The sequence below is a fragment of the Mesorhizobium sp. B3-1-8 genome (assembly GCF_006439495.1).
Taxonomy (GTDB): domain Bacteria; phylum Pseudomonadota; class Alphaproteobacteria; order Rhizobiales; family Rhizobiaceae; genus Mesorhizobium.
Map to the genome: position 1 here is coordinate 115,343 of NZ_VFTK01000014.1, position 47,692 is coordinate 163,034.

General features: G+C 64.8%; 45 protein-coding genes (1 of these 45 only partly in view). 23 read left to right on the forward strand and 22 right to left on the reverse strand.

The window, feature by feature from the left end:
• Positions 1 to 920 carry the 5' portion of an aspartate aminotransferase family protein gene (locus FJ424_RS15200; RefSeq protein WP_140654685.1) on the reverse strand. It extends 412 nt beyond the left edge of the window, so the window shows 920 of its 1,332 coding nt (coding positions 1–920); the start codon lies at positions 918 to 920; the stop codon falls past the left edge of the window.
• A gap of 96 nt (positions 921 to 1,016) precedes the next feature.
• Between FJ424_RS15200 and FJ424_RS15205 the strand changes: the two genes are divergently transcribed.
• Both FJ424_RS15205 and FJ424_RS15210 read left to right on the forward strand, forming a co-directional pair.
• Entirely contained in the window at positions 1,017 to 1,877 is an 861-nt protein-coding gene (locus FJ424_RS15205) for a LysR family transcriptional regulator (RefSeq protein ID WP_140654683.1), read from the forward strand.
• 116 nt (positions 1,878 to 1,993) lie between these two features.
• Entirely contained in the window at positions 1,994 to 2,434 is a 441-nt protein-coding gene (locus tag FJ424_RS15210; protein ID WP_140654681.1) for a thioesterase family protein, read from the forward strand.
• Between the two features lie 51 nt (positions 2,435 to 2,485).
• Here the strand turns inward: FJ424_RS15210 and FJ424_RS15215 are convergent, their stop codons facing one another.
• The 4 genes from FJ424_RS15215 to FJ424_RS15230 form a co-directional block, all read right to left on the reverse strand.
• Complete coding sequence (locus FJ424_RS15215) at positions 2,486 to 3,586, reverse strand: alcohol dehydrogenase family protein (protein WP_140654680.1); 1,101 nt, start codon at positions 3,584 to 3,586, stop codon at positions 2,486 to 2,488.
• A gap of 22 nt (positions 3,587 to 3,608) precedes the next feature.
• Entirely contained in the window at positions 3,609 to 4,988 is a 1,380-nt protein-coding gene (locus FJ424_RS15220) for an aspartate aminotransferase family protein (RefSeq protein ID WP_140654678.1), read from the reverse strand.
• Positions 4,989 to 5,022: 34 nt separating this feature from the next.
• Positions 5,023 to 6,516: an NAD-dependent succinate-semialdehyde dehydrogenase gene (locus tag FJ424_RS15225; RefSeq protein ID WP_140654677.1), complete on the reverse strand. Its 1,494-nt coding sequence runs from the start codon at positions 6,514 to 6,516 to the stop codon at positions 5,023 to 5,025.
• Positions 6,517 to 6,876: 360 nt separating this feature from the next.
• Positions 6,877 to 7,365, reverse strand: coding sequence for an Lrp/AsnC family transcriptional regulator (locus tag FJ424_RS15230; protein ID WP_140654675.1), 489 nt, complete (start codon positions 7,363 to 7,365; stop codon positions 6,877 to 6,879).
• An 83-nt stretch (positions 7,366 to 7,448) separates the two neighbouring features.
• On the opposite strand from FJ424_RS15230, the gene FJ424_RS15235 reads away from it, so the two are divergent.
• From FJ424_RS15235 to doeB, 10 genes are all read left to right on the forward strand, one after another.
• Positions 7,449 to 8,834 carry a PLP-dependent aminotransferase family protein gene (locus tag FJ424_RS15235; RefSeq protein ID WP_140643244.1) on the forward strand — a complete coding sequence of 462 codons (1,386 nt, stop codon included), beginning with the start codon at positions 7,449 to 7,451 and terminating at the stop codon, positions 8,832 to 8,834.
• Between the two features lie 135 nt (positions 8,835 to 8,969).
• Positions 8,970 to 9,755: an ectoine/hydroxyectoine ABC transporter ATP-binding protein EhuA gene (gene ehuA / locus FJ424_RS15240; protein WP_140654674.1), complete on the forward strand. Its 786-nt coding sequence runs from the start codon at positions 8,970 to 8,972 to the stop codon at positions 9,753 to 9,755.
• Between the two features lie 94 nt (positions 9,756 to 9,849).
• Positions 9,850 to 10,701 carry an ectoine/hydroxyectoine ABC transporter substrate-binding protein EhuB gene (gene ehuB, locus FJ424_RS15245; RefSeq protein WP_140643249.1) on the forward strand — a complete coding sequence of 284 codons (852 nt, stop codon included), beginning with the start codon at positions 9,850 to 9,852 and terminating at the stop codon, positions 10,699 to 10,701.
• 203 nt (positions 10,702 to 10,904) lie between these two features.
• Positions 10,905 to 11,564 carry an ectoine/hydroxyectoine ABC transporter permease subunit EhuC gene (gene ehuC / locus FJ424_RS15250; protein WP_140654672.1) on the forward strand — a complete coding sequence of 220 codons (660 nt, stop codon included), beginning with the start codon at positions 10,905 to 10,907 and terminating at the stop codon, positions 11,562 to 11,564.
• Positions 11,564 to 12,223 carry an ectoine/hydroxyectoine ABC transporter permease subunit EhuD gene (ehuD, locus tag FJ424_RS15255; protein WP_140654670.1) on the forward strand — a complete coding sequence of 220 codons (660 nt, stop codon included), beginning with the start codon at positions 11,564 to 11,566 and terminating at the stop codon, positions 12,221 to 12,223. Before ehuC ends, ehuD begins: the two co-directional genes overlap by 1 nt.
• 5 nt (positions 12,224 to 12,228) lie before the next feature.
• Complete coding sequence (gene eutA, locus FJ424_RS15260) at positions 12,229 to 13,005, forward strand: ectoine utilization protein EutA (protein WP_140654786.1); 777 nt, start codon at positions 12,229 to 12,231, stop codon at positions 13,003 to 13,005.
• Positions 13,006 to 13,010: 5 nt separating this feature from the next.
• Complete coding sequence (gene eutB / locus FJ424_RS15265) at positions 13,011 to 14,000, forward strand: hydroxyectoine utilization dehydratase EutB (protein WP_181182071.1); 990 nt, start codon at positions 13,011 to 13,013, stop codon at positions 13,998 to 14,000.
• Positions 13,997 to 14,989 (forward strand): cyclodeaminase, encoded by a 993-nt coding sequence (locus FJ424_RS15270; RefSeq protein WP_140654669.1) that lies wholly within the window; start codon positions 13,997 to 13,999, stop codon positions 14,987 to 14,989. The genes eutB and FJ424_RS15270 overlap by 4 nt, the downstream gene beginning before the upstream one ends.
• 36 nt (positions 14,990 to 15,025) lie before the next feature.
• Positions 15,026 to 16,204, forward strand: a complete 1,179-nt coding sequence (gene doeA / locus FJ424_RS15275) for an ectoine hydrolase DoeA (protein WP_140654667.1) — start codon at positions 15,026 to 15,028, stop codon at positions 16,202 to 16,204.
• Positions 16,205 to 16,208: 4 nt separating this feature from the next.
• Positions 16,209 to 17,213, forward strand: coding sequence for a N(2)-acetyl-L-2,4-diaminobutanoate deacetylase DoeB (gene doeB / locus FJ424_RS15280; RefSeq protein ID WP_140654665.1), 1,005 nt, complete (start codon positions 16,209 to 16,211; stop codon positions 17,211 to 17,213).
• Positions 17,214 to 17,284: 71 nt separating this feature from the next.
• Here the strand turns inward: doeB and FJ424_RS15285 are convergent, their stop codons facing one another.
• From FJ424_RS15285 to FJ424_RS15300, 4 genes are read right to left on the reverse strand one after another with little or no spacing between them, the layout of a single operon-like run.
• Positions 17,285 to 18,220 carry a sugar ABC transporter substrate-binding protein gene (locus FJ424_RS15285; RefSeq protein WP_140654663.1) on the reverse strand — a complete coding sequence of 312 codons (936 nt, stop codon included), beginning with the start codon at positions 18,218 to 18,220 and terminating at the stop codon, positions 17,285 to 17,287.
• 32 nt (positions 18,221 to 18,252) lie between these two features.
• Positions 18,253 to 19,251, reverse strand: coding sequence for an ABC transporter permease (locus FJ424_RS15290; protein ID WP_246677255.1), 999 nt, complete (start codon positions 19,249 to 19,251; stop codon positions 18,253 to 18,255).
• On the reverse strand, positions 19,248 to 20,246 hold the full coding sequence (locus FJ424_RS15295; RefSeq protein WP_246677256.1) for an ABC transporter permease: 999 nt from the start codon (positions 20,244 to 20,246) through the stop codon (positions 19,248 to 19,250). The genes FJ424_RS15290 and FJ424_RS15295 overlap by 4 nt, the downstream gene beginning before the upstream one ends.
• Entirely contained in the window at positions 20,243 to 21,715 is a 1,473-nt protein-coding gene (locus FJ424_RS15300) for a sugar ABC transporter ATP-binding protein (protein WP_246677257.1), read from the reverse strand. The genes FJ424_RS15295 and FJ424_RS15300 overlap by 4 nt, the downstream gene beginning before the upstream one ends.
• A 344-nt stretch (positions 21,716 to 22,059) precedes the next feature.
• Between FJ424_RS15300 and FJ424_RS15305 the strand changes: the two genes are divergently transcribed.
• The 4 genes from FJ424_RS15305 to FJ424_RS15320 all read left to right on the forward strand — a co-directional run bounded on the left by FJ424_RS15305 (position 22,060) and on the right by FJ424_RS15320 (position 25,790).
• Complete coding sequence (locus FJ424_RS15305; protein WP_140643267.1) at positions 22,060 to 22,734, forward strand: GntR family transcriptional regulator; 675 nt, start codon at positions 22,060 to 22,062, stop codon at positions 22,732 to 22,734.
• A 184-nt stretch (positions 22,735 to 22,918) separates the two neighbouring features.
• Complete coding sequence (locus FJ424_RS15310; protein ID WP_140654659.1) at positions 22,919 to 23,248, forward strand: L-rhamnose mutarotase; 330 nt, start codon at positions 22,919 to 22,921, stop codon at positions 23,246 to 23,248.
• Between the two features lie 188 nt (positions 23,249 to 23,436).
• Positions 23,437 to 24,948: an altronate dehydratase family protein gene (locus tag FJ424_RS15315; RefSeq protein WP_140654657.1), complete on the forward strand. Its 1,512-nt coding sequence runs from the start codon at positions 23,437 to 23,439 to the stop codon at positions 24,946 to 24,948.
• A 95-nt stretch (positions 24,949 to 25,043) separates the two neighbouring features.
• Positions 25,044 to 25,790, forward strand: coding sequence for an SDR family NAD(P)-dependent oxidoreductase (locus FJ424_RS15320; RefSeq protein WP_140654656.1), 747 nt, complete (start codon positions 25,044 to 25,046; stop codon positions 25,788 to 25,790).
• 21 nt (positions 25,791 to 25,811) lie between these two features.
• Here the strand turns inward: FJ424_RS15320 and FJ424_RS15325 are convergent, their stop codons facing one another.
• The 7 genes from FJ424_RS15325 to cyoA are packed head-to-tail and all read right to left on the reverse strand — an operon-like array spanning position 25,812 to position 32,700.
• Positions 25,812 to 26,345 carry a response regulator transcription factor gene (locus tag FJ424_RS15325; RefSeq protein ID WP_210239412.1) on the reverse strand — a complete coding sequence of 178 codons (534 nt, stop codon included), beginning with the start codon at positions 26,343 to 26,345 and terminating at the stop codon, positions 25,812 to 25,814.
• Positions 26,335 to 27,687: an ATP-binding protein gene (locus FJ424_RS15330; RefSeq protein WP_140654652.1), complete on the reverse strand. Its 1,353-nt coding sequence runs from the start codon at positions 27,685 to 27,687 to the stop codon at positions 26,335 to 26,337. The genes FJ424_RS15325 and FJ424_RS15330 overlap by 11 nt, the downstream gene beginning before the upstream one ends.
• Positions 27,684 to 28,445: an SURF1 family protein gene (locus FJ424_RS15335; protein ID WP_140654776.1), complete on the reverse strand. Its 762-nt coding sequence runs from the start codon at positions 28,443 to 28,445 to the stop codon at positions 27,684 to 27,686. The genes FJ424_RS15330 and FJ424_RS15335 overlap by 4 nt, the downstream gene beginning before the upstream one ends.
• A gap of 59 nt (positions 28,446 to 28,504) precedes the next feature.
• Positions 28,505 to 28,879: a cytochrome o ubiquinol oxidase subunit IV gene (cyoD, locus tag FJ424_RS15340; RefSeq protein ID WP_140643280.1), complete on the reverse strand. Its 375-nt coding sequence runs from the start codon at positions 28,877 to 28,879 to the stop codon at positions 28,505 to 28,507.
• The gene (cyoC, locus tag FJ424_RS15345) at positions 28,876 to 29,502 is read right to left on the reverse strand and encodes a cytochrome o ubiquinol oxidase subunit III (RefSeq protein WP_140643283.1); all 627 of its coding nucleotides are present in this window, start codon (positions 29,500 to 29,502) and stop codon (positions 28,876 to 28,878) included. The genes cyoD and cyoC overlap by 4 nt, the downstream gene beginning before the upstream one ends.
• 9 nt (positions 29,503 to 29,511) lie before the next feature.
• The gene (gene cyoB, locus FJ424_RS15350; RefSeq protein WP_140654650.1) at positions 29,512 to 31,509 is read right to left on the reverse strand and encodes a cytochrome o ubiquinol oxidase subunit I; all 1,998 of its coding nucleotides are present in this window, start codon (positions 31,507 to 31,509) and stop codon (positions 29,512 to 29,514) included.
• A gap of 9 nt (positions 31,510 to 31,518) precedes the next feature.
• The gene (gene cyoA, locus FJ424_RS15355; RefSeq protein ID WP_140654648.1) at positions 31,519 to 32,700 is read right to left on the reverse strand and encodes a ubiquinol oxidase subunit II; all 1,182 of its coding nucleotides are present in this window, start codon (positions 32,698 to 32,700) and stop codon (positions 31,519 to 31,521) included.
• A gap of 223 nt (positions 32,701 to 32,923) precedes the next feature.
• On the opposite strand from cyoA, the gene FJ424_RS15360 reads away from it, so the two are divergent.
• Positions 32,924 to 34,237, forward strand: coding sequence for an MFS transporter (locus FJ424_RS15360; protein WP_140643290.1), 1,314 nt, complete (start codon positions 32,924 to 32,926; stop codon positions 34,235 to 34,237).
• A gap of 126 nt (positions 34,238 to 34,363) precedes the next feature.
• Here FJ424_RS15360 and FJ424_RS15365 read toward each other — a convergent pair whose 3' ends face one another.
• Both FJ424_RS15365 and FJ424_RS33615 read right to left on the reverse strand, forming a co-directional pair.
• Positions 34,364 to 35,383, reverse strand: coding sequence for an NAD-dependent epimerase (locus FJ424_RS15365; protein ID WP_140654646.1), 1,020 nt, complete (start codon positions 35,381 to 35,383; stop codon positions 34,364 to 34,366).
• 206 nt (positions 35,384 to 35,589) lie between these two features.
• Complete coding sequence (locus FJ424_RS33615) at positions 35,590 to 35,742, reverse strand: hypothetical protein (RefSeq protein ID WP_181166829.1); 153 nt, start codon at positions 35,740 to 35,742, stop codon at positions 35,590 to 35,592.
• 377 nt (positions 35,743 to 36,119) lie between these two features.
• Between FJ424_RS33615 and FJ424_RS15370 the strand changes: the two genes are divergently transcribed.
• Positions 36,120 to 36,557 (forward strand): hypothetical protein, encoded by a 438-nt coding sequence (locus FJ424_RS15370; RefSeq protein WP_140654644.1) that lies wholly within the window; start codon positions 36,120 to 36,122, stop codon positions 36,555 to 36,557.
• Positions 36,558 to 36,601: 44 nt separating this feature from the next.
• Here the strand turns inward: FJ424_RS15370 and FJ424_RS15375 are convergent, their stop codons facing one another.
• The gene (locus FJ424_RS15375) at positions 36,602 to 37,744 is read right to left on the reverse strand and encodes an FAD/NAD(P)-binding oxidoreductase (RefSeq protein WP_140654642.1); all 1,143 of its coding nucleotides are present in this window, start codon (positions 37,742 to 37,744) and stop codon (positions 36,602 to 36,604) included.
• A gap of 132 nt (positions 37,745 to 37,876) precedes the next feature.
• Entirely contained in the window at positions 37,877 to 38,542 is a 666-nt protein-coding gene (locus FJ424_RS15380; RefSeq protein WP_140647410.1) for a peroxiredoxin, read from the reverse strand.
• A 133-nt stretch (positions 38,543 to 38,675) separates the two neighbouring features.
• On the opposite strand from FJ424_RS15380, the gene FJ424_RS15385 reads away from it, so the two are divergent.
• The 3 genes from FJ424_RS15385 to FJ424_RS15395 all read left to right on the forward strand — a co-directional run bounded on the left by FJ424_RS15385 (position 38,676) and on the right by FJ424_RS15395 (position 41,858).
• A complete protein-coding gene (locus FJ424_RS15385) occupies positions 38,676 to 40,379 on the forward strand; it encodes a BTAD domain-containing putative transcriptional regulator (protein ID WP_140654640.1) in 1,704 nt (567 codons plus the stop codon).
• Between the two features lie 38 nt (positions 40,380 to 40,417).
• A complete protein-coding gene (locus FJ424_RS15390) occupies positions 40,418 to 41,017 on the forward strand; it encodes a hypothetical protein (protein WP_246677258.1) in 600 nt (199 codons plus the stop codon).
• A gap of 97 nt (positions 41,018 to 41,114) precedes the next feature.
• Positions 41,115 to 41,858 (forward strand): pseudouridine synthase, encoded by a 744-nt coding sequence (locus tag FJ424_RS15395; protein ID WP_140654638.1) that lies wholly within the window; start codon positions 41,115 to 41,117, stop codon positions 41,856 to 41,858.
• Positions 41,859 to 42,028: 170 nt separating this feature from the next.
• On the opposite strand, the gene FJ424_RS15400 is transcribed toward FJ424_RS15395, so the two are convergent.
• Complete coding sequence (locus tag FJ424_RS15400) at positions 42,029 to 42,610, reverse strand: histidine phosphatase family protein (RefSeq protein ID WP_140654636.1); 582 nt, start codon at positions 42,608 to 42,610, stop codon at positions 42,029 to 42,031.
• Positions 42,611 to 42,735: 125 nt separating this feature from the next.
• Positions 42,736 to 44,070, reverse strand: a complete 1,335-nt coding sequence (locus FJ424_RS15405) for a dicarboxylate/amino acid:cation symporter (RefSeq protein WP_140654634.1) — start codon at positions 44,068 to 44,070, stop codon at positions 42,736 to 42,738.
• 233 nt (positions 44,071 to 44,303) lie between these two features.
• Between FJ424_RS15405 and FJ424_RS15410 the strand changes: the two genes are divergently transcribed.
• Both FJ424_RS15410 and FJ424_RS15415 read left to right on the forward strand, forming a co-directional pair.
• The gene (locus tag FJ424_RS15410) at positions 44,304 to 46,169 is read left to right on the forward strand and encodes a sensor histidine kinase (RefSeq protein WP_140654632.1); all 1,866 of its coding nucleotides are present in this window, start codon (positions 44,304 to 44,306) and stop codon (positions 46,167 to 46,169) included.
• Positions 46,166 to 47,521, forward strand: a complete 1,356-nt coding sequence (locus FJ424_RS15415; RefSeq protein WP_140654630.1) for a sigma-54 dependent transcriptional regulator — start codon at positions 46,166 to 46,168, stop codon at positions 47,519 to 47,521. The genes FJ424_RS15410 and FJ424_RS15415 overlap by 4 nt, the downstream gene beginning before the upstream one ends.
• Positions 47,522 to 47,692: the final 171 nt, after the last annotated feature.

A 47,692-nucleotide genomic window follows, 5' to 3' on the forward strand; every position in this document is an offset into this window, starting at 1 on the left:
TCGGATACATGGGTGGTGTAGAACAGGAAGCCCCGCTCATGCGCCGTTTCCTCGATCTCGGCCGTCGTCATGACCGCCGCCAGCGGAAGGCCGGCTCCGATGGTCTTCGACAGAGTGAGGATGTCCGGCGTGACGCCGTCGCGCTGGAAGGCGAACATGTCGCCGGTGCGGCCGACGCCGGTCTGCGCTTCGTCGAGGATGAGCAGCATGCCGCGTTCGCGGCATTTCTGCTTCAGCGCCGCGAGATAACCCTGCGGCAGCTCCAGCATGCCGCCGCTCGACAGGATCGGCTCGGCGATGAAGGCCGCGAGGTTGCCGGTCGACTGGCTGTCGACAAGGGCGAAGGCATCGTCGAGCTCGGTTGCCCAGTCGAGCGAGCCGTCGGCTTTCTTGAAGCGCGGGCGAAAGCTATTCGGCGGGGGAATCGCGATCGAGCCGACCGCCGCGGGACCGTAGCCCTTGCGCCCTGCGCTATAGGTGGCGGAAGCCGCAACGCCGGTCATGCCGTGCCAGCTTTTGGAGAACGCGACGATCTCGTGCTTGCCGGTCACCAGCTTCGCCATGCGGATGGCCGCCTCGTTCGACTCCGCGCCCGTCGAAAGCAGGAGCGCCCTGTCGAGGCCGGGCGCCAGCGCGGCGAGGCGTTCGGCAAGCTCGACAACCGGGCGGGACAGCATGCCGCTGAAGAGATGCGCGACCGTTTCGACCTGGCGGCGCACCGTCGCGACGATCCTTGGATGCGCATGCCCGAGCAGCGCGCTCATCTGGCCGGAGGTGAAGTCGAGTATGGGCCGGGCATCGGCGTCGTAGACGAACGAGCCTTCGGCCCGCTCGATGATGGCGGGCTCGAAGGCGCCGCCATATCGGATGAGGTGCTTTCGCGCCGCCGACCAGAAGGCATTATCCAGATTTCTCGACATCTCGCAGCCTCGCCAAAACGCAGATCCGAAGATTAGCGTCTGGCGCTACAGCAGTAAAATTGATAGATGTCGGACTCTGATATCAATGGAATTGATATGCCCGCACCCCTCGATCTCAGATTGCTGTCGACCTTCGTCCGCGCGGCGCATTCGGGAACGCTCAGCGCCACCGCCGTGCAGGTCGGGCGCACGCAATCGGCCGTGACGATGCAGATACAGCGGCTCGAAGACGCGCTCGGCGGCCAGAGCCTGTTCCATCGGAGCGGCAGCGGCGTCCGCCTCACCGGCAGCGGCGAGCGCTTCCTTGCCTATGCCGAGCGCATCCTCAAAATCCACGATGAGGCGGTTTCGGCTTTCTCCGGCAAGGGCCTGCAGGGATCGATCATTTTCGGCAGCCCGGAAGACTATTTGAGCGCCTTCTTTCCCACGCTCTTGAGAAGCTTCGGGAGCCTTTATCCGGACATCGAGATCAAGGTCGTGTCGGCGCCGACTGTCGAACTGCACAATCTGCTGCATGCGCGCCAGGTCGATCTGGCGCTTGTCTCCATTCCGGACGCGAGCGCCTCCAGGGAGGTCGTGCGCACGGAAGCGATGGTCTGGGTCGGCAGCAAGCCGACATTGGAGCTGCACGAGTTCGGCGAGACCGTGCCGCTGGCGCTGCCGGCATCGAACGCGATGGACCACAAGGCTGCCTGCGATGCCATGTCCCGCGCCGGACTGCGCTACAAGATATCCTATGCCAGCAACAGCCTCACCGGCCTGATAGCAGTGGCGCGGTCCGGCCTTGCGATAAGCGTGATGACGCAGAGGGCCGTCCCGTCGGATCTCTTCATCCTCAACGCGCCGCTTCCGAGATTGTCCCGGCTCGGCGTTCTGGTCGCCTTCGCCGAGACCACGAGGTCGCCGGCCGTCGAGGCGTTTGCCAGCCACATCCGGGGTGTCCTGCCGTCGCTGTAATCGCCTTGCCCCCGTCAAAATGGGGCGAGCAATGCTCCAACCATCGATTGGCTCTCCCAGAGATAACCAATCCCCGCTAGATAGCGGTCGCATCGGACGAGTTATCGGGAGCAAAAATGATCTTACTGACGAGAGCTGTGGTTCAGCCCTGGAATTGCGACATGATGGGCCACATGACGACGCGGTTCTACGTCGCCTTTTTCGACGACGCCATCAACATCCTGCTCGGCCAGGCGACCGGATGGGCGCCGACGACGCCCGAATGGGCCGACAGGGGATGGGCGGACGTCCGGCACGAGGTCGACTTCGTCGGCGAGGTGGCGTCCGGGGTCATCGTGGAAATCTTCGGCACGATCCGCGCTATCGGCCGCACGTCCATCCAGACGGACTACGAGATGCGCAGGCTGCATGGCGGCGAGCTCGCGGCCAAGCTGGCCGCCAAGACGGTCTTCTTCAATCTTGCGGAGCGGAAATCCACCCCGCTGACGGAGCCTATGCTTGAACGGTTGAAATCCTGGATGCCGACCACTGCTGTGCCTGGTCGCAACGGCGCCTGACGCCGGCGGCGGCTCGACTGGCGGGGCGACCGCGCCGGCCTCCTTCCTGGATCAGGCGCCGCTCCACATCGCATCCGGCACCACCACCAGCTTGCCGACGAAGTCCTTGCCCATGAAGTCGGTCTGGGCGCGGTGGAAATCCGACAGCTTATAAACGCCGCCGACCAGCGGCTTGATCTTCTTTTCCTCAATGTGGCGGACGATACGGCGGAAGTCGGCCCGCGTGCCCTGGCTCGAGCCGTGGAGCTGCAGCTGCTTCAGATACATGGTGCGCAGATCGAGCTGCACGACCGGTCCGGCAATGGCGCCCGCCGTGGTGTAGCGACCCTCGGGCCGCAGGACGCGCAGCAGGTCGTTGAAGATGGCGCCGCCGACCAGGTCGGCGACCACATCGATCGGCTGGCCATTCGTCGCTTCGTTGACGGCGGTGAGCAGGTCGGCCACGCCGCGCGTGATCACCTTTTCGGCGCCGATGTCGAGCACCGCCTGTTCCTTGCCCTTGCCGACGACAGCATAAGGGATGGCGCCGCGCGCCCTTGCCAGTTGCACGATACCGGAGCCGACGCCGCCGGAGGCGCCGGTGACCAGCACACGCTCGCCGGCCTTCAGCGCGGCACGTTCCAGCATCTGCTCGCCGGTGAGATAGGCGCAGCAGAAGGTGGCAAGCTCGACATCGCTCAGATTGGTGTCGACGACATGCGCGTTCTCGGCCGGCAGCGCCTGGTATTCGGCATAACCGCCATCGCGGCCGTGGCCCATATAGTCGATGTCGGCCAGCGAATCGTCGTCGCGATTGTAGATCGAGAAGTCGACCATGACACGCTCGCCGATGCGGTCGGCAGGCACGCCGTCGCCGACTGCGACGATGGCGCCGACCGTGTCGGTGCCCTGGATGCGCGGGAAGGTGAGCGTGTTGCCCTGCCGGCGCCAGGTCGACACGGCAGCCGCATCCTCCTCCGTGCCATAGGCGCCCTGACGCACCCAGACATCGGTGTTGTTCATGCCGCAGGCGCTGACCTTGACCAGCACTTCGCCGGCGGCGGGTGCCGGCACTTTCACATCGGTGCGGTAGACGAGCTTCTCCAGGCCGCCATGGGCCGTAAGCTGCACGGCGGCCATCGTGGCGGGAACGGTTCTGGTCATGGCATTCATGTCACTTCTCAGATGTCGCTTCTCAGATACTGGCAAACACGCTGTTCACCGCGTCGGCAGTTTTTGCAATGATGATGTCGGCCTCCTCGCGCGTCAGGCAGAGCGGCGGAGCGAAGCCGAGGATGTCGCCCTGCGGCATGGCGCGACCGATGACGCCGCTTGCCGCGAGCGCCGTGGCGATCTGCGGTCCGACCTTCAGCGCCGGATCGAAGAAGACACGGTCGTCGCGGTCCTTCACGAATTCGATCGCCGCCAGCATGCCGTCGCCGCGCACCTCGCCGACATTCCGGTGTCCGCCGACGGCCTTGGCGAGCTCGGCGCGGAAGTAAGCGCCCGTCTCGCCGGCATTCCGCACCAGGTCCATCTCGTCGATCAGTTCGAGATTGGCGACACCGGCGGCAACGCAGATCGGATGCGCCGAATAGGTCCAGCCATGGCCCAGCGAACCGAGCTTGTCGGAGCCTTGCACCAGCACCTGCCACATCTTGTCGGCGACGATGACGCCCGACAGCGGCGCATAGGCCGAGGTCAGGCCCTTGGCGATGGTGATCAGGTCCGGCTTGATGCCGTAATGGTCGGAGCCGAACATGGTGCCAAGGCGACCGAAGCCGGTCACCACCTCGTCGGCGACGAGCAGCACGTCGTATTTGTTCAGCACGGCCTGGATCTTCTCCCAATAACCGGCCGGCGGCGGCACAATGCCGCCGGTGCCGAGGACCGGCTCGCCGATGAAGGCCGCGACCGTGTCCGGACCTTCGGCGAGGATCATCTCCTCGAGCTTGTCGGCGCAATGTTGCGAGAACTGCTCCTCGCTCATTGAGCGGTCGGCGCGGCGGAAATAATAGGGCGCTTCGGTGTGCAGGATCGGCGCGCGCGGCAGGTCGAAGGCGTTGTGGAACAGCTCGAGCCCGGTCAGCGAACCGGTCATGACGCCCGAGCCATGGTAGCCGCGCCAGCGCGAGATGATCTTCTTCTTCTCGGGCCGGCCCAGCACATTGTTGTAGTACCAGATCAGCTTGATGTTGGTTTCATTGGCATCTGAGCCTGAGAGGCCGAAATAGACTCGGTTCATGCCCTTCGGCGCGCGGTCGATGATCATCTTGGCCAACGTGATCGAGGCTTCGGTGCCGTGCCCGACATAGGCGTGATAGTAGGCGAGGTTCCTGGCCTGCTCGGCGATAGCATCGGCGATCTTCTGGCGGCCATAGCCGACATTGACGCAATAGAGGCCGGCGAAGGCATCGATGCTCTTCTTGCCGGTGTTGTCCCAGACGGTGACGCCTTCGCCGCCGGCCATGATGCGCGCCGGCGACTCGCCCCGCGCGTGCGTGCCCATGTGCGTCGAGGGATGGAAGAGGTGGTCGCGATCCCAGGCAGTGAGTTCGTTGGACTGTTCGAGCATTTTTGACTCCTGACGAGAATGAGGCCTGCGTAGCTTAGGCTACGTCGAGGCAAAGGTATTTGAGGTCTGTAAAAGCTTCGAGGCCGTGGCGAGAGCCTTCGCGGCCGATGCCGGATTGCTTGACGCCGCCGAAGGGGATCGGCGCGCCGGTGATCTTGACCCGGTTTATCGCGACCATGCCGTACTCCAAGGCGCGGCCCATGCGCGCCTGCCGCGCGCCGTTTTCGGTGACGACATAGGCGACCAGGCCATATTCCGTGGCATTGGCGCGGGCGACGACTTCCGCCTCGTCGTCGAACGGCGTCACCGCGGCGACCGGGCCAAAGGTCTCTTCGCGCATGATCAGCGCCTCGTCCGGCACGTCGACGAGCAGCGTCGGCTGGTAGAACAGCGGCCCGGCAGCGTGGCGCTTGCCGCCGGTCAGGCAGCGCACGCCGTGGTTAAGCGCATCGGCGACTTGCTCCTCCACTTTCTTGACGGCACGTTCGTGCATCAGAGGCCCGATATCGGCATCCGCGGATAGACCGTTACCTACATGGAGTTGCTCGACGCGGCGGGCAAAAGCGGCACAGAAGCGATCATAGATCGGCCGCTGGACATAGATGCGGTTGGCGGCAAGGCAATCCTGGCCGGACGTTGCAAATTTGGCATCCAGCGCAATCGTGACGGCCTTGTCGATATCGGCGTCGTCGAACACGATCAGCGGCGCATGGCCGCCGAGCTCCATCACCAGACGTTTCATAGTCGGCGCGCTCTGCGCGGCGATCAGCCGGCCGACCTCGGTCGATCCGGTGAAGCTCATGGCGCGAACGCGGGCGTCGGCGCACATCGCCGCGACGATCGTGCGCGCATCGCCGGTGACGACGTTGAAGACGCCTGCCGGCAGCCCGGCGCGTTCACCGAGCTCGGCCAGCGCCAAAGCCGACAGCGGCGTTTCCGAGGACGGATGCGCCACGATGGTGCAGCCGGCGGCAAGCGCTGCGGCGGCCTTACGGGTGAGCATGGCCGACGGAAAATTCCACGGCGTCACGACGCCGACCACACCGAGCGGCTCGCGGCGCACCGACATCTCGGCATTCGGCAGATGGCTGGTTACACTTTCGGCGTTGAGGCGCTTCGCTTCCTCGGCATACCATTCGACGAAGGAGGCGGCGTAGTCGATCTCGCCGAGCGATTCCTTCAGCGGCTTGCCCTGTTCGAGCGTCATCAGCAGCGCCAGATCGTCCTTGGCCGCGACGATCAGATCGAACCATTTCCGCAGGATCTTCGAGCGCTCCTGCGGCAGTGCCGAGCGCCAGGCCGGCAACGCGCGGGACGCAGCGTTGATTGCCTTTGTCGTCTGGGCGGCATCGAGCGCGGCCACGAAGGCGACGGTAGCGCCGGTCGCCGGATCGGTAACCTCAAAACTTGCCGCCGCATCGCTTGCCGTCCAGTGGCCGTCGACATAGGCGAGCGCACGCAACAGCCGGCGATCGGCGAGCCGGTCCAGCGCTTCATGGTGGTTGGTGCGGGCAAAATGCGCGGACATCGGCGTCTCCATTCGATGCCGAAGCATCGGCCGTGTCGGGCAAAGAATGGGACTGTTTCAGCGGCTGTTGGTAGAGAGATTGTCTCTATTGGCGCGCGGAAGCAGACGAACTCTCTAGCTGGCCGGCCAGCAGGCGGCGCCGAACCGCGAAAATTGGCCGAGCCTCCTCAAAGTCGTCATCCACGGGCGAAGCAAGGAGCGAAGCGACGCGGCGTAGACCCGAGGATCCATTCCGTGACGTTGAGGCGTTGCGACGATGCAGAATTCTGCTCCGCAGCACCCTACGTGAAAGTCACGGAATGGATCCTCGGGTCTGCGCTCCGCTTCGCGTCGCTCCGCCCATGGATGACGATGGCGCTTTCATTGATCGGGCAGCAGGTCGGCCACAGGCAGCACGGTCTCGTCCTTGACCGTTTTGGTGACGATGTAGGTGAAGTAGCGGTCGATGCCGATCTCACGTTCGAGCAGGCTGTCGACCAGCCGCTGGTAGGCATCGATGTCGCGCGCCATCACCTTCAGGACATAGTCGACCCCGCCGCCCACCGACCAGCAGGCGACGATCTCCGGAACATCGCGCACGACCCGCTCGAACCGATCGAAGTCCGCCTGGCGGTGGTTGGCCAGGGTCACCTCCATCAGCACCGTCGCCACCGGCGCGATAGCGCGCATGGCGATCGCGGCGTGGTAGCCGGACACGATGCCAGCTTTCTCCAGCTTGCGCAGCCGCATCCAGCACGGCGTCGGCGACAGGCCGACCCTCTCGGCCAACGCCAGCTTGGTGATGCGCCCGTCGCGCTGGATCGCGTCGAGAATCCTGAGGTCGATCGGGTCGAGTTTCGTTGCCGCCATGCGGGATTCGCCTTTCGTCGCGGACACCATGACGATGCATTATTTCGATTGTCAATTGCACTGATTTGGCTCTCTAATAAGTCATGACATTGTGGCAGCCAGATCCTGCTCTCATCCGCCGCCCGGCCTATCTCTCGCTGGCCGACCAGTTCGCGCGCGCCATCCATGACGGGCGGCTCGCCAACGGGACGCGGCTGCCGACGCACCGCCGCCTCGCGGATGATCTGAAACTTTCGGTGCAGACCGTCAGCCGCGCCTATGAGGAACTGATCCGGCGCGGCCTTATTTCCGGCGAGGTCGGTCGGGGCAGCTTCGTACAGACGCAGCGCCGGGAACCGGAGCCGCCCTATATTCCGGAACGGCTGGGCGAAGTCATCGACCTCTCGATCCTGAAGCCGGTCTGCGAACCGATGCATTTGGAGAAATTGAAGCAGGCGCTGGGGTGGCTCGCCGAGAACCTGCCTTCGAGCTCGGCGCTGTCTTTCCGGCCGAACATGGTGTTTCCGCGCCACCGCGCCGTTGCGGTCGAATGGCTGAGGCTCTGCGGGCTGGAGGCATCGCCACAGAATGTCAGCCTCACCAATGGCGCCACCGCCGGCATGACCGTGGCGCTGATGAGCGTGGCGCCGCCCGGCTCGACCGTCGCCACGGAGGCGATCGGTCACCACACGCTGATCCCGCTCGCCCGCTATCTCGGCTTCAACCTCGAAGGCCTGCCGATCGACGGCAACGGGCTGATCCCCGAAGCGCTCGACGAGGCCTGCCGCCTGTCAGACATTCGCGCAGTCTTCGTCCAGCCATCGGTGATCAACCCGACGGCGACCTTGATGGACGCCACCCGCCGCGAGCAGATTGCGGCGGTTGCCCGCAAGCACGACATCGCCATCATCGAGAACGACGTGCTCGGCCCGCTGGTCGAAGGCCGGCCGCCGGCGGTTGCCGCCTTTGCGCCGGAGCGGACGCTCTACGTCACCTCCTTCACCAAGATCGTCGTGCCCGGCCTGCGCATCGGCTACCTCGCGGTGCCGGACCGCTATGCCGCCGCCGTCGCCAACCGCCACCTCGTCTCGAACTGGATGGCGACGCCGATGGTGGCCGAGATCGCAACGCGTTGGGTGAGCGACGGCACGGCGATGGAACTGGTCAACTGGCAGCGCCAGGCGTTGAAGCGGCGCCAGGAGATTGCCGCCGAAATGCTGGCAGGCGTCGACTATCGCGTCCACCGCGACGGGCTGCATCTGTGGCTCGAGCTGCCGGGCGACCGCGCCGAGGAGAGCTTTGTTTCGCAGGCACGCCTGCGCGGAGTGGCGATCGCGCCGGGCACCTCGTTCCGCATCGCCGATACACCCTGGCATCCGGCCGTACGCATCTCTCTCGGATCGACCACCGAAGGGGAACTGCGCGCCGGCCTGAGCGTTGTCGCCAAGCTGTTGCTCGGCGATCCGGAGCATCTCCTGCTCGCCATCTGATGCACAAATGGAGTTCAGATTGCCCTGAAATTGTGCCGCGCTGGAAATATTGTCATGATATTATTTTCCCAATTGACATGATTTAGCACGTTTCGCATCGTTAAGGGCATAGGCTTCTCCAAACGAGGACATGGATTGCCCGCGCCCATCATCAAGGTCGATGCGATTTCCAAGAGCTTCGGCGCCTTCAAGGTGCTGGACGGCCTGTCGATGCAGGTCATGCCGGGCGAGAAGCTGGCGCTGATCGGTCCGTCCGGCTCAGGCAAGACGACGATCCTGCGCATCCTGATGACGCTGGAGAAGATCGACGGCGGCCATATCCAGGTCGATGGCGAGCAGCTCTACCACATGGAGCGCAACGGCCAGCTGCTGCCGGCCGACGAGCGGCATCTGGCCAGGATGCGCCAGAAGATCGGCATGGTCTTCCAGCTCTTCAATCTCTTCCCGCACAAATGCGTCATGGACAATGTGACCCTGGCGCCGATGCTGACCAAGCGCGTCGCGCGCGCCGCCGCCGAGAAGCGGGCGATGGAACTGCTCGACATGGTCGGACTCGCCGACAAGGCGAAGGCGATGCCGGCGCAACTCTCCGGCGGCCAGAAGCAGCGCGTGGCGATCGCAAGGGCGCTGGCGCTGTCGCCCAAGATCATGCTGTTCGACGAGGTCACCTCGGCGCTCGACCCGGAGCTCGTCGAGGAAGTGCTCAACGTCATGCGCAAGCTCGCCGCCGAGACCGACATGACGATGCTTCTCGTCACCCATGAGATGGGCTTCGCCCACGACTTCGCCGACCGCGTGCTGTTCTTCGACCGCGGCAGGATCGTCGAGGAAGGCAAGCCCGATGAGATTTTCCGCCATCCCAAACAGGAAAGAACGCAGAGCTTCCTGAAGAAGATCATCGCGGCCGGACATCGCGTCTGACCGCAATGCAAACGGGCGGCGTAAGCCGCCCACGGTCGGCCAAAGGCCGTCCCGAACCAGGCAAACCAAGAAGACAAACAAGGAGTTGGGAACAATGAAGAAACTTGGCATTCTGGCTGGCGTCGCCGGCCTCGCGCTGACCTCCATGCTCGCCGCCACCAGCGCGGGTTCGGCCGACGACAGCAAGCTCGAGCAGTTGAAGGCGCAGGGCTTCGCCCGCCTCGCCATCGCCAACGAGCCGCCCTATACGGCGGTGGCCGCCGACGGCAAGGTTTCGGGCGCGGCTCCGGATGTTGCGCGCGAGATCTTCAAGCGGCTCGGCGTCGCGGATGTCGTGGCCTCCATCTCCGAATATGGCGCCATGATCCCCGGCCTGCAGGCGGGCCGCTTCGACGTCGTCACCGCGGGCCTGTTCATGAAGCCGGAGCGCTGCGCGGCGGTCGCCTATTCCGAGCCGGTGCTTTGCGATGCCGAGGCGCTCCTGGTGAAGAAGGGCAATCCGAAGGGCTTCAAGAGCTATGAGGACATCGCCAAGGATACGTCGGCAACCGTCGGCGCGCCTGGCGGCGGCACCGAGGAGAAGCTGGCGCTGAATGCCGGCGTGCCGCGCGACCGCGTCATCGTCGTGCCGGACGGCCAGAGCGGTCTGAAGATGGTGCAGGACGGCCGCATCGACGCCTATTCGCTGCCGGTGCTCTCGATCAACGACCTGGTCAAGAAGGCCAACGACCCGAACCTCGACGTCATCGCCCCGGTGGTCGGCGCGCCGGTCTATTGCGACGGCGCCGCCTTCAAAAAGGGCGACGAGGCGCTGCGCGACGCCTATGACGTCGAGCTCGCCAAGATGAAGAAGTCCGGCGAGTTCGCCAAGATCATCGAGCCCTACGGCTTCTCGGCCGCGGCCGCGATGTCGACGACGCGCGAGAAGCTCTGCTCGGCGAAGTAAACGTTCTTTTGCCTTCTCCCCGCCTACGGGAGAAGGTGGCTCGAAGAGCCGGATGAGGGGCGGCGCAGCATTTCAAGGTTCGCGCTGCCCCTCATCTGCCTACCCGTCCTACGCAGCAGCTGCGCTGAAGCTACGGAGGGTAAACCGGCATCTTCTCCCCGTTAACGGGGAGAAAGGAAGCTAACCGCAAACGTTGGAACCCCATGACCCAGTGGTCCGGCTATCTCGGCCTGATATTGCAAGGAGCGCTTGTCACCATCGAGCTGACGCTGATGGGGTCGGTGCTTGCGCTGATCATGGCCTTCCTTGCCGGCATGGGGCGCGTGTCGCGCTTCTTCATCGTGCGCGCGATCACCACCGTCTACATCGAATTCTTCCGCGGCACCTCGATCTTCGTGCAGTTGTTCTGGGCCTATTTCGTGCTGCCTTTCGCCGGCCTGTCGCTGACGCCGCTGCAGGCGGGCGTGCTGGCGCTGGGCTTGAATGTCGGCGCCTACGCGGCGGAAGTGGTGCGCGGCGCCATCCTGTCGGTCGGCCGCGAGCAATATGAGGCCTGTACGGCGCTCAATCTCGGCCGCTGGCAAGGCATGCGCCACGTAATCCTACCGCAGGCGCTGCTGGTCATGCTGCCGACCTTCGGCAACAACGCGATCGAGCTGCTCAAGGCGACTTCGGTCGTGTCGCTGATCTCGCTCGCCGACCTGACCTTCCAGGCGCAGGTGGTACGCTCGCAGACCGGCAGCACGCTGATGCCCTTCGTCTCCGTGCTGGTCATCTATTTCGCGCTCGCGCTGATCGTCTCCTGGGGCATTCGCACGCTGGAACGCCGCATGGCGCGCGGGCTTGATGGGGTCCGTGTCTGATGGACTGGGATTGGAACTTCGTCTGGGAGATCATGCCTACCCTGATCCAGGGGGTGAAGATCACCATCCTGGCGACAGTGCTCGGCTCGATCCTGGCCGCGATCGTGGGGCTTGGGATCGCGCTGGCGCGACGCTCGGAGAACCGGTTCGTTTCGCGCAGCGTCGGCTGGTTCGCAGAGTTCATCCGCGGCACGCCGCTCTTGGTGCAGCTCTATTTCATCTTCTACGTGCTGCCCGATATCGGCATCCTGTTGCCACCGCTGGTGGCGGGCGTCATCGGGCTTGGCCTGCATTACGGCACCTACACGGCCGAGGTCTATCGCGCCGGCATCGACAATGTGCCGCGCGGCCAGTGGGAAGCGGCCAAGGCCTGCAATCTCAATGGCCGGCACACCTGGACGCATATCATTCTGCCGCAGGCGATCCCGCCGATGATCCCGGCCTTGGCCAACTATTTCATCGCCATGTTCAAGGAGACGCCGCTGCTTTCGGCGATCACGGTGCTGGAGCTGATGAACCAGGCCAAGAGCGTCGCCAACACCTATTACCGCTACATCGAACCGATGACGCTGGTCGGCGCCTTCTTCCTCGTCATCAGCCTCTGCTCCGTCGTGCTCTTGCGCTGGCTGGAGCATCGCTACGGCAGGATCGAAAGATGAAAGTCATGAAACCTTTGCCTGAGATCCACCTCGAAACGGCGCGCCCCGCGCTGGACGCGCGTCCGCTGCAAAAGCGCGTCGGGCTGATCGCCCTGGCCACCGACCACACCAGCGAGGTGGATTTCCGCCGCATGGTGGCGAGCGAGCGCGTCGGCGTCTATGTCGCGCGCATCCCCTACGCCAATCCGACGACGCCGGAGAATCTGCGCAAGATGCAGCCGTCGCTTTCGGCGGGCGCGGCGCTCATCCTGCCGGACGAGCCGCTCGATGCGATCTGCTACTCCTGCACCTCCGCCTCGGTGGTGATCGGCGATGCCGAGATCGAAGCTGCCATCCAGGCGGCCAAGCCAGGCGTTCCCGTCGTCACCCCGCCGATGGCCGGCATGCGCGGCCTGAACGCTTTCGGCGTGAAGCGTATCAGCATCCTCACGCCCTACACCGTCGAGACCAGCCGGCCGATGGCAGCCTATTTCGCGTCACACGGCTTTGACATCCAGAGCTTCTCTTGCCTCGGCTTCGAGGACGACCGCGAGATGGCGCGGATCGCGCCGGTGTCCCTCGTCGAGATGGCGCGCAAGGTCATGCATCCCCAGGCCGATGCGCTGTTCGTCTCCTGCACCGCGCTGCGCGCCGCGCTCGCCGTTCCCGGCATGGAAGAGGCGATCGGGCGTCCGGTCGTCACCAGCAACCAGGCCAGCGCCTGGAACTGCCTGCGGCTGTGCGGCGACGACACGCCGCGACCGGAGTTCGGCCGGCTGTGGACCAAGCCTCTGGCGCAGTGATCGAAATGCCAGTCACGCTTCAGCATATTCGCGCAGCGCGCGAACGCATTGCCGGCAAGGTCGAGCGGACACCCTGCGTGCTGTCGCAAAACCTGTCGGAGCGCACCGGCAGCCCGGTTCATCTCAAGCTGGAACACCACCAGACCACCGGCGCGTTCAAGCTGCGCGGCGCCTCCAACGCCATCGCCGCGTTGAGCGCAAAAGCAAGATCGCGCGGCGTCGTCGCCGCTTCGACCGGCAATCACGGCCGCGCGCTGGCGCATGCGGCGAAGCTTGAAGGCATCCGCGCGGTGATCTGCATGTCGAAGCTGGTGCCGCAAAACAAGCTCGACGCCATCCGCCGCCTCGGCGCGGATGTCCGCATCGTCGGCAACAGCCAGGACGATGCCCAGCAGGAGGTCGATCGCTTGGTGGCCGAGGAAGGGCTGGTCATGCTGCCGCCCTTCGACCATCCCGGCATCATAGCCGGCCAAGGCACGCTTGGCCTGGAGATCATGGAGCAGGTTCCAGATACCGCGGCGGTGCTGGTGCCGCTCTCCGGCGGCGGGCTGGCGTCCGGCGTCGCGGCGGCGGTCAAGGGGGTGAGTCCAGGCACCAAAGTCATCGGCATCTCGATGGCGCTGGGTGCCGCGATGAAAGCCAGCCTCGATGCCGGCCGCCCGGTGCAGGTCGAGGAACTGCCGACATTGGCGGATTCGCTCGGTGGCGGCATCGGCCTCGACAACCAGCTGACCTTCGCCATGTGCCGGGACCTGCTCGACGACGTCGTCCTGCTTGCCGAGGACGAGATCGCCGCCGGCATCCGCCATGCCTATGAGCAGGAGCGCGAGATCGTCGAGGGCGCGGGCGCCGTCGGCATGGGCGCGCTGCTTGCCGGCAAGGTCTCGACGAATGGCCCGACCGTCCTCATCCTCTCCGGCCGCAACATCGACATGGCTCTGCATCGTCGCATTGTCTGCGGCGAGGCGGCCACAGCAACGGAGCGCGCCGCATGAGCCGGATGACAATTCTCAGCGAAAGTGATCTGCGCAAGATCGTGACACTCGACCTCGACGCCGTTGCCTGCGTCGAGAACGCTTTTCGCGCCCTGGCCACGCTGCCGGTGGCGATGCCGCCGATTCTGCGGCTCGACATTCATGAGCATCGCGGCGAGGTCGACGTGAAGTCCGCCTATGTCCCCGGCATAGACGGTTTCGCCGTCAAGATAAGCTCCGGCTTCTTCGACAACCCGACGCTGGGCCTGCCGAGCGGCGGCGGCATGATGGTGCTGCTTTCGGCAAAGACCGGTGTGGTCGAGGCGCTGCTGCTCGACAATGGCTATCTGACCGATATCCGCACCGCCGCCGCTGGTGCGGTCGCGGCCAAGCATCTGTCGCGCGAAGACTCCAAGGTCGCGGCGATCTTCGGCGCCGGTTTGCAAGCCGGCCTGCAATTGGAAGCGCTGCGGCTCGTGCGGCCGATCGAGGAAGCGCGCATCTGGGCGCGCGACGCCGCCAAGGCGGAGGCGACCGCCGCGCGCTTGCGCAAGAAACTGGGCATTGCCGTGCGGGCCGAGCCGGATGCGGCGAGCGCGGCAGCCGAAGCCGACATCATCGTCACCACGACGCCTTCGACCGAACCGCTCATCAAGCCCGGCTTCGTCTCCGCCAGCCAGCACATCACCGCCATGGGCTCGGACGCCGAGCACAAGAACGAGATCGCGCCGGCGATCCTGCGCATGGCCGACCTCTATGTCGCCGACAGCGCCAAGCAGACGCGACGCCTGGGCGAGCTTCACCACGCCATCGAGGCGGGCGTGATGACAGCCGACGCCGAGGTCACCGAACTCGGCCAGATCATTGCCGGTGAGAAACCCGGCCGGCGCTCGGCAAGCGACATCACCATCGCCGACCTCACCGGCACCGGCGTGCAGGACACCGCAATCGCCACTTTGGCTCGCGACCGTGCGCGCGCCACCAATGCCGGGCTCAATTTCGAAAGTTGATGCTGGCCGCCAGGCCCAACAAACGAGGACAACAAAATGCAGCCAAACCTGAAATTCTCGCGGAGCGAATTTGCCGATCGCCTCGCCAAGACGCGAAAAGCCATGGAGGCTAAAGGCGTTGATCTGCTGATCGTCAGCGATCCGTCCAACATGGCGTGGCTGACAGGCTACGACGGCTGGTCATTCTATGTGCATCAGGCGGTGGTGGTGCCGCCTTCGGGCGAGCCGGTCTGGTACGGCCGCGGCCAGGACGCCAATGGCGCCAAGCGCACCGCCTATCTCGCCCATGACAACATCGTCGGCTACGCCGACCACTACGTGCAGTCGACCGCGCGGCACCCGATGGACTACCTCGCCAGCGTGCTGGCCAAGCGTGGCTGGGACAAGCTCACGATCGGCGTCGAGATGGACAATTACTGGTTCTCGGCCGCCGCTTTCGCGGCGCTGCAGAAGCACCTGCCCAATGCCCGTTTCGCCGATGCCACCGCGCTGGTGAACTGGCAGCGGGCGGTGAAAAGCCCGACCGAGATCGACTACATGCGCAAGGCCGCCCGCATCGTCGAGGCGATGCACCAGCGCATCGTCGACAAAGTAGAAGTCGGCATGCGCAAATGCGATCTGGTCGCCGAGATCTACGATGCCGGCACGCGCGGCGTCGCCGGCATCGGCGGCGACTATCCGGCGATCGTGCCGCTGCTGCCGTCGGGCGCCGATGCCTCGGCGCCGCATCTCACCTGGGACGACAAGCCGATGAAGGTGAACGAAGGCACGTTTTTCGAGATCGCCGGCTGCTACAACCGCTACCATTGTCCGCTGTCGCGCACCGTCTTCCTCGGCAAGCCGACGCAGGCCTTCCTCGATGCCGAGAAGGCGACGCTGGAAGGCATGGAGGCAGGCCTTGCCGCGGCAAAGCCGGGGAACGCTTGCGAAGACATCGCCAACGCCTTCTTCGCGGTGCTGAAGAAGTACGGCATCGTCAAGGACAACCGCACCGGTTACTCGATCGGTCTGTCCTATCCCCCGGACTGGGGCGAGCGCACCATGAGCCTGCGCCCCGGCGACCGCACCGAGCTCAGGCCTGGCATGACCTTCCACTTCATGACGGGTCTCTGGCTGGAGACGATGGGGCTGGAGATCACCGAGTCGATCCTGATCACCGACACCGGCGTCGAGTGCCTGGCCAATGTGCCGCGCAAGCTCTTCGTGAAGGACTGAGCCGATGTCCGCTTTGCGTCCGTCGCCGATCACACCGACCGTCGGCTTCGAGCGCGACGGCGTCCAGCATGGCTTCCTGCGCCTGCCCTACAGCCGAGACGATTCCGCCTGGGGCTCGGTGATGATCCCGGTCTGTGTCGTGCGCAACGGCAAGGGGTCGACGGCGCTGCTCACCGGCGGCAATCACGGCGACGAATACGAGGGGCCGTTGGCGCTCTACGAGCTCGCCCGCACGCTTGATCCGAAAAATGTCTCCGGCACGGTCATCATCGTGCCGGCGATGAACTATCCGGCGTTCCGGGCCGGCACGCGCACCTCGCCGATCGACAAGGGCAATATGAACCGCTCCTTCCCCGGGCGGCCGGACGGCACGGTGACGGAGAAGATCGCCGACTATTTCCAGCGCGAGCTGTTGCCGCGCGCGGACATCGTCTTCGACTTCCACTCGGGCGGGAAAACGCTGGACTTCGTGCCGTTCTGCGCCGCGCATACGCTGCCGGACAAGGTGCAAGAGAAGAAGGCCTTCGCCGCGGTCGAGGCTTTCTCGGCGCCGTTCTCGATGCGCATGACCGAGATCGACGCGGTCGGCATGTACGATACGGCCGCCGAGGAGATGGGCAAGGTCTTCGTCACCACCGAGCTCGGCGGCGGCGGAACGTCTCGCGCCGAGACGGTGCGGATTGCCAGGCGCGGCATCCTCAACGTGCTCCGCCATGCCGGCATCGTCGATGGTGCGGTCGACAAGGGCAGAACTCAATGGTTGGACATGCCTTCCGGCGACTGCTTCGCCTTCGCCGAGGATGACGGCATGATCGAGACGATGGTCGATCTCGGCGAGCCCGTGGAGGACGGCCAGGTTGTGGCGCGCATCCATCCGGTCGGGCGCACCGGGCAGGCGCCGCGGGAGATCAAGGCCAGGATGTCGGGGCTGCTCGCCGCGCGTCACTTCCCGGGCCTGGTCAAGGCGGGCGACTGCGTCTCGGTGCTGGGCGTGGCCGTTCGGGGATAATCTTGGCGCGGCGTCGGACGGGCGCCGTGCAGCGGATAGGCCGGCCCGGTTTAACCGGGCCGGCCGCGTGATCAGAATGCCGGTTCGACCGAGCCGACATTGTCCTTGGTGACGACCGTCAGCGGGATCGGCAGCCGGTCCTTGACCTCCTTGCCGTCGATGATCTCGGCCATGGTGTTGATCGCGAGGCGGCCGTCCTCGACCGGCGACTGCACGATGGTCGAGTACATCTCGCCGCTCTTGATCGACTCGAACGCATCCTTCTGACCGTTGATGCCGACGATCGGCGGCGTCGGCTTGGACGGATTGGCTTCCTTCCAGGCGTCGATGAAGCCACGCGCCATGGTGTCGTCATTGGCGTAGACGCCGGTGATCTGGTCGCCGAAGCGGGTGATCAGGTCGCGGCTGACGACCAGCGCCTTCTGCTGGTCGAAGTCGGCGTTGACCGTATCGAGCACCTTGATGTCGGCGTTGGTTTCCTTGAGGCGGTCGGTGAACCCGTTGACGCGGCCGATGGTGGTGCCGTTGCCGGCCTGGCCGGCGATGATGACCACCGAGCCCTTGCCGCCCAGCGCCTTGCTCAGCGAATCCGCCGCCAGCTTGCCTTCCTCATAGACGTCCGGTCCGGTGAAGGACTTGATGAACGGCTTGGCATCGTCGCTCATCGGCGAGTTGATGAGGATCGCCGGGATGTTCGCCTGCTGCGCGCGGGCAAGGCCCGGGATGTAGGCCTGCGGGTCGAGCGGCCACAGGATGATGCCGTCGACCTTGCGCGCCACGCAGGTGTTGAGCTGCTCGGTGCCCTTCTGTACGTCGAAGTCCTGGCTGAGGCTGAGGATCTCGACGCCAAGCTCCTTGGCGCGGGCCTCGAGCGCCTTGTTGGCCGGCGTCGCGTAGGCATGCGAATCCGCCGCCGTCACGTAGCAGACTGTCTTGGCGCTGGCCCACCCGGTCGAAGCCAGAAGCGCCACGGCAGCGATCTTGAGCATGCTTTTCTTGCCAATCATAGGTTTCCTCCCAATCATACGTTTCCTCCCGATCATACGTTTCCTCCTTGAGTGATTGGTTTGTCGCGAACGAGCGCAGGGCGCGTGCCCGGAGCCCTGCCCTTGGTGGTAACGGCCCGATCGAGCACGACGAGCAGGATCAGGATCAGCCCGGACACGACCTGCTGGACGTATGCGGGTACGGACTGGAACTCCATCGCGATGGTCAGCGAACCGATCGTCAGCACGCCGCCCAGCGTGCCGAGCGCGGATCCCCTGCCGCCTTCGAGGCGGGTTCCGCCGACGACGACGGCGGCAATAACGGCGACCGTCAGTTCCGAGCCGAAGACGGGCGAACCGGTGTTGGTGACGAGGCTCTGGAGGACGCCCGCGAGGCCGGCCAGCGTGCCGGCGAAGACGAAGCCGAGAAAGACGATGCGGTCCGAGGCGATGCCGCTTTCTTTGGCGGCCGCCGGATTGGAGCCGACGGCAAAGACGTTGCGGCCCGGGATGGTGCGCGTCAGCCAGACATGCAGCAACACGATCAGGACGATGAACAGCGCGCTGCGGATGGTGAATATCTCAAGATAGATCTTGGCCAGCGCCAGCGACAGCATGATGTCGGTGCCGGTCACCGGCTGGCTGTTGGTGACCCAATGCGCGAGCGAGCGGAAGATCAGCATCGTGGCCAGGGTCAGCACCAGCGAATTGACCTTCAGCCCGACGACCAAGGCGCCGTTGATCGCGCCGGCGACGGCGCCGACAAGGATGCCGACGAGCGCCGCGGGCAGAATGCCGATCTCGCGCTGCAGGATGACCGAGACGATGCCGGCCAGCGCGAACACCGCGCCGCCGGAGAGATCGATCTGACCCGCGATCAGAAGCAAGGTCAGGCCGATGGCGATCAGGCCGATGGTCGCGGCCCGGTCGAGGCCGAGGCCGAGCGTCGAAGGCGCCAGATAACCCGGCACGACCAGCGCCGAGACGACAAGCGTCAGACCGAGGATGATGAGAACGCGATATTGCGAGGCAAGGACCAGGAGGCGCATCATGCCACTCCCCGCTTGCGCAGCGCGGCGTCCATGCCGACCGCGCCGACGATCAGGGTGCCCAGCACAAAACCCTGGATCGGCGTGCGCACGCCCTGCAGCACCATGACATTGGTGAGGAGTTGCACAAAGACGAGCCCGGCGATGGCCCTCGGCACCGAGCCGAAGCCGCCGATGATCGAGACGCCGCCGACGACGACCGCCGTGATGGCGCTGAATTCGTAGCCGGAGCCGATCAGCGGCCGCGCGCTCTGCAGGGTCAGGCCAAGCAGGCCGCCGCTGATGCCGGACGCGAGCGCGGTGATCACGAAGGCGCCGGCCTTAACCGCCTTGACGGGCACGGCGCTGGCCTCGGCGGCGCTGTAATTGCCGCCGGTCGCCAGCGTCCAGCGTCCCCAGAAGGACCTGGAAAGCGCGAAATGGCCGATCAGCGCGACGGCCAGGAAGATCAGCACCACGACCGGGACGCCGAGCAGCCGGCCCTTGGCGAATTCGGCGGAGGCGGTGTTCGAGCCGTAGACGATGACGCCGCCGACCGCGGCCTGGACGATGCCGAGGCCGATGGTTCCCACGCCAAGCGTGGCGATGATCGGATTGATGCCGACATAGCCGACGAAAACGCCGTTGAGCAGGCCGATCAGCCCGGCCAGCGCCACGGCAAGGACGAAGGCCGGCACGGGGCCGATCAGCGGCTGCAGCCCTAGCGAAAGGATCGCGCCGCAAGCGATGGTGGCGGGCACCGACAGGTCCGCCAGGCCGCCGACCACCAGCACGAAGGTCATGCCGACCACGACGATGCCGACGATCGACATCGACGTCAGCACGTTGAGCATATTGCCGGCGGTGAAGAAGGCCGGGCTGGCGAACGAGCCGTAGAGGATGACCGCGAGGATGGCCAGCACAAGGCCGGCCTTCGACAGCAGATCGACGAGCCTGCTGCCGCGCGTAAAACGGTCGTTGCGGTTCACGCCGCTGATCTCCATGGCCGCGTCCGTCACGCCGCTTCCTCGCCGGTCGCGAGCGCCATGATGCGCTCCTCGCTGAGCTCGGCGCGGGTCAGCGGTGACGATGCGCGGCCGTCCCGCATCACCACCACGCGATCGCACACGCCGAGGATTTCAGGCAGTTCCGACGAGATCATCACCACCGCCATGCCGTCGGCGACGAGCTGGCCGATGATGTGATGTATCTCCGCCTTGGCGCCGACGTCGACGCCGCGCGTCGGCTCGTCGAGGATCAGCACGGCGGGCTTTGCCGCGAGCCATTTGGCGATGACCGCCTTCTGCTGGTTGCCGCCCGACAGAAGATTGATGCGCCGCTCGCCATCCGGCGGTGAGATGGAGAATTGCTTGACGTAAAGGGCCGACAAGGAACGGTCGGCGCTGCCCCTGATGCGCCCGAAGCTGGTCAGGCGGCGCAGGATAGGCAGGCTTATGTTCTCGCGCACCGACATGCCGGGCACGATGCCGTCGCCCTTGCGGTCCTCCGGAACGTAGGCGATGCCGGCTCGCACCGCCTCGGACGGCGAGCTGATGACGACCTTGCGGCCATTGACGCTGACGCTTCCCTCGGCCAGACGCGACAGGCCGAAGATGGCGCGCGCGACTTCGCTGCGGCCGGCGCCGACGAGGCCGGTCAAGCCGAGGATCTCGCCTGCCCGCACGTCGAAGCTGATATCGCGGAAGCTCGCGCCGTCGCCGATGCGTTCGACACGCAGCACCGATGTGCCGATCTTGGCCGGGCTCTTGGGAAAGACGTTGCTCACCTCGCGGCCGACCATCAGCCGGATCATCTCGGCCGCGGTGATCCCCTCGATGGGACGCGTCTCGATCATCGAGCCGTCACGCAGCACGGTGACCTCGTCGGCGATCTCGAGCACCTCCTTCAGCCGGTGGCTGATGTAGACGATGGCGATGCCTTCGCCGCGCATCTTGCGCAGGATGCGGAAGAGCGCCGCCGTCTCATGCTCGCTTAGCGACGATGTCGGCTCGTCGAGGACGATGATGCGAGGCTGGGCGGCATAGGCCTTGGCGATCTCGACCAGTTGCTGCTGGCTGATCGAGAGGTTGCCCAGCCGTTCGCGCGGATTGATCGCTGCGCCCAGTTCCTTGAGAACCGCCGCGGCCTTCCTGGCCATCTCGCCCTTGCGCAGCCAGGTCCATTTGCCGGGCATGCGGCCGAGATAGACGTTCTCTGCTACAGTCAGGTCGGGGACCAGATTGATCTCCTGGTGAACCATGCGGATGCCGAGCGCCTGCGCGTCCGCCGGCTTGCGCATGCGCACCTCATTGCCGCCGACCTTGATCGTGCCGCTGGTCGGCGCGTATGAGCCGTTGAGCACTTTCATGAGGGTCGACTTGCCGGCGCCATTCTCGCCAACGACCGCGTGGACGGTGCCGAATTTCACGGCGAAATTGACGTTCGACAGCGCCTTCACGCCCGGAAACGTCTTGCTGATGCCTCGCATGTCCAGGGCACAATCCGCCACGGCAGTCATTTCTGGCTTGGTCCTCCCTGGCAAGACGGCCGGCGCTCCACGGCACGGGATCATCGGCCGTATCAAGCGCATGGCCGGTCCCTCAAACCGACCAAGAAGGCCTTCGCGCAACCACGCTTGGGCACCCTGAAACGCTTTCGCCACGACGCCGATAATCGCGACGGCGGGCACTATTGCACTAATATAACAGTTCTGGCAAGCTGGTTTTCAGAGCGCTTTTTGCAGGGGAGGCAACCGGCTTCGCGCATACGTGCATTCCGGTTGGCATTCTAATATAATTTATCCATTGGCGTGGACGAGCGATGGGATTTTCCATGGATCTAGACCCTTCAACCCTCAATCGGGCCCTGCCGCTGCGCGACCAGATCTACAACAAGATCCGTAACCTGATCGTCGTCGGACAGCTGAAGCCGGGCGAGATCATCAATGAAGTTGCGATTGCCGAGGCGCTCGGCGTATCGCGCACGCCGGTGCGCGAGGCGGTCAAGCGCATCAGCGACGAAGGGCTGGTCAAGATCCTGGCGCAGAGCGGCACCTATGTGGCGCCGATCAGCCGCGCCGATCTCGAGGAAGCCTATGTCATCCGCCGGGCGCTGGAGATGGAAAGCGCCAGGCGTGCCGCGGCCAAGATGACGCCGCAGGCAGCCGAACTCCTTGAAGACAACATGGCCGCTCACAAGCTCGCCATTTCGCGCGGACGCTATGCCGTCGCGATCCAGCTCGACGACGTCTTCCACCGCACCATAGCCGAGATCTGCGGCCTACCGGCGATCTGGCGGGTGGTCGACATCTCCAAGGCGCAGATGGATCGCGGCCGCTATCTCGCGATCCCCAAGCCCGGCTATGGCGAGCAGACGATCGAGCAGCACGAGGCCATTCTCGACGCGCTCAAGCGTCAGGACGCCGAGGGCGCCGCGCAGGCGATGGAGAGCCACTTGGAGACATCCTTCCGCAACACGCTCGAAGTCGCCGCCGAGCTCCTCGGCTAGATCAGGGTGACATTTCGTTCAATCGCCATCCTGATCCAGCTCTTTGTTGGAGCATGATCTTATCCGAAAACCGATTCCCACCTTTCGGGATCATGCTCTGCAATCCCAGGAAAGGTGTGACGCGGTTTTCCGTCCGGAATTGCGTGACGACAAAAGACGCGGCCAAACAAAGCGAGACCAGTTGATGAAGAGAATGGGGCTTTGCATCGGCCTGAAGGCCGAGGCGATCGAGGAATACAAGCGCGTCCATGCCGCGGTGTGGCCCGACGTGCTCGAGGTCATCAGCCGCGCCAACATAAGGAACTACTCCATCTTCCTGCGCGAGCCGGAGAACCTGCTGTTCGCCTGTTGGGAATATCACGGCGACGATTTCGCCTCCGATGCCGCGCGGATGGGGGAATCGGCCGCGATGCGCAAATGGTGGGAATTGTGCGACCCCATGCAGCAACCCTTGGCCACCCGCGCGCAAGGGGAGTGGTGGGCGGCGATGGAGGAAGTCTTCCACTTGGACTGAACCGCTCGCGACGCCAACCGGGTCGCGGGTGCGGGACGGCGCGGGCATGTGAATGATGCCCCACGACAGCGGTTCCGACTGAGCCCAGTGGGTCGCAGCCTTGACCGCCGTCATTCTATTATATTAGTATTCCTAGTCGGTGATCTCGTGGCCGGCGCCGGCGAGAATTTTCTTCAGAGTCTTGGGCAATGGCACGCTTCATCAAGCTTTCGCATGCGGACAACATCCTGCTCACGGTCGATCCGCTAGCGACCGGCGAGAAGGCCGGCGACGTCGCGGCGCGGGCCCGAATCCCGCGCGGACATAAGATGGCCATACGCGACATCGCCGCGGACGAGCCAATCGTGAAGTACGGCCAGACCATCGGCTTCGCGCGCGGAGCGATCGCGGCCGGGGACTGGGTGCACGAGCACAATGTCTACCTGCGCGATTTCGAGCGGGACTACGGCTATGGCGCGGACGCCAGCCAAACGGCGATGCTTCCCGACGGCGAACGGGCGACCTTCATGGGGTATCGCAGGCCGAACGGCAAAGTCGGCACGCGCAACTATATCGCCACGCTGACCTCGGTGAACTGCTCGGCCAGCGTCGCGCGCTTCATCGCCGAGGAGGTCAACCGCTCCGGTATCTTGCGCGACTATCCCAATGTCGACGGCATCATCTCGCTCGTCCATGGCACCGGCTGCGGCATCGACACCAAGGGCCCGGCTTACGATCTCCTGAAGCGTACGCAATGGGGGTTCGCCACCAATCCCAATGTCGGCGGCGTGCTGATGGTCGGGTTGGGCTGCGAGGCCTTCCAGATCCCGCGCTGGATGCAGTCCTACGACATCGAGGAGAGCGCCACCTTCCGCACAATGACGATCCAGGAAACCGGCGGCACGCGCAAGACGGTCGATGCCGGCGTGAAGGCGATCGTCGAGATGCTGCCGATCGTCAACGCCGCGCGGCGCACGCCGCAACCGGCCTCCGAACTGGTGCTGGCGCTGCAATGCGGCGGCTCGGACGGCTATTCCGGCATCAGCGCCAATCCGGCGCTCGGCGCGGCGGTGGACCTGCTCGTCGCGCAGGGCGGGACCGCCGTCCTTTCGGAGACACCCGAGATCTACGGCGCGGAACATCTTCTGACCCGCCGCGCCGAAAGCCGGGCGGTCGGTGAAAAGCTGATCGAGCGCATCCGCTGGTGGGAGGATTACACCGCCAGGCACGACATGGAGATGAACAACAATCCCTCGCCCGGCAACAAGCTGGGGGGATTGACGACCATCCTGGAGAAGTCGCTCGGCGCGTCGGCCAAGGGCGGCACCACCAACCTGCGCGCGGTGCTGGAATATGCCGAGCCGATCAACGAGCGCGGCCTCGTCTTCATGGACACGCCAGGCTACGACCCGGTCTCGGCCACCGGCCAGGTCGCCGGCGGCGCCAACATATTGTGCTTCACCACCGGGCGCGGCTCGGCCTTCGGCTGCAAGCCGACACCTTCGATCAAGCTCGCCTCCAACTCGTTCATCTTCGAACAGATGCGCGACGACATGGACATCAACTGCGGCGACATACTGGACGGCGTGACGCTGGCACGGAAGGGCGAGGAAATCTTCGCGGAGATCCTGCGGGTGGCTTCCGGCGGACGCACCAGATCCGAGGCGCTTGGCTATGGCGACAATGAATTCGTGCCGTGGAGCCTCGGCGCCACCATGTAACGTCGCGACGCCGGATCGGAGGTTCAGGCATTCCGGCTTGTTGCGACCGACTTCCGAAATATCCCCGATAAATCAGACTGGAGGAAACGCCCGATATGAACAGGATCGATCTGGACGGTCAGCACGCGGTGGTGACCGGCGGCGCCCAGGGCCTCGGCTTCGCCATGGCCAAGCGCTTCGTCGCCTCGGGCGCCACGGTCACGCTTTGGGATCTCGACGAGGCGCGCCTCGATGCCGCCAGACAGGAGCTCGGCAAGGCCGCCACGACGCTGGTGGTCGATATCGCCGACTGGGACGCGGTCGATGCAGCCCGCGCCAGGACCGAGGAGATCGCCGACAAGATATCCATCGTGGTGAACTCCGCCGGCATCGCCGGCCCGGCGGCGCCGCTCGATGTCTATGACGTCGACGTCTGGAAGAAGATCATCGACATCAACGTCAACGGCACATTCTACGTCAACCGCGCCGTCGTGCCCGGCATGAAGGAGCGCAATTACGGCCGCATCGTCAACATCGCTTCGGTGGCCGGCAAGGAAGGCAACCCGAATGCCGCCGCCTATTCGGCCTCGAAGGCAGCTGTCATCGGCCTGACGAAGTCGCTCGGCAAGGAGCTGGCGCAATACGACATCGCCGTGAACTGCATTTCGCCGGCAACCGCGCAGACACGCATCCTCGACCAGCTGACGCCCGAGCATATCGAATACATGCGCTCGCGCATTCCGCGCGGCCGCCTGCTCGAAGTCGACGAAGCCGCCGCGATGGTCGCGTGGCTGGTCTCGAAGGAAAACAGCTTCACCACCGCCTCGACATTCGACCTGTCGGGCGGGCGCACCACCTACTGAGCAATTCCAGGAAAAGTTGCGCTACTGCACCACGCGCTTCTCGAGTTTGCGGGCAAGCGTGCGCCGGTGCAGGCCAAGCCGGCGCGCGGTTTCGGAGATGTTGAAGCCGGTCTCAACCAGCGTTTCGTGGATGCGCTCCCATTCGAGGTTCTTGATCGAGGTGGGGCGGCTGGTGAGCGGCACCGAAACGTCGCCCTCGGCGCGGCCGAAGGCGGCTTCGATGTCATCGGTGTTGGCGGGCTTGGCCAGATAATGGCACGCGCCGAGCTTGATCGCCTCGACAGCCGTGGCGATGCTGGCAAATCCCGTCAGCACGACGATCCGCATCGACGGATTGCGGGCGCTGAGCAGTTTGACGCATTCGAGACCCGATCCCGCTCCAAGCTTGAGATCGACGACGGCGTAGACCGGAACGGCCGTTTCCAACGCGACCAGCAGCGCCTCGCGGTCGTGGCAGACCACGACATCGTAATCACGCTTTTCGAAGGAACGCTTGAGCGTCCGCGCGAAGGTTGCGTCGTCCTCCACGACAAACAAGGATCGATCAGATTTCACGATCGTCTCCATCGGTCAGCGCCGCCAGCGGCAGCGAAAGGTTAACGCGGGCGCCCTCGGCCATGTTGCGCGCCGAAACGTCGCCGCCGAGCTTGCGCACCACATTGAACACCAGGAAGAGCCCCAGGCCGCCGCCTGGCCGCCCCTTGCTCGACATATAGGGCTGGCCGAGCGCGGCCAGAATATCCTTGTCGAAACCCGGTCCGCGATCCTCGACGGAGAGCACCAGCTTCCCATCCTGCCGCTCGGCAGTGATGCCGACCCAATCGTGCGATGCTTCCAGCGCATTGTCGAGCACATTGAAGATCACTTGCTTCAGCGCCGTGTCGGATACGATCTGCTCGTCCGGCTCGAAACCGTTGCTGTAATCCAGCTTGAAAGGCTGGCGGCTGGAACGCCACTCCTGCACGAGATCGTCGAGGAAGCGGCGGATCGTGGTGCGGATCGTGCCCTCGCCCCGCGCCTGGCCGGAGGACATGAGGATGCCCGTGACGATGCTTTTGCAGCGCTCGATCTGCGCCTGCATCTCGGCCACGTCCTCGGAAAGCTCACGGTTGCGCTTGACGCCGCGCATCTGGCGCCAGTCGGACAGGATGACCGATATGGTCGAGAGCGGTGTGCCCAGTTCATGCGCGGCACCCGAGGCCAGCAGGCCCATGCGCACGATGTGGTCTTCCTCGGCCGAACGCTGGCGCAGGTCGGCGAGGTAGGCATCGCGTTCGCGCAGGTTGCGGTTGATGCGCGTCATGAAGATCACGATCAGGCCGGCCGCGAGCACGAAGCAGATGAACATACCGCGCAGATGCAGCGCCAGGAGGTCGCTGCCGCCATGATGCGGGAGCGCGATCGGCTGGAAAACGAAGATGAGAAAGACGAAGCAGACCGAGGCGGCTACCACCAGGAGCCAGGTCGACCATGGCGCCAACAGCGCGGCGCCGAGCGTGATCTGCAGCAGATAGAGCGACACGAACGGATTCGAGGCGCCGCCGCTCAGGTAAAGCTGCGTCGTCAGCGCCGCCATGTCGAAGATCAGCGCGACGAAGAGCTGCGCGTTGGAGATGCGGCGATTGCCGCGCAGGGCGAGCAGGCTGAAGATGTTGAGCCCGACGAGGAAAAGCACCACGCCGGCCATCTCAGTGAGCGGCAGCGGGATCGCGAACCAGTATTGCGTCACCAGGATGGTCAGCACCTGCCCCGCCACCGCCAGCCAGCGCAACTGGATGAGGAGCAGCAGGTTCTTCCTGTTCGTCACGTCGGAATTTGAGGCGGCGCCTCCCTGTCCGGCGACCGGAACCGTCAGGATCGGTTTGTCGCGATGAAACCGCGCGATCGAGATGTTCATCTTGCCGCGTCCCGCTTCCGACGTCCGGCGAAGATCGGCCTGGCGAGGGCGGTCGCCAGCATCGCTGCCAGGGCAAACCAGGTCAAAGCATAGACCAGATGGCTGTTGCGGAAGGTGACGACGGTGAGCCCGCCGCGCGGCCAGCCAGCCGGCTCGGACGCTCCGGCATCGATGAAATACGGCGCGACATCCGCCAGGCCGCGCGCCTTCGCGATGGCGTCGACGTCGCGCGAATACCAGCGATTGGCCGCCGGATCGTTGCTGCGCAGGAAACCGCCGCGCGGTTCGCTGATGCGCAGCAGCCCGTCGACCGTCGCCGTCGCGGCGAAACCGCCACCCTCCCGCTCGAACTCGGCCTTGCGTTCCTGCGGGATGAAGCCGCGGTTGACGAGGACCGTGAAACCGCGGTCGCCGCGCATCGGCGTCAGCACCCAATAGCCGCCGCCAAGCTCGGTCACCGCCTGCACCAGCGTGTTGGCACCGCCCTCAAAGCGCCCGGTCAACCGCACATGGCGATATTCGTAGTCAGGCGCGCTCAACCCGCTCCAGTCCCGCGGACCAGGCGCATCGACGACGGGAGCATGGATGCGTTGGTCGACGCGGGCGATTAGGTCGAGCTTCCAGACCCGCCTTTCCAATTGCCAAATCCCGAGCCCGAGAAACACCAGGACGCCGAGAAGCCCAGCCAGCGCAAGCAAGAATCGCGACGCGGAGCCCTTCGGGGTGGCATGAGAGCCAGTACTTGTCCGGCCGATCATGTCCTTTGCCTCGACTTTGGCCCTCTCCACACCCGACACACTCACGCCCGAAACGGGGCTCATGGCATCTCCCGCATCTCGTGGAGCCCGGGCATCATGTTGGCATTGAGGTGGTACATCACCCAGAGCGAGCCGCTGAGCACGATGACGACGAGGATCACCGTGAAAATGAGCGCCAGCATCGACCATCCGCCTTCCGAGGCGGGGTTCATATGCAGGAAGAAGACCATGTGCACCACGATCTGCACCACCGCGAAGGCCATGACGATGATGGCTGTGGCCTGCTTGTTGTCGATGGCTCCGCTCATGACCATCCAGAACGGGATGGCGGTGAGGATCACCGACAGGACGAAGCCGATCAGGTAGCCCTTCAGCGACCCGTGCGCGGCGCCGCCATGCGTGTGGTCGTGATCGGCATGATCATGCGCGCTCATCTGAGCATCCCCATCAGATAGACGAAGGTGAAGACGCCGATCCAGACGACGTCGAGGAAGTGCCAGAACATCGAGAGGCACATCAGCCGGCGGCGGTTGGCCTCGATGAGGCCGTATCTCGCGACCTGCACCATCAGCGTCGCCATCCACACGATGCCGAAGGTCACGTGCAGGCCGTGCGTGCCGACCAGGGTGAAGAAGGACGACAGGAAGGCGCTGCGCTGCGGCGTCGCGCCTTCATGGATCATGTGCGCGAATTCGGATAGCTCGATGGAGAGGAACGCCATGCCGAACAGCATGGTCACCACGAGCCAGGCTTGCGTCGCGCCGACGCGGCCCTTGTCCATGGTCAGCATGGCAAAGCCGTAGGTGATCGAGGACAAGAGCAGCATGGTGGTGTTGACCGCCACCAGGCCGAGGTCGAACAGATCCTTCGGCGCCGGACCGGCCGCGTAATTGCCGCCGAGCACGCCATAGGCCGCGAACAGCATGGCGAAGATCAGGCAATCGCTCATCAGATAGAGCCAGAAGCCGAGCATGGTGCTGCCGCCTTCGGCGTGCGCATGCTCCTCTTCCAGGTGGAAGACCGGTGCGGTATCGGCCGTGATCGCAGTCGATGCCATGCTCGAACCCTAGCCCTGGGCGGCGAGGAGCGTCGTCCTCGCCTCTTCCGTTTGCGCGACCTCGGCAGCCGGGATGTCGAAGTCGCGGTGATAGTTGAAGGTGTGGCCGATCGCGGTGGCGATGAGGCAGACGAAGCTCAGCGCCGCCAGCCACCACATGTACCAGATCAGGCCGAAGCCGAGCGCGACGCTGAAGACGGCGAGGATGAGGCCGGTGCCGGTGTTCTTCGGCATGTGGATCGGCTTGAAACCGGACAGCGGGCGCCGGTAGCCGGCCTTCTTCATGTCGAACCAGGCGTCGTTGTCGCGAATGACCGGCGTGAAGGCGAAGTTGTAGGCCGGCGGCGGCGAGGAGGTCGACCATTCGAGGGTGCGGCCATCCCAGGGATCGCCGGTGTGATCGGCCAGCGCTTCGCGCTTGCGGATGGAGACGAAGATCTGGACCAGGAAGGCGGCGATGCCGCAGGCGATCAGCACGGCGCCGAAGGCGGCGATGACGAACCATATCTGCAGCGAGGGATCGTCGAACACGCGCATGCGGCGCGTCACGCCCATCAGGCCGAGGATATAGAGCGGCATGAAGGCGAACCAGAAGCCGAGCACCCAGCACCAGAACGAGACCTTGCCCCAGAACGGATCGAGCCTGAAGCCGAAGGCCTTCGGCCACCAATAGGCGATGCCGGCGAACAGGCCGAACAGCACGCCGCCGATGATGACGTTGTGGAAATGCGCGATCAGGAACAGGCTGTTGTGCAGCACGAAGTCGGCCGGTGGCACGGCAAGCAGCACGCCGGTCATGCCGCCGACGGTGAAGGTGAGCATGAAGGCTACCGTCCACATCATCGGCAGTTCGAAGCGGATGCGGCCGCGATACATGGTGAACAGCCAATTGAATATCTTCGCCCCGGTCGGGATCGAGATGATCATCGTGGTGATGCCGAAGAAGGAATTGACGCTGGCGCCGGAGCCCATGGTGAAGAAGTGGTGCAGCCAGACGAGATACGACAGGATGGTGATGACCACCGTGGCGTAGACCATGGAGGTGTAACCGAACAGGCGCTTGCCGGAGAAAGTCGAGGTGACCTCGGAGAAGACGCCGAATAACGGCAGGATGAGGATGTAGACCTCCGGGTGACCCCATATCCAGATGAGGTTCACATACATCATCGGGTTGCCGCCGAAGTCGTTGGTGAAGAAGTTGGTGCCGACATAGCGGTCGAGCGCGAGCAGCGTCAGCACCGCCGTCAGCACCGGGAAGGACGCCACGATCAGCACGTTGGTGCAGAGCGAGGTCCAGGTGAAGACGGGCATGCGCATCATCGTCATGCCGGGGGCGCGCATCTTGATGATGGTGCAGATCAGGTTGATGCCGGACAACGTCGTGCCGACGCCGGCGACCTGCAGCGCCCAGATGTAGTAATCGACGCCGACGTCGGGACTGTAGTTGATGCCGGAGAGCGGCGGATAGGCCAGCCAGCCGGTGCGGGCGAATTCGCCGACGAACAGCGAGGCCATGACCAGGATGGCGCCGCCGACCGTCATCCAGAAGCTGAAATTGTTGAGGAAGGGGAAGGAGACGTCGCGCGCGCCGATCTGCAGCGGCACGACGAAGTTCATCAGCCCGGTGACGAAAGGCATCGCCACGAAGAAGATCATGATCACGCCATGGGCGGTGAAGATCTGATCGTAGTGATGGGCGTTGAGATAGCCCTCGGAACCGTTGAAGGCGATGGCCTGCTGCAGGCGCATCATGATGGCGTCGGAGAAGCCGCGCAGCAGCATGACGAGGCCGAGCGCCATGTACATGACGCCGATCTTCTTGTGGTCGACGCTGGTGAACCACTCGCGCCACAAATAGCCCCAGAGCTTGAAATACGTGATGGCGCCAAGAACAGCGACACCGCCGAGCGCCACCACGATGAAGGTGCCGACGACGATCGGCTCGTGCAGTGGCAGCGACTCCAGAGTGAGGCGGCCGAAGATGAATTTGGTCAGCGTCTCAGGCATCCGCCATCCTCACAATTCGAAGCGCAGCAGGCCGAGCGACGGCGTCTCGGCGTCGGCGCGGCGGCTGCCTGCCCCTGGACTGAGCAGCCCCGCCCCGCGCAATGGCGAAAGATCGCGCACCGGCCAGTATTTCGCGTCGGCATCGCGGGCCGCGCGCGAGGCGGCGGCTGCTTCCTCCGCCGTGCAGATGCTTGCGACATAGGACGGATCGTTGCCGAACACCGCGCCGCGCCGGGCAAGCTTGTCATATTGCAGCGGCAGGGTGTTGCGCACGCCGGCGAGCCCCAGGCCGCCCTTGGCGTCGATCGACATCATCTCGTTCATGCACATCTTGCCGCGCTCGACGCACAAATTGAGGATGGCGCCGAAGAGGTCGGGATCGACGGAGGCGTAATGGCGGACCGGCTCGTTCTCGCTCGGACGTTCGAGCTCGAGATAACTGTCTCGGTTGAGCGTGGCCTGCGCGCTCTTGGTCTGCGTCACCCAATCGGCGAAGGCCTGGTCGGAGAGGCCGTGGAAGGCAAAGCGCATGCCGGAGAAGCCGGCGCCGCTGTAGTTGGCCGAAAAGCCGGTATAGGTTCCCGGACGGTTGATGACGGCGTGCAGCTTCGTTTCCATAGCGGGCATGGCGTAGATCTGCCCGGCAAGAGCTGGAATGTAGAAGGAGTTCATCACCGTCGAGGAGGTAATGCGGAAGTCGATCGGCTGGTTGACCGGCGCCGCCAACTCGTTGACGGAGGCAATGCCGTAATCGGGATAGATGAAGAGCCATTTCCAATCCAGCGCGACGACCTCGACCTTGAGCGGCTTGTGGTTCTGGGTGACCGGCTGTCCTGGTTCGATCCGGTCGATGCGCCGGTAGGGATCGAGCAGATGCGTGCCGAGCCAGGTGAGCGCGCCCAGGCAGATGATGACGAGCAGGGGTGCCGCCCAGATCACCAGTTCCAGCTTGGTCGAATGGTCCCAGTCCGGCGTATAGGTCGCCGTGGTGCTGGATTGCCGGTAGCGCCAGGCAAACAGCACCGTCAGCGCCATGACGGGCACGATGATGAGCAGCATCAGCAGGGTGGAGACGACGAGCAGGTCGCGCTGCTGCACTGCCACGTCGCCCGCGGGCACCAGCACGACCAGATCGCAGCCGCTCAGCAGCACCGCGAGCGGAAAAAGAAGCAAGGCTCCGGATCGTCTCATCAAACGCTGCCCTCGATGGCCCTGCAGCAGGATCTCTGCAGGTTGCGATGCGATATCGACCAACGGCTACTGCCGCAGGCACGGCGACGACATTGGACAATTTGTCCAATGCCCAGTCGGTATGGCTTTCGCGAAAGTGTGCACGCATAATTGGATGACGACAACATCGCATCGGGACGACGACAATCGCGTTCCGAACTTGAGCTCGGTGGCGACGGAAACGATGGCTGAAACTTCGACTTCCGAAACGGACAGCAGGCTGATCGGCTCGCATCACGGCCAGGTCAGCGCGGGCGATATCGCGGTCGGCGTGATCATCGGCAGGACGTCGGAATTCTTCGATTTCTTCGTCTATGCCATCGCTTCCGTGATCGTGTTCCCCAAGCTTGTGTTCCCAACGCACGACCCGCTGGTCGGAACGCTCTACTCCTTCGCCATCTTCGCGCTGGCCTTCATCGCGCGCCCGTTCGGCACCGTGCTGTTCATGGCGATCGACCGCGCCTATGGCCGCGGCGCCAAGCTGACGATTGCGCTGTTCCTGCTCGGCACCTCGACGGTCGCCATGGCATTCCTGCCCTCCTATGAGGATGTCGGCGCGGTCGCCGCCTGGCTGCTGGCGCTCACCCGCTTCCTGCAGGGCCTGGCGCTCGGCGGGACATGGGACGGACTGCCCTCCCTCCTGGCGCTGAATGCGCCGCAGAACCGGCGCGGCATCTATGCGATGATCCCGCAGCTCGGCGCGCCGATCGGGCTCATCGTGGCAAGCTCGCTGTTTGCCTTCTTCGTCGCCAACCTCTCGGCCGACGATTTCTTTGCCTGGGGCTGGCGCTATCCCTTCTTCGTCGCCTTCGCCATCAACGTCGTGGCGCTGTTTGCCAGGCTGCGCATCGTGGTCACGCCCGAATTCTCGAAACTCTACGAGAGCGGCGACCTGCAGCCGACGCGCATCAGGGAGATGGTTCGGACTGAAGGACGCAACGTCGTGGTCGGCGCCTTCGCGCCGCTGGCGAGCTTTGCCCTGTTCCATATGGTGACGGTGTTCCCGCTATCCTGGGTGTTCCTGTTCACCAATGAGGGCCCGGAACGTTTCCTGGTCATCGAGGCGGTGAGCGCGCTGTTCGGCATCGCGGCCATCGTCGCATCGGGGCCGCTGGCCGACCGTGTCGGACGTCGTGCCTTGCTCGGCGGCGGCGCCGTCGCCATCGCCGCTTTCAGCGGCTTTGCCCCACAGCTTCTCAACGGCGGCACCGTCGGCGAGACGGTGTTCATGGTGCTCGGCTTCATCCTGCTGGGCTTAAGCTTCGGGCAGTCCTCGGGCGTCGTGGCATCGAGCTTCTCGCGCCAGCACCGCTATACCGGCTCGGCGGTGACATCGGACCTGGCCTGGATGTTCGGCGCCGGCTTCGCGCCGCTTGCCGCGCTGCTCCTGGCCGGCAATTTCGGCCTTATCGCCGCCGGCGCCTACCTGCTTTCGGGCGCCGCCTGCACGCTGATCGCGCTCTGGATCGACAGGCAAGCGTCCACGACCGACCGCTAAAGCGCGTCGCGCTGAAGCGGATTCAGGTGACGCGCTTTTAAGGCTTTGTTTTCATGCATGTCGTTATCGCAAAACCGCTGCACACTTTTGCGCGACATGCATTAGTAGATCGCCGCAGGCGCCCAATCAGACCTGGTAGAAATCCCGGTACCATTCCACGAAGCGCGGGACGCCGATCTCGATCGGGATCCTGGGCTTGAAGCCGATCACCTCTTCGAGCGAGGTGACATCGGCGAAGGTCGCCGGAACGTCGCCCGGCTGGAGCGGCATCATGTTGCGGATCGCCTTGCGCCCAAGCGCGTCTTCCAGCACGTCGATGAGCCGGCTGAGCTCGACGGGTGAACTGTCGCCGATGTTGTGGATCCTGAACGGCGCGGTGCTCGTCGCCGGGTCCGGCGCAGCGCTTTTCCAATCGGGGTTGGGTGTCGCGGGATGCTGCATGACGCGGACCACCCCCTCGACGATGTCGTCGATGTAGGTGAAATCCCGCTGCATGTTGCCATGGTTGAAAACGTCGATCGGCTGGCCGGCGAGGATGGCCTTGGTGAAGATAAACAAGGCCATGTCGGGCCGTCCCCATGGACCGTAGACGGTGAAGAAACGCAAGCCCGTCGTCGGCAGTCCGAACAGATGGCTGTAGGTGTGGGCCATCAGCTCGTTCGCCTTTTTGCTGGCGGCATAGAGGCTGAGGGGATGGTCGGCGGAATCATGCACCGAAAACGGCATGCGCGTGCTGCCGCCATAGATCGAGCTCGACGAAGCGTAGACGAGATGGCCGACCGATGCCTGCCGGCACCCTTCCAGGATGTTGAGGAAGCCGTTGAGATTGCTTTGCGCATAGACGTGCGGATTGACCAGCGAATAGCGGACGCCTGCCTGCGCGGCGAGGTTGACGACGATCTCCGGCGCGACCGACGCAAAGACCCTCGAGATGCCATCGCGGTCGGCGAGATCGACATGCTCGAAACGAAAATTCGGGAACGCCTTCAGCCGCTCGAGCCGCGCCTGCTTCAGCGCGACGTCGTAATACTCGTTCATGGAATCGAGGCCGACAACCTGCCGGCCTTCGGCAAGCAGCCTCTGGCAAAGGTGAAAACCTATGAAGCCGGCTGCGCCGGTGATCAGGATCGGCCTGCTCGACGTCAATGCATACCCCTAACGCTGTAGCCAGACCATTTACCGACCAATCGCCCGCGGACAGTCTGCGGATCAACGCAGCCCAGGCCGATCTTGGCGACAGGTTCGGGCACGCCTTGAATTCCTCAGGCTGGTCGAGACTTGCGCCTTTTATGGCAGGCCGGCGTCGAATTCAACGATACGCTGTCTTCTGCCATTTCCCAGGCAGCTCCCTGTCATCGCGCCGGCGGTAGAGCCAGCGGCTGCAGAGTCTTCAACATGGCGAGCAGCTGGCTCTGCTGATGGGTGCCGGTTTTCTGGAAGACGCGCTCGAGATAGGTGCGGGCGGATTTGACGGTGATGCCGCCCCGCGCGGCCGTTTCCGCCAAAGTGAGTCCGGCGGCAAGATCGGCTGCCAGCCGTGCCTCCGCCGGCGTCGAAGATCTGAGCGCTGGCCGAGTTCGACAGGCCGCTCGCCTTCTGGAGCACTGAGTTCCACCGCTCCGGGACGAAGGCCGCCTTGCATATGGTTTCGATCAGATCGATCATCGCCGCCATGGACCGATGCGGGCCGGACGGGCCCGGAAACCATCAGTGTCCGACACAGGAAGCTCAATCTCAAGCCAACGCTTATATGGGGACGTGGACATGGGTCGAACCCGCCCGCGTGGAATGAGATTGCGCACACGGCCCCGATTGGGGATTTGCTTTTCTTGGTGATCCCCCTTCACTGGGGCAAACTGCCAGCGGGCTGTCAGGAGGAGAAATGAGAGCACGCGCGGCGACGGTCGGAGACCTGGAAGATGTCTTCCACGGCCTGTCCAAGCGAATGTCGGACGAGTATGTGGCGGCCGGCAAGGACAGCAAAAGCGCCTATGACAATCTGATGATGAACCTGAAGGAAGGCCGGGCGCATGCGCTCGTCCAGGACGACAGGACGGTGGCGATCATTGCCTGGCACGAGCATGCGGACGCCGCCGATACGCTCTTTGCCGCGCAGGAGGATTTCTTCAACGCCTCGACGGTCCGCTTCTGCAAGCGCCACATCCGCCATGTCCAGGCGCTCGCCGGCAACCTTCCCATACATTCGCGCAGCTGGCTGGACAGGCCCGACGTAGCGAGATGGTTCCGCGTGATCGGCTATGTCGACCGAGGGCGCGAGAACGGCGCCACCCTGTTCGAGCTGCCCCCCGGCCGCCAATAGCTGAAAGGCCGCGACGATGCCTGCGCCCGCCGAGGTCCTTCTCGTCAGAGGCCGAACCAGCGCGACCTCCTGCTCGCGCCGAACATCTCCTTGTCGGCACGGAGTGTGACCGAGGGCTCATAGTAATTGCCGGTCGGCGAGGGCCCCGAGAAGAAGTCGACCTCGACCTTGCCGATGCGCCCGCCGCCAAACTCGATATAGCAGGTCCCGAACCCATCATAGAGGGTCCCACCGCCTCTGTGGCGCAACTTTGCGACGAGGGCGCTGGCCACCGCCCGCGCGGCGCCCTCGGCGAAGACGCCGGCCTTGGGCGTGCCGGTGTTAGCGCCGTCGCCGACGGCGTAGACATTCTCGTATTTCGTTTCGAGCGTACGCGGATTGACCGGAATCCAGCCGTTTTCAGACATGCCGCTTTCGAGCACGACCGGCGGCACCCGGTGCTTGGGCACGCCAAGGAAAAGCTCGAAAGGCATTTCCGAGCCGTCGTCGAGGACGGCCACGTTTCGCGTGTTGTCGACGGAGGCGACACGGCGCCCCGGGATGAATTTGATGCCGCGCTCGGCGAAGGCGGCAAGCAAGGCGAGCGAGGTGTCGGGCGAAGGCGGCACCGGGCTGCCCAACGGCAGCACCAGCGATATCTCGCAAGCCTCGCGCACGCCTTGCCGCACCAGATAGTCATGCAGCATCAGCACGCATTCGCTGGGTGCCGGCGGGCATTTGTAGGGCGCGCCGCAGACCCCCACCATCACCCTGCCCTTCTTGAAACCTGGCAGCATGTGGCGCAGCCGTTCCGCCCCGGGCACCGAATAGAACTCGTTGGTTCCGGAAAGACCAGGCGTTGCGTCGAAATCATATTCGGCGCCAAGTGCCACGATCAGATGGTCGGCGTCGAACACGCCGTCATCGGTGACGACACGGCGGCTTTGCGGATCGATCGCTGTGATGGTGCGCTTCAGCATGCGCACGCCGGGCTTGGCGAAGCTGGCATAAGGCAGGCGAACCGCTTCCGGCTGCTTCAGGCCGAACATGACGTCGAGCTTGGAGAAGCCGAAAATGAAGTTATCGCTCTTGTCGATCAGGGTCACGTCGATGGCGTCGCCCATCGCTTCGGAAAGCAGCGTCGTGAGTTCAAGGCCGCCGAAGCCTGCCCCAAGGACGACGATGCGCGGTTTGTTTGCCGTGTTCATCTCAGTTTCCTACCCTGTCTCTGGCGCCAAGCGCCGGTTGATCTTCATTCCCTGAAGTGGCGGCGAGGACTCCATTTCCTCGCCGTCGATGCCCTTACCGCCAAGGCCTAGCGGGCTTGCCGCTTGCACTCGTCAGGTGAGGACGGGCTGCGGCACGATGCGAATGTAGGGCTTGGGTTCCTTCCAGCCCTGCGGATAGAGCTGCCTGGCCTCGTCGTTCGACACCGAGCCAGCGATGATGACGTCGTCGCCGGGCTTCCAGTTGACGGGGGTCGCCAGGCGGTGCTTGGCCGTCAGCTGCAGGGAGTCGATGACGCGCAGCACTTCATCGAAGTTGCGGCCAGTCGTCATCGGATAGGAAATGACCAGCTTGATCTTCTTGTCGGGGCCGATGACGTAGACATTGCGCACCGTCTGGTTGTCGGCGGCGGTGCGGCCGTCGGCAGTGTTGCCGGCCGAGGCCGGCAACATGTCGTAAAGCTGGGAGACGGCCAGCGTCGGATCGCCGATCATCGGGAAGTTGGGGGCCGTCCCCTGCGTTTCGGCGATGTCCTTTGCCCAGCCTGCATGCTTCTCGACGGGGTCGACAGAGAGGCCGATGATTTTCACGCCGCGCTTGTCGAACTCGGGCTTCAGACGCGCCATGTAGCCGAGCTCGGTCGTGCAGACCGGCGTGTAGTCCTTCGGATGCGAGAAGAGGATGCCCCAATCCTTGCCCAGCCATTCATGGAAGGAAATCGGACCTTCGGTGGTGTCGGCCATGAAGTCGGGGGCGATGTCTGCGATACGGAGTGACATGGTTGTGTTCCTTTCCGGTTGGAATTCGATTGCGGCGCTAAATTAGGAAATCTATGTTCCGCCAGCGTTCCCCGACGACGGCCGCCCGGTGACGGCTTCGGCGGCGGCGCCCTTTCTTCCGGACGGTGAATGCATGCGCGTTTCGATCCACCTCCTCGGCCGGTTCGCCGTCAGCGTCGATGACCGGGTGGTCCCGGCGGCCGAGTGGCGGCGCGACCGCGCCGCGGCTTTGGTCAAGCTGCTTGCCTTGCGGCCTGGACATCGCGCCCACCGCGAGCAGATCATGGAGACCTTCTGGCCAGACGCGGACCCCGACGCCGCCGGCGCCAGCCTGCGCAAGGCCGTCCATTTCGCGCGTCGCGCACTGGGCGGCCGCGACCTGATCGACGTGAGCAACGATATCGTGGCGCTCGCCCCGGATGTCGAACTGGCGATCGACACGGAGAGCTTCGAGACCGCCGCGAAGGCCGCCCTGCGAGGCGACGACAGCAAGGCCTTCGCACACGCCGCCGACCTCTACGGAGGCAGGCTCCTGCCCGACGATCTGTTCGTCGAATGGCTGGACGCCCCGCGCGCGCAACTGCAGCAGCGCTATAGCGACCTCCTGCGCGCCGGCAATCTCTGGCAGCGACTGATCGCGCTCGACCCGGCCGACGAGCAGGCGCAATGCGCGCTGATGCAGGCAGCACTCGATGCGGGCAACCGCGTGGAAGCGATCCGCCAATTCAATCAGCTTCGCGACAATCTGCATGCCGAACTCGGCGTCGGGCCGAGCGCCGCCACCATCGCGCTCTACGAGAAGGCCCTGGCGCTGTCCGGCACGGAGACCGTCAGCCCGGTGGAGCAGATACGCACGTCGCTCGCCTGGGGGCTGGTGCATCTGCAAAGCGGCGAATTCGACAAGGCAAGCGAAATCGCCCGGCGCACGCGTGACCTTGCACTCGGCGCCGACCTGCCGCGCGAGGTCGGCGAGTCCAGCGCCTTGCTGGGCATCGCATCGATGATGCAAGCCCGGTGGCCGCAACTGTTCCGGTCCGAATTCATCGAATGGGTCCGCGCCAAACCCGCCTTCGTTCAGCATGTGTTCGACGGTCATCTGTGCCTTTCCGAATTCTGTCTGTGCAGCGCGAAGGGCCATGCCGAGGTCGCGGGACTTGCGCGGGAATTGCTAACCGTGGCCGAAGAGGCCGGATCGAGCGCGGGCCGCGGTCTCGCTTGCCTCCTGCTTGGAGAGGCCTCGCTTTTCTCGGGCAATCTCGACGGCGCCGAAGGCTTCCTTGCCGCGGCGGAACAATTGCTTCAGGAAGCGGATGCCGTGGCAGGCCGCGTGCTTGCAATCGAGCGGCTGGCCGAGATCGCGCTGGAACGCGGCCAAAGGTGGCGAGCCGGCCGTCTCATCCGCCGCGGCCTGGCGGATGCGGAACGATCCTGGCTTTCCCCACACCTGATCATTCGCATGCAGGCATTGGCCGTACGCGCCGCCTCCACGCCCAAGATGGTGGCCGAGGAAATCCTCGCCGGCGACCGGCTGCTGATCCCCGGCGCCTGCCAGCCCTGTTCGATGGCGCTGCGCACCGCGTCGGCGATAGCCCTTGCAGAAGCCGGCGACCTGGAACAGGTCGATCGCCGCCTGAACGATGCCGAGCGCATCGCCGGCATGTGGCAAGGCGGCCCTTGGGCCGCGGCGCTCTGGGAGGCGCGCGGCGTGCAGCGGCGGGCGCAGAACAAGGAAATGCGCGCGCTGGCGGCCTTCGAGGAGGCGGCAGGCCGCTACGAGGAACTCGGGCGGCCACGCGACCAGGCCCGCTGCCTCGCACGAATGAACCCCGCCGGCTGATTCCCCAATTTTGGCTCGCGCGTAGCCCAGGGCTCCGCATGAAAGGCGTCTTCCCCGGCAACGGCGACTTGCACAGAGCATTGTTTGGCGGAATTGTAGTAAACGCAGCCGGGGCAAACCGGCACGCCGGATCGGTATGGCTGCTGGAAATCGGGATGCTGCGCGTCTGCCTGGCCCTTGTCGTCATCGCTGCCCTGACGAGACCGTCGGGGGCGGAGACACGCGCCTCCCATCTTTTCGATCGTCCCGAGCTGTCGGCGGCATATTCGGGCCAATCCGATCTCGTCACCGCGTACACGACCGGCATGGCGCGCTATCGGCTTCAATATTCGGGCCATACGGACCAGGCCGGTTTGGCCGCGCCGCTCGAGCCTCGGCTGCTGCGGCCTGAATTCCAACAACGGACATGGCGTTCCTCGGATGGCAGCCTGCTGCAGGGCTTTGCCGGCAAGGGTGGCTTCCGGCTGACCGCAGGCAATTGCGTGACCCGCATCTGCATGGCCAGCGAATGCAGCGAGGCCGGCTGGCCGCTTTATGCCTGCAGCGACGGGCGCAAGCGCAAAATGTCGGTCAAAAGCTTCGTGACGGCAACATTCGACGGCATCTCCTACCGGCGGTTGAGCGCGCCGCAGGAGTGAGATCGGCGACCCGAACCGGGTTATGGAGCCGCTTGCGCCCATCTCGCCAGGCGTGGCATCGGTTGCAGCGTTTTGAGCAAGTCCGAAGACAGAGACAGTGGCACGCCAACCCGACCGACGATCAGCAACCCCAAAGGTCAGCCTCGCCCGAGCGCTTTCCAAGCTTGGCTTCTGCTCGCGCACGCAGGCCGAGCGTTTCGTCACCGAGGGGCGGGTACAGGTCGGCGGCAAGACGGTGCGCGATGCCTTGCTGCGCATCGATCCCGACCGCGACCGCATCACCGTCGACGGCGAGCGCGTCGTTGCCGAGCGCAAGGTCTATCTGATGCTCAACAAGCCGCGCGGGCTGGTCACGACCCGCGACGACCCCGAAGGCCGCGGCACCGTCTATGACTGCCTGGAAGGGCTCGACCTGCCCTTCGTGTCACCCGTTGGCCGCCTCGACAAGGCGAGCGAAGGGCTGCTTTTGATGAGCAACGACACGCGCTGGGCGAACGGTCTGCTCGACCCCGCCTCGCATATCGCCAAGACCTATCACGTGCAGATCGCGGCCGTGCCCGACGAAGCGATGCTGGAGCGCTTTCGCCAAGGGGCGGTCGTCGACGGCGAGTTGCTCACCGCAAGCTCGATCGCGCTGTTGCGCAGCGGCGGGCGGACGGCGTGGCTGGAGATCGTGCTCGACGAGGGACGCAACCGGCAGATCCGCAGACTGCTCAGCGCTTTCGACATCGAGGTGCTGCGGCTGATCAGGGTGGCGATCGGCGGATTGCAGCTCGGCGAGCTCGCCAAGGGCAAGGCCCGGCATTTGACGAGCGAGGAGCTGGCGATCTTGTCGACTTGACGCGCCAAGCACTCCCCCTCACCCGGATTGCCAGCCGAATTGAAGGCAATTCGGGGCAATCCGACCTCTCCCCAAGGGGAGAGGAGGTCGCCGGCGCCGAAATCAGCCTCTTCTCCCCGCCGGGGAGAAGGTGGCCGCGAAGCGGCCGGATGAGGGGGAGCCCGCGCTCGCTACTTCTGGTTCCACCTCCGGATGACCGGCTCGGTCAGATCGTGCTCGTAGCCGAGGATGCTGAGGCTGGCGGTGTCGAGCACGAAATGCTCGCCGCCTTGCGGCGGCAGGCCGACCCAGCGCGACGCGAACACACGCAGGAAATGCGAGCTGGAGAAGATGAGCACATCACCGACAACCGCGCGCAGCCCGGCGATGATGGTATCGGCGCGGGCGCCGACATCGGCCGCTGTCTCGCCGCCCGGACAGCCGTCGCGAAACAACTGCCAGCCGGGACGCTTGGACAATATCTCCTTGGTCGTCACGCCTTCATAGGCGCCGTAATCCCATTCCTGCAGGTCCGGCTTCTTGACCGCGCGCTCGCCGAAACCGGCGAGGCGGCAGGTGTCGAAGGCGCGCTGCGACGGGCTCGACCAGACCGCCTGGAAAGTCAGTCCCTCGAGGCGTTCGGCGACGCCGCGCGCGGCCTCCTCGCCTTTCGCGGTCAGGGGGATGTCGGTGCGGCCGGTATGCCTGCCCGAGAGACTCCATTCGGTCTCGCCATGACGGACAAGATAGATCTCGGGATACGCACTGCTCATCGACCGCCCTCTCGGCTGAATGGTTCGCCGGGATTCCGGCTCGCGCAGCCTATGCGGCGGCCGATAAAAAGAACAGGCCGCGGCGATTGCCGCGACCTGTTCGGCATCGGGAGGATGCTGGTTGGCTAGGCAGGCTGCAGGCCGCCCGACAACGCGAGGTCGGCTTCTTCCGACAACTGGCCGGCCATGGCGGCGGCGAACCTGGTCTGGTCGAGCTCACCTTCCCAGCGCGCCACGACGATGGTCGCGACCGCGTTGCCGACGAAGTTGGTGAGCGCGCGGCATTCCGACATGAAGCGGTCGACGCCGAGGATCAGCGCCATGCCGGCGACCGGCACGGAGGGCACTACCGAGAGCGTCGCGGCCAGTGTGATGAAGCCGGCGCCGGTGATGCCGGCGGCACCCTTCGAGCTCAGCATGGCGACGAGCAAGAGCAGGATCTGGTCGCCGAAGGTGAGCGGCGTGTCGGTCGCCTGGGCGATGAAAAGTGCTGCCAGCGTCATGTAGATGTTGGTGCCGTCGAGGTTGAAGGAATAGCCGGTCGGGATGACCAGGCCGACCACCGAGCGGTTGCAGCCGGCGCGCTCCATCTTGGCCATCAGACCGGGAAGCGCTGCTTCCGACGACGATGTGCCGAGCACCAGGAGCAATTCTTCCTTGATGTATCGGATCAGCGCCAGGATGGAGAAGCCGTTATACCATGCCACAGTGCCGAGCACGACGAGCACGAAGAGCAGCGATGTCAGATAGAAGGTCCCGATCAGCATGGCGAGGTTGGCGATCGCGCCGATGCCGTATTTGCCGACGGTGAAGGCCATGGCGCCGAAGGCGCCGATGGGCGCCGCCTTCATCAGGATGGCGACGAGGCGGAAGACCGGCGAGGTCAGCGCCTGCAGGAAATCGACCACGGGGCGGCCGCGCTCGCCGACCAGCGCCAGCGCTATGCCGAACAGCACCGAGAAGAACAGGACCTGCAGGATGTCGCCCTGCGCGAAGGCGCCGGTGATGGTGTCGGGGATGATGTTCATCAGGAAGCCGACGATGGAAGAGTCATGCGCCTTCTCGGTGAAGGTCGCCACCTTCGATGGGTCGAGGGTCGCAGGATTGATGTGCATGCCGGCGCCGGGCTGGATGACGTTCGACACGACGAGGCCGACGATGAGCGCCAATGTCGAGAAGACGAGGAAATAGATCATCGCCTTGCCGGCGACGCGGCCGACCTTGTGCAGGTCGGAGACACCGGCAATGCCGGTTGCCACAGTGAGGAAGATCACCGGCGCGATCACCATCTTGACCAGCTTGATGAAGGCGTCGCCAAGCGGTTTCAGCGATGCGCCCAGCTCGGGGTAGAAATGGCCAAGCAGGATACCGGCGGCAATCGCCACCAGGACCTGCACATAGAGATGCCGGTAAAAGGGAACCTTGCCGCGCGGTTCGGCGGCAGCGATTGCTGTCTGCATGATGTCCTCCGTTCGGCCCCCGATCGAGACGTTCGACCAGGGGGCTGTTGACCTCCACAGCCTCGCGGCTGCTGCGGATGCATTTGCAACCCGCGTGCCAGATGATGTCCGGAGTCTCGCTCTGTTGATTTTGTTGGATTTTTCGATCCGGCGACAAGCGTGTTGGAGAACACTAGTGCGGTTATCCGCATAGGTCGAATTGCGCTTTGTGCGAAATCATGCACAGATGTGGCATGCTGCAACGCCCGGCCGCTGCCCTCGCCCCAACGCCCGAACTGCTTGCCGGGCGGGCGCGGCGCACCTGGCTGCTGTTTACGGCGGTGGCGCTGCTGATCGTGCTCGCGGCGCTCTACGGCGCCGGGCTTTATGGTCGCTCGGCCGAGATCGAGGCTCTGGCCGCGCAAGGGCGCACGGACGCCAACCTCAAAGTCGCGCTGCTGCGCGCGGTGCTGGAAAATCCGCGCGCGCTGCCGCTGCTCCTGTCGGAAGACCAGCAGGTGCATGATGCGCTGACCGAGCGCAACCCCGCATCGATCGACGTGCTCAACCGCAAGCTCGAAGGGCTGGTCTCGGGCACCAAGGCCTCGGTGCTCTATGTCACCGGCACGGACGGCCTGGCGATCGCCTCCAGCAATTGGCGCGAGCCGGTGAGCTTCGTCGGCAACGACTATGGTTTTCGCGCCTATTTCTCGGGCGCGATGGAAACCGGCACGGCCGAATATTTCGCGCTCGGCAATGTCAGCAAACGTCCGGGCCTCTACATCTCGCGCCGCGTCGACGGCGCCGCGGGGCCGCTCGGCGTCGTCGTGGTCAAGATGGAGTTCGACCAGCTCGAATCCGACTGGCGCGAGGCGAACCGGCCGGCCTATGTCGGCGATGCGCATGGCGTGGTGCTGATCACGAGCGTGCCCTCCTGGCGTTTCATGACGACGGCGCCGCTGGCCGCTCCGGTTACGGCCGACATCCGCGCCAGCCAGCAATTCGGCGATGCGCCGCTGGTGCCCTTGCCGATCACGAAACCGCAACCGCTCAGCCCCGATGTCGCGCTCGTCCAGGCCATCACGCCCGGCGGCAGCGATGCGGAATATCTGCGGCTTTCCACCGCCGTGCCGTCGACACCCTGGCGCCTCGACTATCTCGTTCCTGCCGAAGCAGCGGTCGCGGCGGCGCAGCGGGAAATGCGGCTCCTGGTGCTCGGTGTCCTCGTGCCGCTCATTGCCTTTGCCGCCTATCTGTTGTGGCGCCGGCAATCCGGCCAGATGCGGATTGCCGCCGAACAGGCCGCGCGCGCCGAGCTCGAGCGCCGGGTCGTCGAGCGCACGCAGGATCTGAGCCTGGCGCGCGACCGGCTGCAAGCCGAGATCGCGGACCATCGCAGCACCGAAGCCAGGCTGCAGGTGATGCAGCAGGAACTGGTGCAGGCCAACCGGCTTGCCACGCTTGGCCAGGTCGCCGCCGGGGTCGCGCATGAAATCAACCAGCCGGTGGCGACGATCCGCGCCTATGCCGACAATGCGCGTGTCTTCCTCGAACGCAAGCAGAGCGCCTCAGCCGAGGAGAACCTTGGCGCCATCGCCGCGCTGACCGAGCGCATCGGCTCCATCACCGAAGAGCTGAAAGCTTTCGCCCGCAAGGGCCGCACCGCCGCCGAACCGGTCGAACTGCACGGCGTGATCGAAGGCGCCGTCGTGCTGCTCAGGAGCCGCTTCGCCGGCCGGCTGGATGCGCTGGCAATCACGCTGCCGCCGCCGGCGCTGAAGGTTATGGGCAACCGGCTGCGGCTGGAGCAGGTGCTGATCAACCTGTTCCAGAACGCGCTGGAGGCACTTGATGGCCGCGACGACGCGAAAGTCGAGGTTTCGGCGGCCGAGACCGGCGATGACGTCGCGCTCATGGTCTCGGACAACGGCCCGGGCATTCCGCCCGCGATCCTGAAGTCGCTGTTCACGCCCTTCAACACCTCCAAGGAAAAAGGCCTGGGGCTCGGACTCGTCATCTCCAAGGACATCGTCACCGACTATGGCGGGCGCATCGAGGTTTCGAGCAGCGGCCTGGGAACACGCTTCATCATCCACCTTTCGAAAGCCGGCGCTGCATGACGAAGCACGATCCAGCCCCGGTGATCCTGATCGATGACGATAGCGACCTGCTCAAGGCGACAAGACAGACGCTGGAGCTTGCCGGCTTTGCGGTGTCGGCCCATTCGGTGGCGAGCGAAGCGCTGGCGGCGCTCGACAGGAATTTCGCCGGCGTGGTGGTGTCGGATATCCGCATGCCGGAGATCGACGGGCTGCAGCTTTTCGATCGCGTGCTGCGGCTCGACCCCGATATCCCCGTCATCCTGGTCACCGGCCATGGCGATATCGCGATGGCCGTGAAGGCGATCAAGGACGGCGCCTACGACTTCATCACCAAGCCTTTCGCCGCCGACAGGCTGGCGCAGAGCGTTGCCCGGGCCGCTGAAAAACGGCGCCTGGTGATGGAAAACCGCGCCTTGCGCGAGGCGGCCGAGCAGGCGCAGGAAGGCTTGCCGCTGATCGGCCAGACGCCGGCCATGGAGCGGCTGCGCCGGACATTGCGGCAGATCGCCGACACCGATGTCGACGTTCTGGTGACCGGCGAGACCGGTTCGGGCAAGGAGGTGGTGGCGAGCCTGCTGCATCGCTGGAGCCGCCGCGCCAAGGGCAATTTCGTCGCGTTGAACTGCGGCACGCTGCCGGAGACGGTCATCGAAAGCGAGTTGTTCGGACACGAGGCCGGCGCCTTCACCGGCGCGCAGAAGAAGCGCGTCGGCCGCATCGAGCATTCGAGCGGCGGCACGCTGTTCCTCGACGAGATCGAGAGCATGCCAGCCTCGACGCAGGTGCAGATGCTGCGCGTCTTGGAAATGCGCGAGGTGACGCCGCTCGGCACCAATGAGATCCGGCCGGTCGACCTGCGCGTCGTTGCCGCCGCCAAGGTCGATCTCGGCGACGCTGGCCAGCGCGGCAATTTCCGCGAGGATCTCTACTACCGGCTCAATGTGGTGACGCTTTCGATCCCGCCGCTGCGCGAAAGGCGGGACGACGTGCCGCTGTTGTTCGGTTACTTCGCCGATCGCGCCGCCGCCCGTTTCCGGCGCGCCGTGCCGGCGATCTCCGCCGCGGTTCAGCGCCATCTCGGCGAACATGACTGGCCCGGCAATGTGCGCGAACTCGCCCACTTCGCCGAACGCTTCGTGCTCGGGCTGGACGACGTTGCCGCAGCGTCTTCCCCCGCGGCAACGGAGATCGGCACCCCCATGCCCTTGCCGGAACGGCTCGATCGTTACGAAGCCGAAATTATCCGCGAGACACTTGGTCGCAATGACGGCGACGTCCGCCGCACCATCGAGGCGCTCGGCATTCCGCGCAAGACGTTCTACGACAAGCTGCAGCGGCACGGCATCGTGCGCAGCGATTTTTCCAGGTAGATCAATTAATGCATGTCGCGCAAAAGTGTGCAGCGATTTTGCGATAACGACATGCATGAAAACAAAGCCTTAAAGCGCGTCGCCTGAATCCGCTCACAGTACACGACGCAAGGGTGAGGACGGCTTGAAGTGATTTGATTGGAGGATTCTTCGCCAAAAGGATCCGCCGAT

Bases quoted from the DNA above. Each gene is read 5' to 3' on its own strand.
- FJ424_RS15205 (WP_140654683.1), top strand. From the start codon at position 1,017: ATGCCCGCACCCCTCGATCTCAGATTGCTGTCGACCTTCGTCCGCGCG.
- FJ424_RS15210 (WP_140654681.1), top strand. From the start codon at position 1,994: ATGATCTTACTGACGAGAGCTGTGGTTCAGCCCTGGAATTGCGACATG.
- FJ424_RS15215 (WP_140654680.1), bottom strand. From the start codon at position 3,586: ATGAATGCCATGACCAGAACCGTTCCCGCCACGATGGCCGCCGTGCAG.
- FJ424_RS15220 (WP_140654678.1), bottom strand. From the start codon at position 4,988: ATGCTCGAACAGTCCAACGAACTCACTGCCTGGGATCGCGACCACCTC.
- FJ424_RS15225 (WP_140654677.1), bottom strand. From the start codon at position 6,516: ATGTCCGCGCATTTTGCCCGCACCAACCACCATGAAGCGCTGGACCGG.
- FJ424_RS15230 (WP_140654675.1), bottom strand. From the start codon at position 7,365: ATGGCGGCAACGAAACTCGACCCGATCGACCTCAGGATTCTCGACGCG.
- FJ424_RS15235 (WP_140643244.1), top strand. From the start codon at position 7,449: ATGACATTGTGGCAGCCAGATCCTGCTCTCATCCGCCGCCCGGCCTAT.
- ehuB (WP_140643249.1), top strand. From the start codon at position 9,850: ATGAAGAAACTTGGCATTCTGGCTGGCGTCGCCGGCCTCGCGCTGACC.
- ehuC (WP_140654672.1), top strand. From the start codon at position 10,905: ATGACCCAGTGGTCCGGCTATCTCGGCCTGATATTGCAAGGAGCGCTT.
- ehuD (WP_140654670.1), top strand. From the start codon at position 11,564: ATGGACTGGGATTGGAACTTCGTCTGGGAGATCATGCCTACCCTGATC.
- eutA (WP_140654786.1), top strand. From the start codon at position 12,229: ATGAAACCTTTGCCTGAGATCCACCTCGAAACGGCGCGCCCCGCGCTG.
- eutB (WP_181182071.1), top strand. From the start codon at position 13,011: ATGCCAGTCACGCTTCAGCATATTCGCGCAGCGCGCGAACGCATTGCC.
- FJ424_RS15270 (WP_140654669.1), top strand. From the start codon at position 13,997: ATGAGCCGGATGACAATTCTCAGCGAAAGTGATCTGCGCAAGATCGTG.
- doeA (WP_140654667.1), top strand. From the start codon at position 15,026: ATGCAGCCAAACCTGAAATTCTCGCGGAGCGAATTTGCCGATCGCCTC.
- doeB (WP_140654665.1), top strand. From the start codon at position 16,209: ATGTCCGCTTTGCGTCCGTCGCCGATCACACCGACCGTCGGCTTCGAG.
- FJ424_RS15285 (WP_140654663.1), bottom strand. From the start codon at position 18,220: ATGATTGGCAAGAAAAGCATGCTCAAGATCGCTGCCGTGGCGCTTCTG.
- FJ424_RS15290 (WP_246677255.1), bottom strand. From the start codon at position 19,251: ATGATGCGCCTCCTGGTCCTTGCCTCGCAATATCGCGTTCTCATCATC.
- FJ424_RS15300 (WP_246677257.1), bottom strand. From the start codon at position 21,715: ATGCGAGGCATCAGCAAGACGTTTCCGGGCGTGAAGGCGCTGTCGAAC.
- FJ424_RS15305 (WP_140643267.1), top strand. From the start codon at position 22,060: ATGGATCTAGACCCTTCAACCCTCAATCGGGCCCTGCCGCTGCGCGAC.
- FJ424_RS15310 (WP_140654659.1), top strand. From the start codon at position 22,919: ATGAAGAGAATGGGGCTTTGCATCGGCCTGAAGGCCGAGGCGATCGAG.
- FJ424_RS15315 (WP_140654657.1), top strand. From the start codon at position 23,437: ATGGCACGCTTCATCAAGCTTTCGCATGCGGACAACATCCTGCTCACG.
- FJ424_RS15320 (WP_140654656.1), top strand. From the start codon at position 25,044: ATGAACAGGATCGATCTGGACGGTCAGCACGCGGTGGTGACCGGCGGC.
- FJ424_RS15330 (WP_140654652.1), bottom strand. From the start codon at position 27,687: ATGAACATCTCGATCGCGCGGTTTCATCGCGACAAACCGATCCTGACG.
- FJ424_RS15335 (WP_140654776.1), bottom strand. From the start codon at position 28,445: ATGATCGGCCGGACAAGTACTGGCTCTCATGCCACCCCGAAGGGCTCC.
- cyoD (WP_140643280.1), bottom strand. From the start codon at position 28,879: ATGAGCGCGCATGATCATGCCGATCACGACCACACGCATGGCGGCGCC.
- cyoC (WP_140643283.1), bottom strand. From the start codon at position 29,502: ATGGCATCGACTGCGATCACGGCCGATACCGCACCGGTCTTCCACCTG.
- cyoB (WP_140654650.1), bottom strand. From the start codon at position 31,509: ATGCCTGAGACGCTGACCAAATTCATCTTCGGCCGCCTCACTCTGGAG.
- cyoA (WP_140654648.1), bottom strand. From the start codon at position 32,700: ATGAGACGATCCGGAGCCTTGCTTCTTTTTCCGCTCGCGGTGCTGCTG.
- FJ424_RS15360 (WP_140643290.1), top strand. From the start codon at position 32,924: ATGGCTGAAACTTCGACTTCCGAAACGGACAGCAGGCTGATCGGCTCG.
- FJ424_RS15370 (WP_140654644.1), top strand. From the start codon at position 36,120: ATGAGAGCACGCGCGGCGACGGTCGGAGACCTGGAAGATGTCTTCCAC.
- FJ424_RS15375 (WP_140654642.1), bottom strand. From the start codon at position 37,744: ATGAACACGGCAAACAAACCGCGCATCGTCGTCCTTGGGGCAGGCTTC.
- FJ424_RS15380 (WP_140647410.1), bottom strand. From the start codon at position 38,542: ATGTCACTCCGTATCGCAGACATCGCCCCCGACTTCATGGCCGACACC.
- FJ424_RS15385 (WP_140654640.1), top strand. From the start codon at position 38,676: ATGCGCGTTTCGATCCACCTCCTCGGCCGGTTCGCCGTCAGCGTCGAT.
- FJ424_RS15390 (WP_246677258.1), top strand. From the start codon at position 40,418: ATGAAAGGCGTCTTCCCCGGCAACGGCGACTTGCACAGAGCATTGTTT.
- FJ424_RS15400 (WP_140654636.1), bottom strand. From the start codon at position 42,610: ATGAGCAGTGCGTATCCCGAGATCTATCTTGTCCGTCATGGCGAGACC.
- FJ424_RS15405 (WP_140654634.1), bottom strand. From the start codon at position 44,070: ATGCAGACAGCAATCGCTGCCGCCGAACCGCGCGGCAAGGTTCCCTTT.
- FJ424_RS15410 (WP_140654632.1), top strand. From the start codon at position 44,304: ATGCTGCAACGCCCGGCCGCTGCCCTCGCCCCAACGCCCGAACTGCTT.
- FJ424_RS15415 (WP_140654630.1), top strand. From the start codon at position 46,166: ATGACGAAGCACGATCCAGCCCCGGTGATCCTGATCGATGACGATAGC.